Here is a 57416-nt window from a genome sequence, read left to right on the forward strand (position 1 = left end):
GCTTGAATCAGAAGGGCTTCCGTATGGAAAAGAATCAGCGATGTCAAAAGTATTTGCAGGGGATACAGCGATGAAGGTGACGACTGAAGCGGTGCAAGTATTTGGTGGTTACGGTTATACGAAAGATTATCCAGTAGAGCGTTATATGCGAGATGCAAAGATTACACAAATATATGAAGGAACACAAGAGATTCAGAGGCTTGTAATTTCTCGTATGTTAACGAAGTAGGAACGAAAGCGTAGGTATTCTCCTACGCTTTTTCCTTCCAAAAAATAATAGAGAGAGGTGAAGGGAATGGTTAAACATAATGTACATGCATCGGTGAAAGATGAAAAATTAGTTGCGTTAAGACGTGAACAAATGATTAAAGGTGCGGTGCAACTGTTTAAACAAAAAGGATTTCCGCGTACAACAACGAGAGAGATTGCAAAAGCGGCTGGATTTAGTATAGGGACACTTTATGAGTACATTCGTACAAAAGATGATGTTTTGTATTTAGTTTGTGATAGTATATATGAACATGTAAAAGAACGATTAGAGGAAGTAGTATGTACAGAAAAAGGGAGTATAGAAAGTTTAAAGGTAGCGATAACGAATTACTTTAAAGTGATGGACGAATTACAAGAAGAAGTATTAATTATGTATCAAGAAGTACGTTTTTTACCGAAAGAATCTCTCCCATATGTATTAGAAAAAGAGTTTCAAATGGTAGGAATGTTTGAGGATATTTTAGAACAGTGTACGGAAAATGGAACATTTATATTAAATAAAAAAGAAATACAGCTTCTTGCACATAATATTTTTATACAAGGACAAATGTGGGGGTTTAGACGTTGGGCACTGCAAAAACTGTATACGCTCGAAGAATATACAGAAATGCAAATTAGGTATGTGTTGCAAGGTGCCCATATGCTTCCGAAATAAGGAACAGACAAATTATTAATTTTATTACCATATAAAAGTTTCCCGTTTTTTTTGTAGCATATTTGTGCGACTTTTGTTTATAATGAATAGTATGGATTTTTTTAGGCAGACCGTTATATATAAGGTTATATTTGATGAAAGGAAGTGCCGCATAAGTGAATTTTAAGCAATATTCACCAGAAGAGCTAAAAGAATGTTCAATGATTGAAGTTGTACATAGCGTTTTAGGGGATAAAAGACAAGCAACGACATTCAACGAGTTGGTTCAAGAAATCGCTCAAGTGCTGGGACTATCTCAAGAGCAAGTTAATGCGAAACTCGCACAATTTTATACAGACTTAAACATCGATGGACGTTTCATTAATTTAGGAGAAAATCGTTGGGGACTACGCAGCTGGTACCCATATGAGCAAATTGATGAAGAAATCTTACCGCAGCCAAAACCGAAGAAGAAACGTAAAGTTGAAGAAGACGGTTTTGACGACTACATTGAAGAAGATGAAGATGACTTTGACGATGCAGACGGAAATGTAGACGAAGAAGATGATGTAGAAGATTTGGACAAGGTTCTTGAAGATGAAGACGGAGATGACGACGATCTTGATGATTTAGAAGAGGATGAAGACGACGACTTCGCTGAAGAAGAACTTGAGTATGATGAAACTGAAGAAGAAGAAGAGGAAGAACTGTAGTTCTTGACTTTTCATTATCGTCCATGTAGAATCATTTTTGGGCTCTTTAAAAAAGGACGATAATACTTTTAAAGTGTAAATATAAAAGAAAATTGCTCCCTACTTGTTACTTTATGTGATGAGGGGAGCAATTTTCTTTTTTGTTTTTTGTTTAGAAAATAAAAAGAGTCTAACAATAAGATGGATACAGTGTTATCTACATACGTTGCGCTTTGCAACGGTGATTATATAACAGCAAAATAGAAGGGAGCTTTTTCATGACTAAGTATATTTTTGTAACAGGCGGTGTAGTATCGTCTTTAGGGAAAGGTATTACAGCAGCATCTCTTGGAAGACTTTTAAAAAATCGTGGTTTAAATGTAACGATTCAAAAGTTTGATCCATACATTAACGTAGACCCAGGGACTATGAGCCCATACCAACACGGTGAGGTATTCGTAACAGATGATGGCGCAGAAACTGACTTAGACCTTGGTCACTATGAGCGTTTTATCGACATTAACTTAAACAAATACAGCAACGTAACAACAGGTAAAATTTACTCTTCAGTTCTTCAAAAAGAGCGTCGCGGTGAATATCTAGGAGGAACAGTTCAAGTTATTCCTCACATTACTAACGAAATTAAAGAGCGCGTATATCGTTCTGGCCGTGAAACAAATGCGGATGTTGTTATTACAGAAATCGGTGGAACTGTTGGTGATATCGAGTCTCTACCATTCTTAGAAGCAATCCGTCAAATTAAGAGCGACATCGGTCGTGACAATGTAATGTACATTCACTGTACGTTAATCCCGTACTTAAAAGCAGCGGGTGAAATGAAAACAAAACCAACGCAACATAGCGTTAAAGAACTTCGTAGCTTAGGTATTCAACCAAACATTATCGTTGTTCGTACAGAATTTCCTGTTTCTCAAGATATGAAAGACAAGCTTGCATTATTCTGTGACATCGATACAAAAGCAGTTATCGAAGCTCGCGATGCAGATACTTTATATGCGGTTCCATTATCTCTTCAAGAACAAAACATGGACCAAATCGTTTGTGATCACTTAAAATTAGACAATCCAGCTGCAGATATGACAGAGTGGACTGCGCTAGTTAACAAAGTACGTAACCTTTCTAAGAAAACAAAAATCGCTCTTGTTGGTAAATATGTAGAACTTCAAGATGCATATATTTCTGTTGTAGAAGCACTTCGTCATGCTGGTTACTCATTCGACACAGATGTAGAAGTAAAATGGGTAAATGCTGAGCACGTAACAGCAGAAAATGTAAAAGAATTAGTTGGCGATACAGATGGTATCCTTGTACCAGGTGGCTTCGGCGATCGTGGTGTAGAAGGTAAAATCGTTGCGATTCAATATGCTCGTGAAAACAAAGTTCCATTCTTAGGAATTTGCTTAGGTATGCAACTTGCATCAATCGAATTCGCACGTAATGTATTAGGTTTAGAAGGTGCTAACTCTTCTGAAATCAATCCTGATACGCCATATGCAATCATTGACTTATTACCAGAACAAAAAGATGTAGAGGACTTAGGTGGTACACTTCGTCTTGGTCTATACCCATGTAAGCTTGCTGAAGAAACAAATGCTTACAATGCTTATAATGAGCCGGTTGTATATGAGCGTCATCGTCATCGTTATGAGTTCAACAACCAGTTCCGTCCGGATATGGAAAAAGAAGGATTCGTATTCTCTGGTACAAGCCCAGACGGCCGTCTAGTTGAAATCATTGAATTAAAAGACCACCCTTGGTTCGTGGCAGCACAGTTCCACCCAGAACTTGTTTCTCGTCCAAACCGTCCACAACCATTGTTCCATGACTTCGTAAGAGCTTCTATTACGAATAAAGAGAGCAAGTAATAAAAAAAGCGCCGCCACTTTAAAGTGACGGCGCTTTTTTTAATATTCGTTTAACATTTCATCGATTGTAAATTTGATTCCGTGATAAGCAAATAAAGCTACTATTAAGCTTGGGAACCCGTAGCGATTACCTTCATCGTCTGGAATAAGACCTTTTAACAGTTTTGTATCAATATGTACGTCTGTATATTGTTCCAGTGATTCCGTACCTTCTTGAAGAGCAGAAATGCCGACAATAGAGTGTCCCTCTTCTTGTAGTTTTTTTGCAATTTCTACAACCGCTTCATCTGTTGAAAAACGGCTAATAAGAAGTACACGATCCGCAGAGGTTACTTCTGCTTCTTTACCATTTTCAAATAAGCGTTTTGCTTGCTTCATTGGTTCAGCACCGAATAGTGCTTCGGCAACAACGCCCTCCATTTCATTTGTACCATATAAATAAATGAAACCATCGCCAACTAGTGCTTGAGCAAGTAAACGAGCACTATCTTCTATATTCATTTCCTCTTTTTGAGAAACTCTGGAGAAATAACCACTTAATTGAGTTGAAAAAATTTTTAACATAATGTTACTCCCTTCGTACGTGTTTGCCGGCTTTCATTATAGTTTATTTTTTTAGAAAGGTGAAATCGTAGGGTAGCATAACAAAATAGGAAACGGTAAAATAAGAAAGAATAGGAAGGAATTTGCCAAAGAATAGCGAAAATAAATCGTTAAGATATAAGAAGCTTTAAATCTTGTACTTACACAGAAAGGTTGGGAATTATGGAAGGTAAAATTTTAATTGTTGATGATCAATATGGGATTCGTGTGTTATTACATGAAGTGTTCCAAAAAGAAGGTTATCAGACATTCCAAGCAGCGAATGGATTTCAAGCTTTAGATATCGTGAAAAAAGATAATCCAGATTTAGTAGTGTTAGATATGAAAATTCCAGGCATGGATGGTATAGAGATTTTAAAGCATGTAAAAGAAATTGATGAGAGTATTAAAGTCATTTTAATGACTGCTTATGGAGAGCTTGATATGATCCAAGAAGCAAAAGATTTAGGAGCTTTAATGCATTTTGCTAAACCATTTGATATTGATGAAATTCGTCAAGCTGTGAGAAATGAGCTCGCTGTAGAGGCGTAAAAATGAATTTTTTATAAAAAATATGGAAAAAAGCGTTTACATGGACTATTGTGCAGGTGAATACGGTTGAGTTTTTGAGTACAAGTTGTTATCCTATTGAGTGTAGAAAAAAGTCCGGTATGTAGATATACATATTTTACCTTATTCTGGTCATACTACCAGCGATAAGAACTTATCGGATACAAAAAACGTTTTTTAGGAGGATTCACCATGCCTTTAGTTTCTATGAAAGAAATGCTAAACAAAGCACTAGAAGGAAAATACGCAGTTGGTCAATTCAACATGAACAACTTAGAGTGGACTCAAGCTATCTTAGCTGCTGCGGAAGAAGAAAAATCTCCTGTAATCCTAGGTGTATCTGAGGGTGCAGCTCGTCATATGACTGGTTTCAAAACAGTTGTAGCTATGGTTAAAGCTTTAATCGAAGAAATGAACATCACTGTTCCTGTAGCGATTCACCTTGACCATGGTTCAAGCTTCGAAAAATGTAAAGAAGCAATCGATGCAGGTTTCACATCTGTAATGATCGACGCTTCTCACCACCCATTCGAAGAAAACGTTGAAACTACTAAACAAGTAGTAGAATACGCACACGCTCGTAACGTATCTGTTGAAGCTGAGCTTGGAACAGTTGGCGGACAAGAAGACGACGTAATCGCTGAAGGCGTAATTTACGCTGACCCAGCAGAGTGTAAGCACCTTGTTGAAGCAACAGGTATCGATTGCCTAGCTCCAGCTTTAGGTTCTGTACACGGTCCTTACAAAGGTGAGCCTAACTTAGGATTCGCTGAAATGGAACAAGTTCGTGACTTCACTGGCGTACCTTTAGTATTACACGGTGGTACTGGTATCCCAACTGCTGATATCGTAAAAGCTATCTCTTTAGGTACTTCAAAAATCAACGTAAACACTGAGAACCAAATCGAGTTTACAAAAGCTGTTCGTGAAGTATTAAACAAAGACCAAGAAGTTTACGATCCTCGTAAATTTATTGGACCTGGCCGCGACGCTATTAAAGCAACTGTTGCTGGTAAAATGCGTGAGTTCGGTTCTAACGGTAAAGCGTAAGAATAAAATTCCGTTTTGGAAACCGTCTAGTCTTTTAGACGGTTTCCTTTCGTTGTATAATGAAAGCGTGAACAAGTCGAAAGATTTTATCATTTTTGGTTTTTAAATAGAAAATAATGTGCATAGTCCTATTAATAAATGTGATAACGTATCTAAATTGATAAAGTGAATTCGATGAATAGTTGATCTTTATCTATTCGTGCTACAGGGGAAATAGAGATAATGGTTTCCTATTTATTGAGTTTTGGGATGGAAAGAGTAATTGAGATTCTTAAGGGGAGCTTTCTATAAAAAGATAGAAAGTAAATACATTCACAAGAAGGGAGCTCAATATGGAAAAATTGCTAATTGAAGGCGGAAGAGCTTTAAATGGAACAATTCGAGTAAGCGGTGCAAAGAACAGTGCTGTTGCATTAATTCCAGCGACAATTTTAGCAGATACTCCAGTAACTATTGGTGGTGTCCCTAATATTTCGGACGTGAAAATGTTAGGCGACTTACTAGAGGAAATTGGAGGGAAAGTAACTTATGGACAGGAGGAAGAGATGGTAGTCGATCCTTCTAACATGGTTGCAATGCCTTTGCCAAATGGAAAAGTGAAAAAATTGCGCGCTTCTTATTATTTAATGGGTGCGATGCTTGGCCGTTTTAAAAAAGCTGTTATTGGGCTTCCGGGTGGATGTCACTTAGGACCGAGGCCGATTGATCAGCATATTAAAGGGTTTGAAGCGCTAGGTGCACATGTTACAAATGAACAAGGTGCCATCTATTTAAGAGCAGATGAACTACATGGAGCACGTATTTATTTAGATGTTGTTAGTGTGGGGGCTACGATTAATATTATGCTAGCAGCTGTACGAGCAAAAGGTAGAACTGTTATTGAAAATGCAGCGAAAGAGCCCGAGATTATTGATGTAGCTACATTGTTAACAAGCATGGGAGCACGTATTAAAGGTGCTGGTACAGATGTAATCCGAATAGATGGTGTGGACTCTTTACATGGTTGTCACCATACTATCATCCCAGATCGTATTGAAGCTGGTACGTATATGATTCTAGGAGCTGCATCAGGAGGAGAAGTAACGGTTGATAACGTTATTCCTCAGCATTTAGAATCAGTTACTGCTAAGCTAAGAGAAGCTGGTGTTCAAGTTGAAACGAATGATGATCAAATTACAGTGAACGGTAATAGAAAGTTAAAAGTAGTTGATATCAAAACGCTTGTATATCCAGGTTTTCCAACAGATTTACAACAGCCGTTTACGACGCTTTTAACAAAGGCGCACGGGACGGGAGTTGTAACAGATACAATTTACGGTGCCCGTTTCAAACACATTGATGAATTACGTCGTATGAATGCTCAAATTAAAGTAGAAGGTCGTTCGGCAATTGTAACTGGTCCTGTGTTACTGCAAGGTGCAAAAGTGAAGGCGAGTGATTTACGAGCGGGAGCAGCACTTGTTATTGCAGGGTTAATGGCAGATGGAATTACAGAAGTAACAGGACTTGAGCATATTGATCGAGGTTATGAGAATATAGTGGACAAGCTTAAAGGGCTTGGAGCAAACATTTGGCGAGAACAAATGACAAAACAAGAAATTGAAGAGATGAAGAACGCATAAGTGATACTTCCGTAAGGGGGAAGTATCACTACTTGCGGAAGTACACTTTATAGAAAAACACGGTTCACAAAATACGGCAGAAATATAAAGACTTAAAGGAGAGGGATTATTGTGGAAAGAAGTTTATCTATGGAGTTAGTACGTGTAACAGAGGCTGCAGCATTATCATCAGCGCGTTGGATGGGGCGCGGGAAAAAGGATGAGGCAGACGGTGCAGCAACATCAGCTATGCGTGATGTATTTGATACAATTCCGATGAAAGGTACAGTCGTAATTGGTGAAGGTGAGATGGATGAAGCACCAATGCTATATATCGGAGAGAAATTAGGTACAGGATATGGACCACGTGTAGACGTTGCGGTTGATCCTTTAGAAGGGACAAACATCGTAGCAGCTGGTGGCTGGAATGCTCTTGCTGTTATTGCAATTGCAGACCACGGTAATTTGTTACATGCTCCTGACATGTACATGGATAAAATCGCGGTTGGCCCAGAAGCAGTTGGGGCAGTCGACATTGATGCGCCTATTATTGATAACTTACGTGCAGTTGCGAAAGCGAAAAATAAAGACATTGAAGATGTTGTAGCAACAGTTTTAAACCGTCCACGTCACCAAGCAATTATCGAAGAAATTCGTAAGGCTGGTGCTCGTATTAAATTAATTAACGATGGAGATGTAGCTGGAGCAATTAATACAGCGTTTGACCGTACAGGTGTAGATATTCTATTTGGATCTGGTGGAGCACCTGAAGGTGTATTAGCAGCAGTTGCTTTAAAATGTTTAGGTGGAGAAATTCACGGAAAACTATTGCCACAAAACGAAGCTGAATTAGCACGTTGTAAAAAAATGGGCATAGAAGACATTAATCGTATCCTTCGTATGGAGGACTTAGTAAAAGGTGACGATGCAATCTTTGCAGCAACAGGTGTAACAGATGGTGAACTATTACGTGGTGTTCAATTTAAAGGTAGCGTAGGAACAACGCAATCTCTTGTTATGCGTGCAAAATCAGGTACAGTTCGCTTTGTAGATGGTCGTCATAGCTTAAATAAAAAACCGAACTTGGTTATTAAGTAAAAGGTGGAAGCGGCTCGCTCAGAATCGCAGGACATTGGAACTCTCGACCTTGAAGCGCTCTTTGCTTCGAGTGAGAGAGTGAAATGACCGGAGATTCTAGCCGCTGGAACTGGATTAAGTAAAAAGCGTAAGCGGCTCGTTCAGAAAGGTTAAAATGGTCGATCTTTTTAACTATCGGAGCCGGAACTAAATTAAATAAGAAGCGAAGACAAATTTTCTTGTCTTCGCTTCTTGTATTTGTGTTCCAACGTATTGATTAAAACTAGATAAAAGGGTTACAATAGTGAATATTACCCTACTTGAACTTATTGCCTTTCATTATTAATTATTTGCCTTCCGTATTTTTTCCCTTTACCCATGAAAAAAGAGAATAACGTTAAAGTGTGGTGTCTGAATGAATTTGTCAATTGCAGCATTAGAAAACATGAAATTAAAAGAGTTATACGAGCTTGCGAAAGAATTTAAGATTTCGTATTATAGCAAGTTAACGAAAAAAGAGTTAATCTTTTCTATTTTGAAAGCTCGAGCAGAAAAAGAAGGTTTCTTTTTCATGGAAGGCGTATTAGAAATTATTCAATCAGAAGGATTTGGATTCCTACGTCCTATCAACTATTCTCCAAGCTCAGAAGATATTTATATCTCAGCTTCGCAAATTCGTCGTTTCGATTTACGTAATGGAGACAAAGTTTCTGGTAAAGTACGACCTCCGAAAGAAAATGAACGCTATTTTGGGTTATTACAAGTTGAAGCTGTAAACGGAGATGATCCAGATTCAGCAAAAGAGCGTGTGCATTTCCCTGCATTAACACCATTATACCCAGATCGCCAAATGAAATTGGAAACGGAACCGAAAAAGTTACCGACACGTATCATGGATTTAATCGCACCAGTTGGATTTGGACAACGTGGTTTAATTGTTGCGCCTCCAAAGGCTGGTAAAACAAGTCTATTAAAAGAAATTGCACACAGTGTTACAACAAATCATCCAGAAGCAGAATTAATTGTGCTTTTAATTGATGAGCGTCCAGAGGAAGTAACAGACATTGAACGTTCTGTTAAGGGCGACGTTGTAAGTTCTACTTTTGATGAAGTACCAGAAAATCATATTAAAGTAGCTGAACTTGTGTTAGAACGTGCAATGCGTCTTGTAGAGCACAAAAAAGATGTTATCATTTTAATGGATAGTATTACCCGTTTAGCGCGAGCTTACAACCTCGTTATTCCGCCAAGTGGTAGAACATTATCGGGTGGTATCGACCCAGCGGCTTTCCATAGACCGAAGCGTTTCTTTGGAGCGGCACGTAATATTGAAGAAGGCGGTAGCTTAACGATTTTAGCAACAGCCCTTGTTGATACAGGATCTCGTATGGACGATGTTATTTACGAGGAATTTAAAGGAACTGGAAATATGGAACTTCACTTAGATCGTTCGTTAGCTGAACGTCGTATCTTCCCAGCGATTGATATTCGTCGTTCTGGTACACGTAAAGAAGATCTATTAATTCCAAAAGAGCATTTAGACAAGTTATGGGGCATTCGTAAAACAATGCGTGATACACCAGACTTTGTTGAAAGTTTCTTACGTAAGCTTCGTCAAACGAAGACAAACGAAGAATTTTTACAAAACATTGTTGCAGACTCGAAAAGATATGTAACAACTAAGTAAAGGGAAAAGATTGGGACTCGCTTATTTTATAGTAAGCGAGTTTTTTATGCCTTTTAGGTGATATTAAAGAGAGAAATAAGTGGGAGAACCTTAGCTGGTCAGAGCAGAACGAACTGCCTCCACTTTAAGGTGATATCTAGCTCCAGCGGCTAGAATGGTAGGTGGCTTCGCGTCTTTCCATGAGGCAAAAAGCGCCTTAAGTGAGAGGGTGTGAAGTGTCCTGGATTTTTAAGTGATATCCAGTTCCGGTGGCTAGCTCTTCACATCTAAGAACCTTCCGTCCGAAAGGAAAAAAGCACCTTTAGGGCGAAAGAACCTTGGCTGGTCAGAGCTGAGCGAGCCCCCGCCACTTTAAATTTAATATCCAGCTCCAGCGGCTAGAATGGTAGGTGGCTTCGCGTCTTCCTACGAGGCAAAAAGCGCCTCTACGTCAGAAGCTCCATCCCCCTCCAATTCTGAACGAGCCGCTTCTGCTTTTAAATTGTATCTAGTTCCGACGGCTAGCTCTTCGTGTCTAAGAACCTCCCGCACTAAAGGTAAAAAGCACCTTTTGTGCGAGAGAACCTTAGCCAGTCAGAGCTAAACGAGCCGTCTACACTTTAAATTTCAAAAGACAAAAACAGGTAGTTGCAAAATGAAGTTAGCCTTGTTATAATTTCATCATATGTGTTTCATCAATATAGTTGTGTATGCAGCTGAAGATGAAAAACTCTGTTTCGAAAATGATTCAGGGCGGAAGGAGATGAAAAGAATGAAAGCAGGAATTCACCCAGATTACAAGAAAGTTGTATTCATGGACACAAACACAGGCTTCAAATTCTTAAGCGGGTCTACTAAAGGCTCTAGCGAAACTGTTGAGTGGGAAGATGGTAACACTTATCCATTACTAAAAGTTGAGATCAGTTCTGATTCTCACCCATTCTACACTGGACGTCAGAAGTTTGCTACTGCAGACGGACGCGTTGATCGCTTCAATAAGAAATACGGTATCAAGTAATAAAAACATAAAACAGGCAAGTGTATGTATTCGCTTGTCTGTTTTTTTTGTGAAAATATTATACCTTTACCCTACTTTTAACTAAAAAGTAGATGAAAGGAGAGCTTCATGTACTTAATAAATCAAAATGGCTGGATTGAAGTGATTTGCGGTAGTATGTTTTCTGGTAAATCAGAAGAGTTAATCCGCCGTGTGCGCCGTACGCAATTTGCGAAACAACATGCAATTGTATTTAAACCATGTATTGATAATCGCTATAGTGAAGAAGACGTTGTATCACATAACGGATTAAAGGTAAAAGCAGTTCCTGTTTCAGCTTCAAAAGATATATTTGAACATATCACTGAAGATATGGATGTAATTGCAATCGATGAGGTACAATTCTTTGATGGGGACATTGTGGAAGTGGTGCAAGTATTGGCAAATCGTGGCTATCGTGTCATTGTAGCTGGTTTAGACCAAGATTTCCGTGGTCTACCATTTGGACAAGTTCCTCAGCTGATGGCGATTGCTGAACATGTAACAAAGCTACAAGCAGTATGTTCTGCATGTGGATCTCCGGCAAGTCGTACACAACGATTAATTGATGGAGAACCAGCGGCATTTGATGATCCGATTATTTTAGTTGGGGCTTCAGAATCGTATGAGCCACGCTGTCGTCATTGTCATGCAGTTCCTACAAACAAAGATAAGTAAAACTCGCTGCGCAAGGCGGGTTTTTTTCAGAATAGAGAGTGTGGTTGGTGTGAGCCGCTTACGCTTTTAAATATAATTTGCGTTTTTTTGAGTAAGTACCATATACTATTTGTATTAGATACTAGGATGTAGAGGTGAATGATGTGTTAGATCGTTTGCAAGCTGTAGAAAATCGTTATGAGAAGTTAAATGAATTGTTAAGTGACCCAGAGGTTATTAGCGATACAAATAAACTTCGTGAATATTCAAAGGAACAGTCTGATATACAGGAAACGGTAGAGGTGTATCGTGAGTATAAGGATGTTCGTGAGCAATTAAAAGATGCGAAAGCAATGTTAGAAGAGAAGTTAGACGCAGAAATGCGTGACATGGTAAAAGAAGAGGTTTCTGAGTTAGAATCACAAGAAAAAACGTTATCAGAACGTCTGAAAATTTTACTAGTTCCAAAGGACCCTAATGATGATAAGAACGTTATCGTTGAGGTTCGTGGGGCTGCTGGTGGCGACGAGGCCGCTTTATTTGCTGGTGACTTATACCGTATGTATAGCCGTTACGCTGAGGTACAGGGCTGGAAAACGGAGATTATCGAGGCTAGCTATACAGAGTTAGGTGGATATAAAGAGATTATCTTTATGATTAACGGTAAAGGTGCTTTCGCGAAGCTGAAATTCGAGAATGGTGCTCACCGTGTACAACGTGTTCCTGAAACGGAATCTGGTGGACGTATTCATACATCTACAGCAACTGTAGCTGTATTACCAGAGGCAGAGGAAGTAGAAATCGACATTCACGAGAAAGATGTTCGTGTTGATACATTCGCTTCTAGTGGTCCTGGTGGACAAAGTGTTAATACAACGATGTCAGCGGTACGTTTAACGCATTTACCGACTGGTGTAGTTGTATCTTGTCAGGATGAGAAATCACAAATTAAGAATAAAGAAAAAGCGATGAAAGTATTACGCGCACGTGTTTATGATAAGTTTAGACAAGAAGCACAAGCTGAATATGATCAAAACCGTAAACAAGCTGTTGGTACGGGTGATCGTTCAGAGCGTATTCGTACGTATAACTTCCCGCAAAACCGTGTTACAGACCATCGAATCGGTTTAACGATTCAAAAGCTAGATCAAATCTTACAAGGTAAGTTAGATGATTTCATCAATGCCTTAGTGATGGAAGATCAGGCTCAAAGGATGGAGGCAGCTGAGTAATGCGTGTCTATGAAGCCCTGAAATGGGCTTCTTCTTTTTTACAGGAAAATGGACGAGATGAAAATGCGGGAGAAATTGTCCTTTGTCATGTATTAAAGATGAACAGAACAGGATTACTTATGAATATGCGTGAAGAAATAAATGAGGAACAAGAGGCAAGCTTTACGGAGTTTATCCACAAGCATGTAGAAGGTATTCCTATTCAATATATGATTGGTTATGAAATGTTTTATGGCCGGTCGTTCTTTGTGAATGAAGAAGTATTAATACCAAGACCGGAAACAGAAGAGCTTATAGTAGGAGTATTAGAAAGAATTGAGCGCCATTTTGGCGACAAGGAACTACATGTAGCAGATATAGGCACAGGTAGTGGAGCGATTTCTATTACGCTTGCTTTAGAAAATAAAAATCTCCACGTATATACAGTAGATATTGCACAAGAGTCGATTGAAGTTGCAAAAGAAAATGCAAAAGCTTTAGGTGCAGAAGTAACGTTCTATCACGGTGATTTATTGTCACCATTTGATAAAACGGGTCAAAAGCTAGATGTTGTTGTTTCAAATCCTCCATATATACCGGAAGAGGATTGGCGTGGTCTTTCTCCTGTTGTGAAAGAGCATGAGCCGAAGAGAGCACTTGTTGGTGGAGAAGACGGATTAGATTTTTATCGCCGTTTTATGAAAGAATTGCCGAATGTGTTGCAGGAGAAAGCAATTGTAGCGTTTGAAATTGGAGTAGGACAAGGTGAGGATGTAAAAAGATTGTTACAACAAGCTTTTCCACATGCCCATGTCGAGGTTGTTTTTGATATTAACGGAAAAGACCGTATGGTATTTGCAGAGATGGAGTAAGGTTCACACCTTACTCTATTTTTTTGTGGGAAAATTCATATAGATTTTGAATTTAATAGTTTAGAAATATGAAAGTCTGTCCACACTGTTTGTAGAAGGGACGGTGGAGGAAATGAAAAAACAAGTTATTGCTTATCTTCTTATATTATTAATTGGTGCACAGTTACTTGTGCAGTTTGGATATATGAAAGCTGATGCGAAAGGGCCTTCAGTCATTCCGAAAGAGGCCGTTCGATTGCGAATTTTAGCAAATAGTGATTCAGATAAAGACCAGGCATTAAAGCGTAAAGTGCGTGATGAAGTAAAAGCACAAATTGATGGATGGGTAGCGGATTTAACTTCATTTGAAGAGGCACGCAAAGTAATTCAAAGTCATATTCCAGAAATCGAGAAAACGGTGGAAAATACGTTAAAAAGAGAAGGAAGTAAAGAATCATTTCAAGTGAAATTTAGTAAGAATGTAAAGTTTCCTACAAAGGTATATGGGAATTTTATTTATCCAGCAGGAGAATATGAAGCAGTATTGATCACAATTGGAGAAGGTGAAGGGGCGAACTGGTGGTGTGTATTATTTCCACCAATGTGTTTCTTAGATTTTTCGAGTGGGACAGCTGTAAGAAAAGAAGAGCACGTTGTGAAGGCGGAATCTCCTGAAGAGGAGCAGGTGAAACAACTAGATGAGGAAGTAGTAAATACAGAAGAGAAGAAAGTGGATAAGGTAAAAGAAACGAAAGTTATAAAACAGGAAGTGGTAAAAAAAGTAACATCTTCTGAAAAGAAAGTAGTAAAAAATGAAACAAAAGTTGAAGAGCAGCCTGTAAGTAAAGAAGAAACAAAAACTGTGGAAAAAGTGGAGAAACCTGTGGAGAAAAAACAAGAAAAGCAAAATGAGTATGTAAAAGTAGAAGAGGAAGAAGAAAAACCAGAAGTTAAATTGTTTATTGTAGAAGCTTTTACATCTTTATTCTCTAAATAGTACTATTGATAAATCCCTCCTCATATATAAAAATGAGGAGGGATTTATTATGAAGAAAGTGTATTTTGCTACGAAAGCAGATGTGGAAAGATTACATTCTTTTTTCGGACAAGCTAATAAAAAAGATGATAAAATAAATGAGTTGTACGCACAATTTATGATTTTGGAAGAGGCGGAAGAAATACGAGCTGTAATTGGTTATGAACAAAGTGGGGAAGATGTACTTATTCGTTCTTGTTTATTCACACCTCATGTGGATAAACAGACTTTCTTATATTTTTTTGAAATGTTTTTGCAGTATATGAAAGAAAAAAGTGTTCAACAATTGTACTTACTAACAAATCATCCACAATCTGTACCAATCTTTCAGTTCTTTGACTTTTTTACTATAGAAAAGGATGAGGTTCCAGAAGGAATTCAACAGTTAGAACATTTTTGTAAAAATATAAAAGAGCAGAATGCAATAATACTAAATTGTCAGCTATTCACAAAGTTATCCACGGATTAATTAGGTTTATCCACATTTTGTGGATAAACCTTGTTTGTCTTTTGGATAAATCTCATAGTAAGCTAAAAATAGACAAGTATTTAAGGGTAGAAAAGGACGTGGAAAAAAATGCATACAAATATGTGGGTTGTGGATAATGTTGTGGAAAGAAAAAAATATTATCCACAGTTACAAGAAGCAGCAAAATTATTAAGAGAAAATGAGGCGGTTGCTTTCCCTACGGAAACAGTCTATGGGTTAGGTGCAAACGCGATGGATGATGAAGCAATCGCAAAAATTTTCGAAGCGAAAGGAAGACCGAGTGATAATCCACTCATTGTCCACATAGGTACAAAATCTCAGTTAGATGGCATTGTGAAAGAAATTCCACCAGTTGCAGAGAAGTTAATGGCGCATTTTTGGCCAGGGCCATTAACAATTATTTTGCCGAGAAAAGAAGGGATTTCAGAGAAGGTGACCGCAGGACTTAATACGGTTGGAGTAAGAATGCCTGATCATCCAATTGCACTTGCTCTTATTGAAGAGGCGAATGTACCTGTTGCGGCACCAAGTGCGAATCGTTCAGGGCGTCCAAGTCCAACATTAGCTTCTCACGTATATGAAGATTTGAATGGGAAGATTGCAGGTATTGTTGATGGTGGTGCAACTGGAGTAGGCGTTGAATCAACTGTAATTGATTGTACAAGCGCGGTTCCAACAATATTACGTCCAGGTGGGATTACGAAAGAACAATTAGAAGCAGTGATAGGTACCGTTTCTTTAGATCCAGCTTTAAAGGATGAGAAGGAAAAACCGAAATCACCTGGAATGAAATACACACATTATGCGCCGAAAGCACCACTTAGTATTGTTGAGGGCTCACGTGAGTTTATTCAGCATCTTGTAGATGAGAAAAAGGAAGAAGGATTTAAAGTAGGCGTATTAACGACGGAAGAGTATCAGCATGTATATAGCGCAGATGTTATATTATCTTGTGGTGTTCGAAGTGACTTAGCTAGCGTTGCGACTAAATTATATGATGTACTTAGAACATTTGATGCAAGTGAAGTGGATGTTATTTTTAGTGAGTCGTTCCCTAATGAAGGAATAGGAAATGCTATTATGAATCGTTTAACAAAAGCGGCAGGACATCATATTATCATTGAATGATAAGGTACGATTAGCAAACAGAATATTTCTCCTTGGATAAGCATATTGTGAAGTAGCACGTCCAAGGAGGGGCATGAATGACGTTTGAACAGCTAATACCTTTAATAATTATGGCATTCGCCTTAGGGATGGATGCGTTCTCGGTGAGTCTTGGTATGGGGATGATGCCCCTAAAGTTAAGACAAATCCTGTATATTGGTATGACGATAGGGATATTTCATATTATTATGCCGTTTATAGGAATGGTACTAGGTCGTTTTTTATCAGAGAAATATGGAGATATTGCACATTTTGCGGGTGCTATTTTATTAATCGGACTAGGTTTTTATATCGTATATTCGACCATTTTACAAAATGAGGAGACTAGAACTGCCCCTATTGGAATTAGCTTATTCGTATTTGCATTTGGCGTTAGTATAGATAGTTTCTCAGTAGGGCTTAGTCTTGGTATTTATGGGGCACAAACAATCATTACGATATTACTTTTTGGATTTGTTAGCATGTTATTAGCATGGATTGGTCTATTAATTGGTAGACATGCGAAAGATATGCTCGGTACATATGGCGAGATAGTAGGTGGCATCATTTTGGTTGGATTTGGATTATATATCCTTTTTCCTATATAATTTTATGTAGGAGGGAATTATGAACAAGCTATTGGAATGGTACGTTAAGTTTTTAACCTTCTTTCCTCGATGGCTAAGAATACTTATAATTTGGGGTATTATTTTGCAAATTTCGATGTTAGGTTGGATTAAGTTAATTCGTGAATGGTGAGATGGTTCCTTTCTGTGAATATTTTGTTTGTACTATATTTATTGCACTAAAAATTACAGATATAGAAAGGATGAGATGAATGACGAGATTGAAGCAAGTTTTTGGTGTTATTATTAGTTTTTTTGTTTTTTGGTTTAGTATGCTCGGTGTACAAATGTTTGCTGAGTTTTTAGATATTGAGTCATTGAAATTTGTTGCGGGAAAGACTGAGGCGGCGCGTGCCTTTTACTCTCCGTACCCGTTTTTAATTGTTTTTCTTATTACACTGCTTTCCCTATACTTCTTCGTAATTAAGCTAGGGAAACCGAAAAAAGAAAAACTGCCTACTTTAGAGGAAAAGAAGGAAGAATTACAATGATAAAAATCCCCTGCTAAAAAGCAGGGGATTTTTATGTTTGAGTGATGGCAGGAATCGATTCTGAGCGAGCCGCTTCCGCTTTTAGATATTATCCAGTTCCAGCGGCTAGAATGGTCGGTGGCTTCGCGTCTTCCTGCGAGGCAAAAAGCGCCTCTATGTCAGAAGCTCCATCCCCCTCCCATTCTGAGCGAGCCGCTTTCGCTTTTAAACTGGCCTAACTAATTCAAATTGTTCTCCTAATTTTGCATAGTTGTGTCCTGCTAGGCGGCTTATTGGTTTGAGTCCTTCTGCGTGAATGCGCCCTTTTTCATATAGATGTTCGGCAACGTGGAAACGAACGACGCGTCCAATTAGTAGATCACAAGCTGGTGAGTCTTCTGTTCCACCAAGTGGAATTGCACGTTCTAATACGCATTCCATTCGAATATTTGCTTCTTTTACACCTGGAACGGAGATGACTTCACTTTCAATTGGTGTTAGTTTTGCTAGTTCAATTTCACTTTCATTTGGCGGGAGATTAGCTGCTGTTTCATTAATTGCTGCTACATATGATTCGTCAGAAATATGTACGACAAATTCACCTTTTTCAATTGCGTTTCGGGAAGTGTCCTTTCTTTCTCCGGCTTTTCGTTGTACAGATACTGAGATAAGTGGTGGATTAGCAGCGATAATATTAAAATAACTATATGGTGCGCCGTTTAATACACCGTCTTTTGTTAAAGAAGTAACGAATGCGACAGGGCGAGGGATGATACTTCCAGTAAGTAATTTGTAATTATCTTTTTCAGTTTGTTCATTTGGATTAATGGATAACATGCTTGTAATCCCCTTTCTAAATATGAATACTTATTGTTTGTTTACAAGATAACGATGAGAAAATCCTGCTGGAAATAATATTTTGTTTCATAAAAAGAACTTACTTCAATTGTAATGAAGTAAGTTCTTTTTCAAGAATCTCAAATCTGAGATAAAAATTAAAGTAAAACGTATGCGCCAGGTCCGATTAAAGCTACACCAACAGCAACAGCGATTAACATTAAGTTATATTCATATCCATTTTGTGTTACCCAGTAACCATTTTTTCCGTGAACAGTGAAGATAGCCATTAACATTGTTCCAACGATAAATAATGAACCAACTACAATGAAAATACCTGATGCGAATAAGAAACCACCTAGTAATTCAGTTGCGCCAGCCATAAATGCCATAAATACACCAGGGCGTAAACCGATTGACTCCATCCAGCCACCTGTTCCTTTTAAACCGTAACCGCCGAACCAACCAAATAATTTTTGAGCGCCATGACCCATGAATGTAATTCCTATAATAAGACGAATAATAAGTAGACCGAAATCCATCATTTTTAAAAACCTCCTAAAAGTTATTAACTTACCTTACGTAAGTAATAATAAAATAGTTACTTACTTTAGTCAAGTGGATTTTGAAAAAAGTTTGAATTAAATTTTACAAATTAACAACAAAAAATAAAATGTGGTAAAGACCTCTAGACAAGTTGGGCAAAAAAAGAGAAAATATAAATAGAAGTTAACTTCTTATTGTTATTCAGACAATCAGAATTGACTGGAATTTTGTGAAGCGCTACAATAAGAGTCTATTAGTAATGACGTAATTTATTTCGAAAGCGTTTTTACAGTATAATATTCGAAGTATGAAGTCTTACATGTATCCCGAGCTTTACTAGGGATTGCCCTATAAACTTTTAGGTAAATTATAAGGAGGACTATCCTATGTTTAAAAAATTATTCGGTCTTGGTTCAAAAACAAATGAAGAAACAATCGTAGCTCCATTAACTGGAGCAGTGAAAAATATTGAAGAAGTACCAGATCCAGTATTCGCTGGTCGTATGATGGGTGACGGTGTTGCAATCGATCCTACTGAAGGTGTAGTTGTATCTCCAGTTGATGGTGAAATCGTACAATTATTCCACACAAAACATGCTATCGGAATTAAAGCGAAAAACGGCACAGAAATTTTAATCCACGTTGGATTAGAAACTGTAAAAATGGAAGGCGAAGGTTTCGAAGCTCACGTTTCTGAAGGCCAAGCTGTAAAAGCTGGAGATAAATTAATCTCATTCGACTTAGAATTAATCCGTGAAAAAGCGAAAAGCACAATTACTCCAATCGTTATTACAAACACAGATGCAGCTGAGTCTATTAAGACAACTGTAGGCGTAACAGCTACAAAAGGTTCAACAGAAGTAATGAAAGTTACAATGAAATAATTGCTGTATAAGAGGAATCCGTTTCGTATGAAATGGATTCCTTATTTTTGTTGCATATTCAGTAGGTATGTTAAAATACTCTGGGCACTTGGAAATAGGGTTTCACATATATGTGGATAAGGCGCATTTTTCTTAGAAAAAATATAAGAGAAATGCGCCTTTTGTATATTCACATTTCTTTTGTTCTATTCTAATGTAAGTTATGATGAGTGGTAAGAAATCGAATATAGGGGTGGGTTTGGATGAAACGAGTATTATTTGTTTGTACTGGCAATACATGTCGTAGTCCAATGGCTGAGGCGTTGCTTCGTCATCACGGAGGAGATAGGTTTGAAGTACAATCTGCCGGTGTTTTCGCCTATCCTGGGAGCGATGCATCGGTACATGCGAAGGAAGCTTTAGCTGAAAAAGGGATTTCAATTGACCATACCGCGCAGCAAGTAAACGAAACTTTGCTTGATTGGGCTGATATTGTCGTAACGATGACAGAAAATCATAAACAAATTGTACTTGGGCATTATCCGAGTGTTGAAAAGAAATTGAATACGTTATATGGATTAACTGAAGGTATAGGCAAGGACATTTCAGATCCATTTGGAGGCTCGCTTTCTATTTATAAAGAAACGTTAGATGAGATGGAAAAACTTGTACAAACTTTACTGAAAAAACATTCGGTAGGTTGATGTTTCGTGTATAATACGATATTGGAGATCACTTCGTCCTATTGAGGTAGCGAGTGTGAAATGAAGATAATTGATTGAAACTTTGGAGGGGTAAAAATGAAAGTAGTAATAGCATCTGATCACGGCGGTATGAATATCCGCAAAGAACTTGTAAATTTATTAGAAGAGTTAAATATTGAATATGTTGATTTAGGTTGTGAATGTGAAGCTGGTTCTGTTGATTACCCTGACTTTGCGTTTCCAGCAGCTGAAATGGTAGCGAATGGTGAAGTGGATCGTGGTATTTTAGTTTGTGGGACAGGCATTGGTATGTCAATCGCAGCAAACAAAGTAAATGGTATCCGTTGTGCGTTAGTTCATGATACTTTCAGCGCGAAAGCAACGAGAGAGCATAATGACACTAACATGCTAGCAATGGGCGAGCGTGTAATTGGTGCTGGTCTAGCGCGTGATATCGCGAAAATCTGGTTAACAACTGACTATGAAGGTGGTCGTCACGAAAACCGCGTAGGAAAAATTAAAACATACGAAACAAAGTAATACATTCTAACTATCAGTAGTGTGAAATATAATTTGGTGAACCAACCTGTGAAAGGAAGAGGCGTAATGACAGAAATCGTAAAGGTAAGAGAACAGCTACAAATGTCGCTTTCTGATTTCCAAGAACAAGCTTCATTACAAAGCGGTCAAATTTTTGTAGTGGGTTGTAGCACGAGCGAAGTGCTAGGCGAAAGAATTGGAACATCAGGAACGATGGAAGTAGCAGAGGCGATTTTTTCTGAGTTAAAACAATTTCAAGAGCAAACAGGTATTGAATTAGCGTTTCAATGTTGTGAGCATTTAAACCGTGCTTTAGTGGTTGAGAGAGAAGTAGCGATAAAATATCAATTTGAAATTGTAACAGTTACGCCTGTTAGATCAGCAGGTGGTGCATTGGGAACATATGCGTATCACAATTTGAAAGATCCGGTAGTAGTTGAGTTTATTAAAGCAGATGCAGGAATGGATATTGGTGATACGTTTATTGGTATGCATTTAAAACATGTAGCTGTTCCGGTTCGTACAAGTGTGAAGGCAATTGGAAGTGCACATGTAACGATGGCCAAAACACGTGGAAAACTAATAGGTGGAGCACGTGCTGTTTACGCGGTGGCGGAAGAGACTACCACTTGCAGTTAAATATGAGAAATTAGGAAGTCATATAGTAGCTGTTTATCATAAGATAAAAGGTATGTTGTCTGACTTTATAGTAGAAGAAAGAAAAGACCGATTTTCGGTCTTTTTTTTCTTTTATGATATAGAAAGTCATGTTAGAATGTAGTTGAAAACATGAAGGTTCGAAAGAATTACAACCTGAATTTTCGTTTTTTCTGAATAAATAAGAAAAAACTGTTGGGAATTGATGTAATTCGTTCAGAAAAGGGGGATTTTGGTGGATCATTTAAAACGTCAAGATGAAAAGGTATTTGCTGCAATTGAGGCAGAACTAGGAAGACAGCGTTCGAAGATTGAGTTAATTGCTTCGGAAAACTTCGTAAGTGAAGCAGTAATGGAGGCGCAAGGTTCTGTTTTAACGAATAAGTATGCTGAAGGATATCCTGGAAAACGTTATTATGGTGGCTGTGAACACGTAGACGTAGTAGAAGATATCGCACGTGATCGCGTGAAAGAAATTTTCGGCGCAGAGCACGTAAATGTTCAACCACACTCTGGTGCACAAGCGAACATGGCAGTATACTTCACGATTTTAGAGCAAGGCGATACAGTACTTGGTATGAATTTATCTCATGGTGGTCACTTAACACACGGAAGCCCTGTTAACTTCAGTGGAGTACAATATAATTTCGTAGAATATGGCGTGGATGCTGACTCTCACCGTATTAATTACGATGATGTATTAGCAAAAGCGAAAGAACATAAACCAAAATTAATCGTTGCAGGTGCAAGTGCATACCCTCGTGTTATCGATTTCAAGCGATTCCGTGAGATTGCAGATGAAGTGGGCGCTTATTTAATGGTTGATATGGCACATATCGCTGGTTTAGTAGCTGCTGGTTTACATCCAAATCCAGTACCACATGCACATTTCGTTACAACGACAACACATAAAACGTTACGTGGCCCGCGTGGTGGTATGATTTTATGTGAAGAGCAATTTGCAAAACAAATTGATAAATCAATCTTCCCTGGTATTCAAGGTGGTCCACTTATGCACGTAATCGCTGCAAAAGCTGTTGCGTTTGGTGAAGCACTTCAAGATGATTTCAAAACATATGCACAAAATATCATTAACAATGCGAACCGCTTAGCTGAAGGTCTTCAAAAAGAAGGACTTACACTTGTTTCTGGCGGAACAGACAATCACTTAATCTTGATTGATGTTCGTAACTTAGAAATCACAGGTAAAGTAGCAGAGCACGTATTAGATGAAGTTGGTATTACAGTGAACAAAAATACAATTCCATTTGAAACAGCAAGCCCATTTGTAACAAGTGGTGTACGTATCGGTACAGCAGCTGTAACATCTCGTGGTTTCGGTTTAGAAGAAATGGATGAAATTGCGTCACTTATTGCTTATACATTAAAAAATCATGAAAATGAAGCTGCATTAGAAGAAGTACGTAAGCGTGTAGAAGCGTTAACTAGCAAATTCCCAATGTATCCAAATCTATAATAGATTGAAGAAGACTGCCGAGACTTAATTGTTTTGGCGGTCTTTTTTGTGGACATATATTATTTTTAAAGTATGTATACAAATGATGAATAAATTTTGGCGATATAATGAAGGATACAGCTCCCATAATTGGTAAAGATACTAGATAGATTCATCGTAAAATCATGATTTTGCCAAATTTGCCCTTGAATATTAGTAGCGTTTTCTTTACAATCGTAAATAGTGTAAAAAAGCGTGCAAACGCATGAATATCATCTAAAGGAGAGATTCACATGGGAAAACTGTATGTATTTGATCACCCGTTAATTCAACATAAGATTACATATATTCGCGATAAGAATACAGGTACGAAAGATTTTCGTGAATTAGTGGACGAAGTAGCAAGCTTAATGGCTTTCGAAATTACTCGCGACCTTCCGCTTAAGGACATCGAAATTGAAACGCCTGTAAGCAAAGCGACAACAAAAGTGATCGCTGGTAAAAAACTTGGTTTAATTCCGATTTTACGTGCAGGTTTAGGAATGGTTGATGGAATTCTGAAATTAATTCCAGCAGCAAAAGTAGGACACGTTGGTTTATACCGTGACCCTAAAACATTGCAACCGGTAGAATACTATGTGAAACTTCCAACGGATGTAGAAGAGCGCGACTTTATCGTACTAGATCCGATGCTAGCAACAGGTGGTTCTGCGGCTGAAGCAATTAACTCTCTGAAAAAGCGCGGTGCGAAACAAATTAAATTAATGTGTATCGTTGCAGCTCCAGAAGGGGTAAAAGTAGTACAAGAAGAACATCCTGATGTTGATATTTATGTAGCAGCATTAGATGAGAAATTAAATGACCACGGATATGTAGTACCAGGTCTTGGTGATGCTGGTGACCGTTTATTCGGAACGAAGTAAGACAACTGACGAGCAGGGGAGATTCCCCTGCTCGTTTTTTTTTGCTGCAAACAAGTAGGGGAGGGGGAGGATAAATATACATCGTATATACAACATAAGTTGCATACACATCACATATAATATAGAAGTCTTACGTCTGAGGAACACTATATTATGGAAGGAAAGCGTTATATCTCGAAAATATAATAGTGACAAACTTGTGAACATTTCCTTCTATTATAAAGAGAAAACTGTTAGAAATTGCATATATGTAACCAGTATTTAGAAGGGGAACGTTTTCATTTTTGGGAGGAAATGCCTAATACTCAAATTTTTAGATTTTTTACGATTTCTCGTTGACACTGTTAATACCCTATTGTATGCTAACAACGGGGATAGATGGTAGGGCTTTCAGTGACAAAATTACATCTATTCCGTGACGAAAATGTAAACTTTTTGTTTTGTATAGGATTTATGCAAAAAAATGAGTTATTATTAACACATCGTGAATGAGGGTTACATATTGGAGGGATGAATCCTTGCAAAAAAACGATCGCAGCCATATAAAAGCATATGCTTTAATGTCAGGAATTCTTGCTCAGTTAGTCGGTTCTATACTTGTTGGAATCTTTGGTGGGCAGTGGATTGATAATAAGGTTGGAACGTTTCCATTGTTTCTTATTATAGGGTTATTACTCGGGTTAGGAACAGGGGTATACGCAATGATTCGACTCATTCGACATTACTATTCGGGAGAGCAATGATGATAGACGTACATGGACTTGTCCAAAGACAAAAGAAATATATGTACTACTTGCTTGCGCTTCTAGTGCTAGGATGGGGATTTACCTCTTACAAGGATGTATTTCTTGGGCTGATTATCGGAACGATTTTCAGTTTTCTTAGTTTGCGCATCATTGCACGTAGAACAGACAAGCTGTTAGATCGCGTAACAAATGGAGAAAACGTGAAGTTTAAGGCGACAGCTGTAAGTACATATTCAAGATTCGCCACGATTGGGTTATTAATTTTATTTGCAGCCAAATATCAAGAGTTAATTGCGATGTGGGGCTTAGGTGTAGGATTGCTGACAGGATACCTTGTCATGATCATAGATTTTCTTTATTTAGAGTATAAGAGCAGGGAAGAGAGGTGAATTACTAGTGGAACACGGTAAATTAGTTGAATTTCTAGGTTTAACGTTCGATTTGTCATCAGTTATGATGGTTACTGTAGCAGCAGTTATTGTTTTCTTAATCGCTGTTATCGGAACTCGCAGCTTAGCCCTTCGCCCAACCGGGATGCAAAACTTCATGGAATGGGTGTTTGACTTCGTGAAAGGGATTATCAATAGTACGATGGACTGGAAAACAGGTGGACGTTTCTTAACGCTTGGCGTTACGCTTATCATGTTTATCATCGTATCGAACTTCCTTGGTTTACCATTCATGTATTCAGCAACTGAAGCTGGCGAACATATTGCATGGTGGAGGTCACCAACGTCTGATCCAGCAGTTACATTAACATTAGCCGTGATGGTAGTTACCCTCACCCATTATTATGGAATTAAGATGAAGGGTACGAAAGAGTATGTTAAAGGTTATTTCCAACCTATGAAATTCTTATTCCCATTAAAGGTTATTGAGGAGTTTGCTAACACATTAACGTTAGGTCTTCGTTTATTCGGTAACATTTATGCAGGTGAGATCTTATTAGGATTACTTGCTAAGTTAGGCGGGGCATCATTCCTTGGAGCATTAGGTGCGCTTGTACCAATGTTAGCATGGATGGGATTCAGTGTATTCGTTGGATCAATCCAAGCATTTATTTTCGTTATGTTAACGATGGTTTATATGGCTCATAAAGTAAGTCATGACCATTAATATAATTTAAGTAAGAAAAAATTTATTTTTTTATAATACAAAGGAGGACAAATTAAATGAGTTTAGGTGTAATCGCAGCTGCAATTGCAATTGGTTTATCAGCATTAGGTGCAGGTATTGGTAACGGTCTTATCGTATCACGTACAATCGAAGGTGTTGCTCGTCAACCAGAATTAAAAGGCGCACTTCAAACAATTATGTTCATCGGGGTTGCTTTAGTTGAGGCACTTCCAATCATCGGTGTAGTTATTGCATTCATCGTAATGAACAAATAAGGGAGACTCCCCTTACATAGATGGCGAAGAGTGTTTTTCCGAACTTTCTTCGCCATTGCTTTATGAACGAAACGTATGTCTTTTTTTTCATATGATCAATTTAGATATTTTGAAGGGAGTGAATCCTTGTGCCAACTTTATTATTAGGAGCTGCCATTCCATTTGGAACGATTGCTTATACATTGTTCATTTTCTTAATTCTATTAGTAATGCTACGCAAATTTGCGTGGGGTCCTTTAATGGGAATTATGAAAGAACGTGAAGAGCATGTTACTAATGAAATCGACGCTGCAGAAAGAAGTAACGCTGAAGCGAAGAAGTTAGTAGAAGAACAACGTGAAATGTTAAAACAATCACGTGTTGAAGCACAAGAGTTAATCGAAAGAGCGAAAAAACAAGCTGTAGATCAAAAGGATGTTATTGTTGCTGCTGCGAAAGAAGAAGCAGAATCAATTAAAGCATCTGCTGTACAAGAAATTCAACGCGAAAAAGAGCAAGCGATTGCTGCTTTACAAGAACAAGTCGCTTCTTTATCTGTTCAAATTGCTTCTAAAGTAATTGAAAAAGAATTAAAAGAAGAAGATCAAGTTAAGTTAATTCGCGATTATATTAAAGAAGTAGGAGAAGCGCGATGAGCAATGGGATTGTAGCAAAACGTTATGCTGTCGCTCTTTTTAAAATTGCAAAAGAAAAACACGTATTAGAAATGTTTGAAGAAGAATTACGCCTTGTACAAAACGTTTATGTAAAGAACGGAGAACTACATAGCTTTTTAACGCAACCGAACATTTCAAAAGAGCAGAAGAAAACGTTTCTTGCAAACGTATTCGGATCTGTTTCTGAATCAATTTTAAATACGTTATATATTTTAATTGATAACAAGCGTATTGATATCTTACCTGAAATTGCAGATGAATATGTTGTTCTTGCTAATGAAGAACGTAACGTAGCGGATGCAACTGTATATTCTATTCGTCTTCTATCTGAAGAAGAGAAGCTTAACATTGCAGAAGCATTTGCAAAGAGAACGGGAAAAGATGCAATTCGCGTGAAAAATGTTGTAGATGAAGATTTACTAGGCGGAATTAAAGTACGCATTGGAAATCGCATTTATGACGGAAGTTTACAAGGAAAATTAGCACGTATTCAGCGTGAATTAATGAAGAATAGATAGGGGTGAAGCACATGAGCATCAGAGCTGAAGAAATTAGCGCACTGATAAAGCAACAAATCGAGAACTATCAGTCTGAAATCGAAGTTAGTGATGTTGGTACAGTTATCCAAGTTGGTGACGGTATTGCGCGTGCTCATGGTCTTGATAACGTTATGGCTGGTGAGCTTGTAGAGTTCTCTAACGGCGTTATGGGACTAGCACAAAACTTAGAGGAAAACAACGTAGGTATTATCATTTTAGGACCTTACACAGAAATCCGTGAAGGTGACGAAGTTCGTCGTACTGGTCGCATCATGCAAGTACCAGTAGGAAAAGAACTAATTGGTCGTGTTGTAAACCCATTAGGTCAACCAGTTGATGGTTTAGGCCCAATCAATACAACAAACACTCGTCCAATCGAAAGTCCAGCACCAGGTGTAATGGATCGTAAATCTGTTCATGAGCCACTTCAAACAGGTATTAAAGCGATCGACGCTCTTGTACCAATTGGCCGTGGTCAACGTGAGTTAATCATCGGTGACCGTCAAACTGGTAAAACAGCAGTTGCACTTGATACAATCATTAACCAAAAAGATGAAGATATGATTTGTATCTATGTAGCTATCGGACAAAAAGAATCAACTGTACGTAACGTAGTAGAAACACTACGTAAGCACGGTGCATTAGAGTACACAATCGTTGTAACTGCATCTGCTTCTCAACCAGCTCCATTATTATACTTAGCTCCTTATGCTGGTGTAACAATGGGTGAAGAGTTCATGTACAATGGTAAACACGTATTAGTAGTATATGATGACTTATCAAAACAAGCAGCGGCTTACCGTGAGCTGTCATTACTATTACGTCGTCCTCCAGGTCGTGAAGCTTATCCAGGGGATGTATTCTACTTACATTCTCGCTTATTAGAGCGTGCAGCAAAATTAAGTGATGCAAGAGGCGGCGGTTCTTTAACTGCACTACCTTTCATCGAAACACAAGCAGGGGACGTATCAGCATACATCCCAACAAACGTAATTTCTATTACGGATGGACAAATCTTCTTACAATCTGACCTATTCTTCTCTGGCGTACGTCCAGCGATTGATGCGGGTACTTCTGTATCTCGTGTAGGTGGATCTGCTCAGATTAAAGCAATGAGTAAAGTATCAGGTACACTTCGTCTTGACCTTGCATCTTACCGTGAGTTAGAAGCGTTCGCTCAGTTCGGTTCTGATCTTGATAAAGCAACTCAAGCGAAATTAAACCGTGGTGCTCGTACTGTTGAGGTATTAAAACAAGGATTACACAAACCGTTACGTGTAGAGAAACAAGTTATCATTCTTTACGCTTTAACACGTGGATTCCTAGATGATATCCCAGTAGTAGATATCACTCGTTTCGAAGAAGAATTCCATGCTTGGTTAGATTCTAATGCGACTGACTTATTAGAAGAAATCCGCACAACTAAGAAACTTGCGGATGACGACAAATTTGCAGCAGCAATTAACGGATTTAAAAAAGTATTCGTAGCTTCTGAATAATAATAAAAGTGAAGCCGACTGTTCAGCCCCATCGGCTAAGAGGCGGAACTAGATTAATAAAAGCGGAAGCGGCTCGTACAAGCCGCCGACGCTAGATAATATATAAGGCATCTCAGACTCTGAGATTGCTGACGGTTATGTAAAGGAAAAGAGTAGGTGCACCTATTCTTTTCCTTCAATCATGAGCAAGAATATCTTGCAACGTAGATTAGGAAGAGGATTCTTACTAATCGTGCCAACTTCCGGAAAAAAGGTGGTGAAAACCTGTGGCATCTTTACGCGATATAAAAGCGAAGATTACCTCGACAAAGAAAACGAGTCAAATTACGAAGGCGATGGAGATGGTATCTGCATCTAAGTTAAACCGTGCAGAGCAAAATGCTAAATCTTTCGTTCCGTATATGGAAAAGATTCAAGAAGTAGTAGCGAGCATTGCGCAAGGAAGTAAAGGAATTAATCATCCAATGCTAAATGCGCGTCCTGTAAAGCGTACAGGATACATCGTTATTACATCTGATCGCGGACTAGCAGGTGGTTATAACAGTAACGTATTACGTACAGTAAGTAACGTAATTCGTGAACGTCATAATATGGATTCAAATCAATATTCAATTATTGTACTTGGACGACTAGGACGTGATTATTTAAAACGTCGCGGCTTTAACATCATTGATGAAGTAGTTGGATTATCTGACCACCCATCATTTACTGATATTAAAGATCTTGCTTCTCGAGCAATTGCGATGTTCGCAGATGGTGCTTATGATGAGCTGTATATTTACTACAACCATTACGTAAGTAAAATTTCACAAGAAGTAACGGAAAATAAAATTTTACCGCTTACTGATGTGGCGTCTGACAAACCGACGACAGCTTATGAATTCGAACCTTCTGAAGAAGAAATTTTAAAAGTATTATTGCCACAATACGCAGAAAGCTTAGTGTACGGTGCATTACTAGATGGTAAAGCAAGTGAGCACGCAGCGCGTATGACAGCAATGAAGAGTGCTACAGACAACGCAATGGAAGTTATCGATTCACTTACACTTTCATTCAACCGTGCGCGTCAGGCAGCGATTACGCAAGAAATTACGGAAATCGTTGGTGGAGCAGCAGCGTTAGAATAGTATTAAAAGGCGTAAGCGGTTCGTTCAGAATGAGAGGGGGAGGGAGCTTTTGACGTAGAGGCGATTTGTGCCTCGTAGGAAAAAGCGAAGCCACCGAACATTCTAACCGCTGTAGCTAAACTAATAAAAAATTAAAAGCCGACTTCGCTTAGAAAGCTGGCTAATTAAAAGAAAGCTAGGAGGGAACCCGATGAATAAAGGGCGCGTTACGCAAATCATGGGTCCGGTTGTAGACGTTAAGTTTGATGGCGGAAAGCTACCAGAAATCTACAACGCCCTTACGGTAAAACAAAGCAACGAAAACGGAAGCATGAACTTAACATTTGAAGTTGCACTTCATTTAGGTGATGATACAGTTCGTACAGTTGCGATGTCTTCCACAGATGGACTTGTTCGTGGCACAGAAGTAGAAGATACTGGTAAAGCAATCTCTGTACCAGTTGGTGATGCAACACTTGGTCGTGTATTCAACGTATTAGGTGATGCAATTGACTTAGATGGTGAACTTCCTGCGGATGTACACCGTGATCCAATTCACCGTCAAGCACCTGCATTCGAAGAATTATCTACTAAAGTAGAAATTCTTGAAACTGGTATTAAAGTAGTAGACTTACTTGCTCCTTACATTAAGGGTGGTAAAATCGGTCTATTCGGTGGTGCCGGCGTAGGTAAAACAGTATTAATTCAGGAATTAATTAACAACATCGCACAAGAGCACGGTGGTATCTCTGTATTCGCTGGTGTAGGTGAGCGTACTCGTGAGGGTAATGACTTATACCACGAAATGAGCGATTCTGGCGTAATCAAGAAAACTGCGATGGTATTCGGACAAATGAACGAGCCACCTGGAGCACGTCAACGTGTTGCATTAACAGGTTTAACAATGGCTGAGCATTTCCGTGATGAGCAAGGACAAGACGTACTATTGTTCATCGATAACATCTTCCGTTTCACGCAAGCGGGTTCTGAAGTATCTGCCCTTCTTGGTCGTATGCCATCTGCGGTAGGTTACCAACCAACACTTGCAACAGAAATGGGTCAATTACAAGAGCGTATTACATCTACAAATAAAGGGTCTATCACGTCTATCCAAGCGGTATATGTACCAGCCGATGACTATACTGACCCAGCACCAGCTACAACATTCGCTCACTTAGATGCAACAACAAACTTAGAGCGTCGTTTAACACAAATGGGTATTTACCCAGCCGTAGATCCATTAGCATCTACATCTCGTGCACTTTCTCCAGAAATCGTAGGAGAAGAGCATTATGAAGTAGCTCGTCAAGTACAGCAAACTTTACAACGTTATAAAGAGCTTCAAGATATCATCGCTATCTTAGGTATGGATGAGTTATCTGAAGAAGATAAGTTAGTTGTACATCGTGCTCGTCGTATTCAATTCTTCTTATCTCAAAACTTCCACGTAGCTGAGCAGTTTACAGGTCAAAAAGGTTCTTATGTACCTGTAAAAAATACAGTTAGTGGTTTCAAAGAAATTCTAGAAGGAAAATATGATGACCTTCCAGAAGATGCATTCCGCCTTGTTGGTAGCATTGAAGAAGTTATTGAAAACGCGAAGAAAATGATGGCGTAAGGCCTTAGGAGGGACGAAGTATGAAGACATTTCCAGTCAGTATTGTAACTCCTGATGGACCGGTTTACGAAAAAGAAGTAGAAATGGTAAGTGTAAAAGCAGAGAGTGGGGAAATGGGGATCTTACCAGGTCACATTCCAACTGTTGCACCATTAAAAATTAGTGCAGTTCGTCTGAAAAATGGTGGACACACTGATTATGTAGCAGTAAGCGGTGGCTTTATCGAAGTTCGTCCAGATAAAGTAACTGTATTATCATCATCTGCTGAAGAAGCAAACCATATCGATATCCATCGTGCAAATGAAGCGAAGCGTCGCGCTGAGCAACGTATGCAAGACAAACAAGCACATGTTGACTTTAGACGTGCAGAAATGGCATTACAACGTGCTGTGAACCGTTTAAATGTTTCTGATATGAAGTAAAAAAATCCGTAAGGGCCTTGCCTTTACGGATTTTTTTTTGTGTATTTTATGGATAATTTTACAAAACTGGTATAATTATATTGATGCTTGTATAAGTAGAAGTGTACAACAATTTATATTTTATGAAGGGGATGAATCAATGATTGGTGAAATGAAACGAGAAGCATTGTACTCTTTAAAGGGAAAATGGGGACTAGGTGTTGGATCAACAATTTTATATTTTATTTTAAGTTATGTCGTTTCGATGGCTGCAATGCTTATACTTTTAATTCCAGGAATTATTATATTTTTCTTAGTTGTTAGCTTAGCTGGGTCAGTTGAGGCGGAAACGATGTCAATTGGAGCAGCTATTACATTTGGGATTTTCTATTGCATAATGATTATTTTGAGTAATGCATCTTATGGTATTACCTCATACGGTTACACGAATGTGTTTCTACAAATTAGTAAACGAGAAGATGCTAAAGTAGATTACTTGTTTGAAGGATTCCGTGGTTTTAAAAGAATGATGAAAACAATGTGGGCAATGCTTGCGATTTTGTTATATACAGGTACATGGATTCCGATGTTGTTAACAGGTTTATTCATATTCTTAGGTGAAGAAGGAAATCTGTCGTTTACAATAGCTTTCTTCGTACTATTAGCAATTTCAATTGTTGGTATGATTGTGATGTATTTTTCTTATGCACTGACGTACTATGTGATGATTGAAAATCCAGAATATAGTGTTTCGCAGGCGATGAAGGAAAGTAAGAATCTTATTAAGGGTCATAAGTTAGATTTGTTTCTTTTATGGCTAAGCTTCATAGGATGGGTTGTTTTAGCGATGCTTACTTTTGGAATAGGATTTCTTTGGCTTAGTCCGTATATGAGTACAACGACAGCACACTTTTATCGTTACATTTCAAAAGGTGAATTGCAATAGGAACATGCTATACTAATAGAATTATTGTGTATAGGAGGCGAGGCTAAGCATGATTAGTGATTTAAAAGGAGAAGCACTAGATTCATTAGAAGGGAAATGGGGATTAGCTGTTGGGGCTACACTACTCATTTCAATTCTTATCACAGCTTTTGATTTTAGTGTTGATTGGGGATTTTCTTTAATTTTTGGTTGGCAAAAAACAAATGGTTCAATTTCAATGAATATTCTTACATTTTTTGTTACTGGACCGTTAACTTTAGGTGGATATTACCTTGGTTTAAATATCCTTCGTGAAAATCAAGCTAGTATCGGTAATGTATTCATTTGGTTTTCAGAGGGAAAGAGATTTCTAAAATCATTTTTATTATATTTATTAGTAAATCTTTATCTTTTCTTATGGACGTTATTGTTCATTATTCCAGGTATTATTAAATCATTTTCTTATGCGATGACATACTTTATTATAAATGATCATCCTGAGTATTCACTGAACCAAGCTATTACAGAAAGTCGTCGTATGATGGATGGACATAAGATGGAGTATTTCATTTTATGTTTAAGTTTTATCGGTTGGTTTATATTAAGTTGTATTACGTTAGGGATTGGATTCTTATGGTTAATTCCATATTTCTACACAACATCTGCGGCTTTTTACGAAGAGATCGCAGAAGAATATTATGAGAAAAATATTTAGCACTATAAAACCCCCAGTATGAATTATTTGTTCATACTGGGGGTTTTTTGTAGAAACTTTATAAATTGATTGCTAGTAAGTGGTTTACTGAAATAGTAACCTTGCATATATTTACAGTTATGTTTTTGCAGGAACTTAAGTTGTTTTTCGGTTTCAATTCCTTCGGCAACGACTGAAAGATTTAAAGTATTTGCGAGGGAAAGGATTGTAGAAACGATGGCTCGTTCTTCAGGACGATGATCAGCTAATTGTGTAAATTCTCTCGGTACTTTTAATGTGTCGATTGGAAAAATTGATAAATAAGCAAGAGAAGAATACCCAGTACCGAAGTCATCAATGGAAGTTTGGATACCGTATTCTTTTAATTGCTTCAGTCTTAATAACGTTTCTTTCTCGTCAATCATTGCAATTCTTTCTGTTAACTCAAGGGTTACATATTTTGGGTCGACTTGCACGTCGTTTAATATTTGTGAAATGTTTTCGATTAATTGATCTTGCCGGAACTCTTTTGCAGATAAATTAACACTTATTTTTAAATTTTGGTAGCCAAAGGTATGCCATATTTTTAATTGGAGACAAGCTTCTTGTAATACCCAATGTCCAAGTGGGACTACTTGTGGCGTCTCTTCTACAATTGGAATAAACTCACATGGTGAAATGTCACCTAATAGCGGGTGTTTCCACCGTATTAAAGCTTCAGCACCGATAATTTTATTTGTTGTCGTATCAATTTGTGGTTGATAAACGAGATAAAATTCTTTGTTTACTAAAGCGATTGGCAAATCTTTTTCAATTCGAGCTTTTCGTTCTATTTTTTTATATAGTTCTTTCGTGTAAAGAGAGCTACCGTTTTTTCCTTTATTCTTTGCTTCGTACATGGCCATATCAGCATGCTGCAAAATGGATAGTGGATCTTCACCTGCTTCAGGATATATTGCAATTCCGATACTCGGTGAGATTTGTAAATGTTGATTTTCGATTTCAAATGGCTCATTCATGGCCGCTACAATCATATCAGCCATTTTTTGGACATCTGGTTTTTTTTTGTAATTTTCGATAAGGATCGTGAACTCATCCCCAGCTAGCCGTGCAAGTTTCATATTTGATGTTGATATTCTTTCGAGCCTTTTTGCTACTGCGATAAGCAATAGGTCTCCTACTCGATGACCGAGGGTATCATTAATAACTTTAAAACGGTCTAGATCGAGAAACATAACAGCAAAAGACTTTTTCGATACTTTTGCTCGTGCAATTGCCTGTTCTAAATGTTGATGAAATGCACGACGATTTGCAAGCTCGGTTAAAGTATCATGGTATGCTAGGAAATTAATTTGTTCTTGTTGTTGTTTGCTTTCCGTAATATCTTTAATCATTAAATAAACCCCAGAAATTTTCTCCTTTAAAAAAATCGGTACGGCGGTAACGTGCAAGTAGTAAATATCTCTATTTTTATGGTACGCCCGTATTTCTAAAGAGATAGAATATCCCTTCTTTACACGATGAAAGGCGTTAATCATTTCTTCTAAATCTTCTTCGTATATGAGTGAGTAGTAAGGCTGGTTTAATAATTCATTCGTTTGATAACCGAGTAAAGTAGTACCAGCGTTATTTACTTTGAGAAAATTACCGTACAAATCTAATGTGAAGATTGGATCTGGATGATGCTCGTATAAAGATTTAAACATTTGTTGATTATGGTAGAGTTCATTTTTCTGTTCTACTAAATCTTCTGTACGTAGTTCAATTTGTTTCTCGAGTTCTGAGTTGAATTGCATTTGAGCTAGCAATAATATTTTATTTTGTTTTCGAACTAAACTATGACGTATGAGAACGAAAGAGAAAGTTATTATAAGTCCGATTACTATAATAGGCGCAAAAACGTATTCGACTAATATAAAAACAATAAGCATTACTACCGAAATATACGGTAATGATAATCGGATTGCTTCACCAATTTTAAGTGTTAGTAGTACTTGTTCTTGTTTTTCAGGTTCTTTTGTATGGAGAATACAGGCAATTGCTACTAGTACTAAGGTTACTTGATAGAAAGGAGTAACTGTAAACATAGAATACTCTGGTATGAAGTATTTTATATAAGCATAAATCGCATCGGTAGTAGCATATAAAATTAAAGCACTGCCAAGAAGCGCACCAACCTTTTTAGGTAATAAGGATAGTGGTTTGAATAAAAGATTGATTCCTATTAAGAGAAAGAGTAAATCAGCCATTGGATAGGTAAGTTGAACAAATATGTCGATATAGGATGTTGTAAAGATGTGAATGGTTCGTTCAATAAGTAAGTAGTAACTTAAAGTAAATTGGGCTGTAACGATAATACAAATATCACATAGCATAAAAAGTTTTTCTAATAAATCTCGGTTGTAAATGATTTCGTATAGAAAGGCAAAGGTAAAACTAACTAAAAAAAGTAAGTAAAAAAAATCAGACGAATCAACGAACGTATAGAAGTCCTTTACAATTAAACGCTGATAGGCAACGACTATATCACCGATAAAATAAGAGAGAGCTCCAACAGATAATATGATCCAAAATAAACGAGGTAGCCCTTCTTTCATGTTTGAAAAGTAAAGAATATAACTACAAGCGATAATATCAATTAATAGGGTACTCGTTCCGATTAATAGCTGAAAAGGAAATGAGTATTCATATAGAAAAGGCATCGCTACGTAGTGAAGCGTTATGGACAGCAATACAATGCTTATAAGAATACTTACATGTGTTTGTTTTTTCATTTATATCACCTACGGTTCCTTGAAAAGCATATATAAGTTTTATATTTATTTTGCACAATTATAGCAAGTTGTAAAGATAGATTTTAATAATTCTTGTTTCTGTCTCCCAACATATCGACATAGGAATTTGAAGTTTGCTATAATGATTAGAATAGTTGCATTATTTAGAAAAATTTAAAAATAATAATTACTGCAACTAGGACATATTGTTTACTATGTGAACTTGTTCTTAATTTAGGGGGGAGGGTTTCACAATGGCAAGTGTATATGAAAATAGTTATATGATCGTTTTGATTTTCTTGCTATTAGGTATATTGCTGCCGGTAGTGGCTCTTACATTAGGAAGGATGCTGCGCCCAAATAAACCAAGTGCAGCAAAGGCGACGACGTATGAGAGTGGAATTGAGCCTTTTCACGATGCAAATATTCGGTTTCATGCTCGTTATTATATTTTCGCTTTATTGTTTGTGATCTTTGATGTAGAAACTTTATTTTTATATCCTTGGGCTGTTGCGTATGACAAGCTAGGTTTATTTGCATTAATTGAGATGCTCATCTTTGTTGTAATGTTGCTAGTTGGATTAGCGTATGCTTGGAAAAAGAAGGTGTTACAATGGTTATAAATTTTGAGGAATTACATCCAAATGAGCGAGCAGAATTAGAACGAAATATCTTTTTTTCTACATTGGAACAGTTGAAAGGGTGGGCGAGGAGCAATTCTTTATGGCCGATGACATTCGGACTGGCGTGCTGTGCAATTGAAATGATGGGAGTAGGCTCATCACATTATGATTTAGATCGATTTGGGTCATTTTTTCGGACTTCACCAAGGCAATCGGACGTCATGATTGTATCGGGAACAGTAACGAAGAAGATGGCTCCTATTGTTCGGCGTTTATATGATCAAATGCCTGAACCGAAATGGGTTATTGCGATGGGATCTTGTGCGACAGCAGGTGGTCCGTATGTAAATTCATATGCTGTTGTGAAAGGTGTAGACCAAATCGTACCAGTTGATGTGTATATTCCTGGTTGTCCCCCAAATCCGGCTGCTTTAATTTATGGAATTAATAAATTAAAAGAAAAAATTCGTTACGAAGCAATGACCAGGAAGCAGGTGACGAATAAATGAGTAATCCAAACAAAGATTTAGAGGATTTGAAAAAAGAAGCAGCTAGGCGTGCAAAAGAAGAAGCGAGAAAACGCCTTGTAGCGAAACACGAGGCGGAAATAAGTGAGTTTGAGGCAGAAGATCAAGAAAAAGAGAAAGCGCTACCAAAAAATGATGATATTACTATAGAAGAAGCAAAACGACGTGCAGCAGCGGCAGCAAAAGCAAAAGCGGCAGCATTAGCGAAGCAGAAAAGAGAAGGAACAGAAGAAGTAACGGAAGAAGAAAAAGCGAAAGCCAAGGCGAAGGCAGCAGCGGCAGCAAAAGCAAAAGCGGCAGCGTTAGCGAAGCAGAAAAGAGAAGGAACAGAAGAAGTAACGGAAGAAGAAAAAGCGAAAGCCAAGGCGAAGGCGGTGGCGGCAGCCAAGGCAAAAGCGGCAGCATTAGCGAAGCAGAAAGCCTCGCAAGGTGATGGGGATTCGGGAGATGAAAAGGCCAAGGCAATTGCAGCTGCAAAAGCGAAGACAAAGGGAGCTGAAGGTAAGAAAGAGGATGAGCCAAAGCAGGAAGAACCATCCGTAAATCAACCGCATTTAAATCAGTATATTGAGGCTATTAGGGAGAAGTTAGGAGAGGGTGCATTAGTAGATTCCTATATTAATAAATTGTCAAAGGATGTGCCAACTCTTGTGGTGGATCCCGCAAAATATTATGAAGTGATGGAGTCACTGCGATTCCATGAGGGACTTGCTTTTGATTATATGTCAGAGCTACATGCGACGGATTTTGTGACACATATGGAAGTGTATGTTCATTTGTTTTCATATGGCAAGAAACAATCGGTAGCGGTGAAGGTAAAACTAGACCGGGAAGCGCCGCAAGTCGAGTCTGTGACAGCGCTTTGGAAAGGGGCTGACTGGCCGGAGAGAGAAGCGTACGATTTGCTAGGCATTGTATTTAAAGGGCATCCGAATTTAACGCGTATTTTAATGCCAGATGATTGGGTAGGATATCCGCTTAGAAAAGACTATGAACCGTATGATGTGGAGGTGTAGCTATGATCCGTACGGAAGAGATGCTTTTGAATGTAGGACCTCAGCATCCGAGTACACATGGTGTGTTCAGGCTCGTAATTAAGATTGACGGGGAAATTATTAAAGAAGCTACACCGGTTATTGGGTATTTGCATCGCGGGACGGAAAAGATTGCTGAGAGCTTACAGTATACGCAAATTATTCCTTATACAGATCGAATGGACTATTTATCAGCCATGACGAATAATTACGTCATTTGTCATGCTGTAGAGACGATGATGGGGCTTGAAATTCCAGAGCGTGCCGAATATTTGCGAGTACTTGCGATGGAGCTAGGAAGAATTGCAAGTCATCTCGTTTGGTGGGGGACGAATCTTCTTGATATAGGAGCGGTCAGCCCGTTTCTGTACGCGTTTCGTGAACGAGAGATGATTATAAATTTATTAAATGAATTATGCGGGGCACGGCTTACTTTTAACTATATGAGAGTTGGTGGTGTGAAGTGGGATGCGCCAGATGGTTGGATTGAAAAGGTGGAAGAGTTTGTTCCGTATATGAGAGAGCAATTGTCAGGTTATCATGATCTTGTTAGCGGTAATGAGATTTTCTTAAATCGTGTGAAAGGCGTTGGTATATATAGCGCGGAAGAAGCGATTTCGTATTCTTTAAGCGGAGCAAATTTGCGGTGCACTGGAGTAAACTGGGATCTTCGCAAAGATGAGCCATATTCGATTTATGATCGTTTTGATTTTGATATTCCTGTTGGAAGCGTGGGAGATGCTTGGGATCGCTACGTTTGCCGAATGCAAGAAATCGAGGAGTCTTTAAAGATTGTTGAGCAAGCGGTTCAGCAGTTCCCGAAAGATGGAGCTGTGCTGGCAAAAGTACCGAAAATTATTAAGGCACCTAAGGGAGAAGCGTTCGTACGTATAGAATCGCCGCGCGGAGAGATTGGTTGTTATATCGCAAGTGATGGAAAGAAAGAGCCGTACCGTTTGAAGTTTCGCAGGCCATCTTTTTATAACTTGCAAATTTTACCGAAGTTATTAAAAGGTGAAAATATCGCTAATTTAATTACGATTTTAGGTGGAGTTGATATTGTACTTGGGGAGGTTGATGGCTAATGATTGAGACGCTCTTACAATCACCTTCAAGCTGGACGAATTTCTTCATTTTTTTCGGATTAGCGGTGCTTCTACTATTTGCAGTCCTTGGCTTCGTTACATATGGAATTTTGGCAGAACGGAAAGTGATGGGGTTTATGCAAGGGCGGATTGGACCAAACCAGGTTGGAGGCCGATTCGGTTTACTGCAAACGGTAGCTGATGTTTTAAAACTATTATTGAAAGAAGATAGTATTCCGAAAGCAGCAGATAAACCGCTGTTTATATTAGCGCCTGTCATTGCATTTGCACCAGCATTTATGGTGCTTGCAGTTATCCCGTTCACTGATAAATTTCAATTTGCAGATATTGGAGTCGGGCTACTTTATTATATTGCTGTTTCCGGTATTACGACGATAGGTGTTGTAACTGGGGGATGGGCATCAAATAATAAATATTCCCTTTTAGGAGGGATGCGTGCGGCAGCGCAAATGATTTCTTATGAGATTCCGCTCGTAATGAGTGTAATTGGTATCGTTTTGCTAGCTGGTAGCCTGAATTTAAATGAGATTGTAGCGGCGCAGGAGAAGGTTTGGTACATTTTCGTACAGCCAATTGGCTTCGTTGTTTTCTTAATCGCAGCAGTGGCAGAGTTAAATAGGACGCCATTCGATTTGCCAGAAGCGGAGTCAGAACTTGTTTCTGGATATCATACGGAATACTCAGGTTTTCGCTGGGCGTTTTTCATGCTTTCAGAGTACGTATATTTCTTCGGGATGGCATCGTTAATTACAGTGCTCTTTTTAGGCGGATGGAATCCAGTCATGTTTCTTGGATTTATCCCAGGTGCCGTATGGTTTGCTTTGAAATTTAGCAGTGTAGTCTTTCTATTAATTTGGTTCCGCGTCACGTTCCCACGTATAAGAGGTGACCAGTTAATGGAGTTTGGATGGAAAGTATTATTGCCGATTGCACTTGCAAATATTTTCTTAACGGCATTGATTAAGGAGTTATTCTTCTAATCTATGAGGGGGGTGCCAGTAAGAGATGAAAGGACTATTTAAAGGATTAAAATATACATTAAGTAATTTGAGCAAGAAGAAGGTAACGTATGATTATCCAAATCAGCCGTTGCCGTTGCCAGACCGTTTTCGGGGGATTCAAAAATTTTATCCGGAGAAATGTATTGTTTGTAATCAATGCTCTAACATTTGTCCGACAGACTGTATTCAGTTAACAGGAAAGAAACATCCAGATCCTACGAAAAAAGGAAAAATTATCGACACGTATGATATTAATTTTGAAATTTGTATTCTTTGTGATTTATGTACAGAAGTTTGCCCGACAGAGGCAATTGTCATGACAAATAACTTTGAACTCGCGGAATATTCACGTGATGACTTATTTAAAAATTTGCAGTGGCTTGACGAAAACGACGAAAACGTCAGGAAGGAGAATAAGGCATGAATGGCGAGTTTGTAGCATTCTTTATACTATCCTTGTCTGCAATTATCGGTGGTGTTCTTATGTTGAACTTAACGAAAGTTATGCACATGATGCTAGCTCTCGTTCTGACATTTCTCAGCATTGCAGGTTTGTATTTTCTTTTATCAGCTGAATTTATAGGCGTTGCACAAATTTTACTTTACTCTGGTGCAATCACAATTATTATGATTTTCGGCATTATGTTAACGAAACATAACGCGGAAAATGAATCGCGTCTTACTCTTCGAAAATGGATTATCTTCTTTGCAGTTGTAGCATTTGGAGCGGTTATGTATTTCGCTGTTAATAATGTTGATTTTGCAAATGAAAGCACACAAGGAAGTTTACCTCTCCATGAAAACAACACACTTCAAATCGGTACGCTTCTCTATTCAAAATATATTATTCCATTTGAACTAACTTCAGTTATTTTACTTGTAGCACTCGTTGGCGCGATTATACTTGCGAAAAAGGACGAGAAAGAGGAGGATTCCAATGAGTAGCGTTCCGGCTTCTGCATATTTAACACTTGCGATTATTTTGTTTTGCATCGGTCTATTTGGAGCTTTAACAAAGCGGAATACAGTAATCGTATTAGTTTGTATCGAATTAATGCTGAATGCTGCCAATTTAAACTTAGTGGCGTTTAGTAAATTAGGCCTATTTCCGAATTTAACAGGTCAAATTTTCTCACTGTTTACGATGGCTGTAGCGGCAGCAGAAGCGGCGGTAGGACTCGCTATTTTAATTGCTTTGTATCGTAATCGTACGACAGTTCAGGTGGATGAAATGGATACGCTCAAAGGATAGCATTGTGACCGAAAAAGGGGGAAGGAAACAATGATCGATTATGCATGGCTCATACCGCTTTTCCCACTCGTTTCGTTTTTGTTACTTATTATATTTGGGAAGAAAATTAGAGAAGGAAGCAGCGTACTTAGTATTTTTTTCGTCTTTCTCTCCTTTATACTTGCGGTACTTGTGTTAATAGAAAGGTTTTCAGAAGCAAGCGTGAAGCATAAGTGGGTGTGGCTTAGAGCTGGAGATGTGGATATATCATTCGGCTTTGAGGTGACTGCATTAGGAGCTTTAATGTTATTTATCGTTACGCTTGTGAGTCTGCTTGTACATGTGTATTCGAAAGGTTATATGAAAGGTGATGAACGATTACCAACCTTTTACGCATATTTAGGACTCTTTACATTTGCGATGTTAGGGCTTGTTATATCAACGAATTTATTACAGCTTTATATATTTTGGGAATTAGTTGGCCTTGGCTCATTTTTACTTATCGGTTTTTATTTCTTTAAAGAAGAAGCGAAGGCTGCTGCAAAAAAGGCTTTTATTATGACCCGTATTGGGGATGTTGGTTTATTTATCGGGATGATTTTAATTTTTTGGTACGCAGGTAGTTTTGAATATGACGTAATATTTAGGGCGATTTATACAGGGGATTTACCTCCTTACATGATTACGATAACAGCGATATTAATTTTTATCGGGGCGATGGGGAAATCAGGTCAGTTCCCGCTTCATACGTGGTTGCCAGATGCAATGGAGGGGCCAACGCCTGTTTCGGCACTTATTCACGCCGCGACGATGGTTGCAGCAGGCGTATATTTAGTAGCGACGATGTTCCCTCTATTTTCAGCAAGTACAGTGGCGATGCAGACCGTGGCAATCGTTGGAGCTTTCACTGCAATCTTTGCGGCCTCTATCGGTCTCGTGCAAACAGATATAAAGAGAGTACTTGCTTATTCTACAGTTAGCCAGCTTGGATATATGATGCTTGCGTTAGGTTCTGCAGGTTATGTAGCTGGCGTCTTCCATTTAACGACACATGCTTTTTTTAAAGCACTACTATTTTTGGCAGCAGGAAGTGTAATTCATGCAGTGCATACGCAAAACATTAATAAAATGGGCGGTTTACAGAAGAAGATGAAAGTAACTGGTACGCTATTTCTAATAGGTACCCTTGCCATTAGCGGTGTTCCGCTCCTTTCCGGTTTTTTCAGCAAAGATGAAATTTTAGCGGCGACTTGGATGAATGGCAATTACGTTTTATTTACTTTAGCAGTAATTGCGGCGTTTTTGACAGCGTTTTATATGTTCCGCCTATACTTTCTTGTCTTTACCGGAGAAACGAAGACGAAGGAAGATGTGCATGAGTCGCCCCGCGTTATGACGTATCCAATGATTGTTCTCGGCGTTCTCGCAGTAGTGGCAGGATATATAAATACACCATGGTTCGGTACGTTTCTCGGAGATTGGTTGACGAAAGATGTAGGGTTCAAGGTTGAAGAAGCGCATGGGCCAGTTTGGATTATGATTGTTGCGACGCTCGTTTCATTTGCGGGAATCGCTCTTGCATATTTCATATATGGCAAGAAATCAATTTCTAGAGATTGGGCTGGGGGTACGGAAACCTCGCTTTATAATCTTTTGAAAGAAAAATATTATGTGGATGAACTATACAACATGACGGTGATCCCTATTACGAAAGGAATCGCTCATGTGCTTCGCTTATTTGAAGTGTATGTAGTCGAGGGAATTGCAGTTTTAATTGGAAGCGTAGTTAAAGGCACAAGTAATCTTGGATCGAAACTTCAAAACGGGAATGTACAAGTGTACGGTACTGTAACGGCGGTTTCGCTCGCTGTACTCGTCATTATTTTGCTCTATACAGGAGGGGATTTACGATGAATGATTTGTTGTTAACGTTCTTCATTTTTTCCCCGCTTTTAGGAATTTTATTGCTTGTATTAACACCGAAAAAGGAATTGCGTACAGTGCGGGCGCTTGGTTTATTTGGGACGGCACTTCCATTTGGAATCGCTATCGTCCTCGCTTGTACATATGCTTCTGGAAAGAGTTTGTCACTATTTGATGAAAAGGTGAAATGGATTAAGTTCGGAGATTTTACAGCGGTAGATAAAAGGTGGTTTTCTATTTATTACGAGCTCGGTATTGATGGTTTGTCGCTTGTTATGATGGTGCTGACGGCTCTTCTAGCGATGCTCGCAGCAATTGCAGCCTTTTCTATTAAAAGAAATTTAAAAGCATTTTATATGCTGTTACTCATGCTAGAAATAGGGATGCTCGGCGTCTTTGCTGCTCAAAATCTAATGTTGTTTTTTATCTTCTTTGAAATTACGTTGCCACCAATGTTCTTATTGATTGGGAAGTGGGGGAAATTGTCGAGCGAAAAGGCTGCGTATAGTTATTTAATATATAACGGTATTGGCTCAGCTATTTTGCTCATTGTTTTCTCAATTTTGTTCGCGAAAACAGGTACAACAAATATTGTGGAGCTGAAAGAGATATTAAGAAGCGTAAGTGCAGAAGGAGAACTCATCATCCCAAGTAGCTTGCAGCTTGGTGTATTTATTTCCATAATGATTGCCTTTGCAATTAAACTACCTGTTTTTCCGTTGCACCGTTGGATGGTCAATGTGCACATAGAAGCGCATCCAGCTGTAGTTATGCTTCATGCTGGAGTTTTGTTAAAGATTGGAGCATACGGTATTATTCGCTTCGGAAAAGGGCTATTCCCGGAATATTTTCACGATGTTGCAACATTAATTGCGATATTAGGTGTAATTAATTTATTATACGGTGCCTTTTTAGCGCTCATCCAAACGGACTTTAGGAAAGTACTGGCTTACTCTAGTATTTCGCATATGGGAATTGTGTTAATGGGACTTGCGTCACTTAATGCACCGGGTACACAAGGGGCGTTATTCCAGGTTGTATCGCACGGTTTAATTGCAGCCTTACTGTTTTTCTTACTCGGTGTTATAGAACAACGTTTCGGAACATCAGAAATTACAGCGCTTGGTGGACTCGCAAAAAGTGTCCCAGTACTTAGCGGCTTCTTCTTAGCAGGAGGAATGGCATCGCTTGGATTACCAGGGATGTCTGGGTTTGTTAGTGAATTTCTTGCCTTTCTCGGTTTATTTCAAGGAGAGCCCGTCATTGCTGCAGTCGGTGTGATTGGCATCATTTTAACCGCTGTATATGTTTTAAGGGCGACACTTCAAGTGACATTCGGAAAGAAAGAGTGGGAAGCAAAATCTGATATACATGGATGGGAGTATGTCCCTGTTTTACTACTTATCTTTTGTATTATTGCAATTGGAGTTATGCCAGAGATACTAGGGGATCCGCTTCAAAATACATTGAAAACATTGGGGGTGAAGTAGGATGGATATGAATACGTTACTTAGCTTATCATGGCATCTAATGGTGCCAGAATTTATTATTCTCGGGGCCGCCATCCTTCTGTCCATATGTGATTTGTTTTTTAAGCTGAACCATAGATATGTAGCTCTTGGTGCGATCGCTGCCATCGTATTAGCAATTGTGTCATTAATTACGCTATATAGCGAACCAGCTGGAGATATTTTAAATGGATCGTTTGTGTTAGATGGATTTTCAAAAGGGTTTAAAACGTTGTTATTAGGCGCCTCAGCTCTCATTTTATGCATCGCAATGAGCGATGATAAGAAGAATCCGATTGAAGATAAGGGCGAATATTATTACTTATTTTTAATGGCACTTCTTGGTGCGATGTTCATGGCTTCTAGTGTTGACTTTATCACCCTTTTCGTTGGTTTAGAGTTACTTTCACTTTCTTCTTATATTTTAGTCGGAATACGAAAAAAGAACCGTGCATCAAATGAAGCGGCAATGAAATATGTCATTAGCGGAGGAATTGGAACGGCGATCACGCTCTTCGGAATGAGTTATTTATACGGTATTACAGGTTCAACTAACATTGTAGATATGCAAAAGGTACTCACTGGGGAGCTCGCTAGTGGTATTCAGTTATTGCTAGCTCTGGCATTTCTTTTATTGCTAGTCGGTCTCTCATTTAAAATTGCCACAGTGCCGTTTCATATGTGGGCACCTGATGTGTATGAAGGAGCGACTACACCTGTTACCGCTTTTCTTGGAACGATTTCTAAAATTGCTGGGTTCCTACTCATTATTCGTTTGTTCCTTATGGTTTTTGCAAGTGTATTAATACAAGGAGATATGCAGTCTTTATATGGGCATATGAGTATATATATTGCGGTGCTAGCAAGTATTACGATGATTGTTGGGAATGTAGTCGCGTTAAAACAATACAATATAAAACGTTTATTTGCTTATTCAGGCATTGCGCATGCTGGGTATTTGCTCGTTCCACTTGTGGCATTATCACCATTTACGCTGGATAGCATGTGGTTTTATATGTTGGCATACATGCTTATGAATATAGGCGCGTTTGCCATTATCCACGGCTTAATCTTACAAAACGATAAGGAAAATATAACGATTTTCACCGGATTATATAAGAAATCACCATTTGCAGCGATCATGATGACAATCTTTATTTTATCGCTGGCCGGGATACCAGGGACGGCTGGCTTCATTGGAAAGATTAACATCTTTTTAGGCGCGCTTCATGTAGAGCCAGCACATTACGTACTAGCTTCGATTATGATGGGTACGACAGTTGTTTCATTCGTATATTATTTCCGTATTTTACAACAAATGTTTTTCCGCACCGGAGAGACAGAAGAGAGGATACGGTTACCATTAAATATAAAGGTTGTTATGAGCCTTTGTGCAATTTCGATTGTAATACTAGGGATTATGCCGATGATTGGGTACAATTTCTTTTATGAATATTTTCCATTAATGAAAGATTTCTTCTTCTTAGGGAACGTGGTACAATAGTGAAAATAAAAGGTGTGGAGTCAGTACTCTGCGCTTTTTATTTTGTGTTAACTTGTAATGTAGATATACGTTTTTTGAAAGAAAATCACGATGTAAAATGTAAGATGTCTATGTGCATTTGAAAAAGTGTGGCTCCTACTTATTATGGTATCGTTTTTATATTCTTTCATAAGTAGTAGCTGAGTAAAAAGGGGTCGATTTTTTGGCACAACTTTTAGGGCAACAAGCACTGATTGCCATTGTTTCGCATTTATTGTTTATTACCATTACGTGGTGGGCTTTGCAAGGCATTCACATTGAGCGTTTAATGAAGTCCGGAAAAGTGCTGCAGACGCGAGTATTACTCATCTTAATTACAATTGCAATTGGGACATCTGTAAGTAACTTTTTCCTTGATTATTTAGGCTATTCGAAGAGTTTAACGTATTTAGTAAAGTAAGTGTATAGAACCTCAAATCTCCGTTAACAATGGGGATAGGAGGGGATGAAATTGAAGCTTAAAGCCATTCTTATTGTTGCACTTAGTGTTGTTTTATTTTTGGTTGGATATAGAGAGATGAAACCGATAAGCGATGAACAGAAAATGGAGAGCATGATTAAGGCTTTAGAGAAAAATGATGCTAAAGTAGAAAAATGGTCATGGTTAGCTAGAGAAACAAAAACAATTTCTAATATACATACGTTTCAAAAGTTGTTAAACAATGTGAAGGACAAGGCAAATATTCAAAAGTGGGAAGTAGAGCAATCTCCAGATGGATATAAAGCTACATCCTATAAAAAGTTTGCTTCTCATGAAGAACGAGTAGTAGTAACTTGGAGTAAAGAAAATACTAAAGAAAACACTTTCATTATCTTTGAAGTAAGTGGGGCGAAATGGGACCCGAAGTATGTTCAAAAAGTAAATAAAATTTTTAGTGAAAAACCTATAATTTACACTTGTGTTCAAGGTGTACTGAATGATAAGATTGAAGGTGTTTTGCAAAATAAAACCAATCAGGTTTTGAAAGATCTTTCAGCAAGAGCGATCGAACAAGTAGAAGAAAGAGCATTTGTGTCAGTCTCCGCATACAATAAAAAGTGGGATGACGCTCTTTCAACAAATAGAGAGAAAATAAATGTGCAAATAGCAATACGTTCTACAGACAACAAAGATACAATTGTGGTTGGCACACCGATCATAACTTCTGAGTATTGAGTGAATAGATACTGAAAAAAGGACACGGAGGGGAATAATTTGGAAAAGATCATCGTCCGTGGCGGAAAGCGGTTAAACGGCACAGTGCGTGTTGAGGGCGCAAAAAATGCTGTATTACCTATAATCGCTGCAGCCCTATTAGCGAGTGATGGAAAGAATGTACTATCTGAAGTACCAGTTTTGTCTGATGTATACACAATTAATGAGGTATTACGTCATTTAAATGCTGAAGTCGTATTTGAAAATAATCAAGTAACAATCGATTCTTCTAAAGAACTAAACATTGAAGCACCATTTGAATATGTACGTAAAATGCGTGCATCTGTTCAAGTAATGGGACCATTATTAGCACGTAACGGTCGTGCTCGTATTGCACTTCCTGGTGGATGTGCAATCGGTTCACGTCCAATTGACCAACATTTAAAAGGCTTCGAAGCAATGGGAGCAAAAGTACAGGTTGGTAACGGTTTTGTTGAGGCATATGTTGAGGGAGAACTAAAAGGAGCTAAAATCTACTTAGACTTCCCAAGCGTAGGCGCGACAGAAAACATTATGTCTGCAGCTACATTAGCAAAAGGGACAACAATTCTTGAAAACGCAGCGAAAGAACCAGAAATCGTTGACTTAGCTAACTTCTTAAATGCGATGGGAGCGAAAGTACGCGGAGCTGGAACTGGAACGATTCGTATCGAAGGCGTTGATAAATTATATGGTGCAAACCACTCTATTATTCCTGACCGTATTGAAGCGGGAACATTCATGGTTGCAGCAGCAATTACTGGTGGAGACATCTTAATTGAAAATGCTGTACCTGAACATTTACGCTCAATTACAGCGAAAATGGAAGAAATGGGTGTTAAAATTATTGAGGAAAATGAAGGTGTACGTGTTATCGGCCCAGATAAGTTAAAAGCGGTTGATATTAAAACTATGCCTCACCCAGGTTTCCCAACAGACATGCAATCACAAATGATGGCATTATTACTACAAGCTGATGGAACAAGCATGATTACAGAAACGGTATTCGAAAACCGCTTTATGCACGTTGAAGAATTCCGTCGTATGAATGCTGATATTAAAATTGAAGGTCGTTCTGTTATTATGAACGGTCCAAACAGCTTACAAGGTGCTGAAGTAGGCGCAACTGATTTACGTGCTGCAGCTGCATTAATCTTAGCTGGTTTAGTATCAGAAGGTTATACTCGTGTAACTGAGTTAAAACATCTTGACCGTGGTTATGTAGATTTCCATAAGAAATTAGCTGCATTAGGTGCAACTATTGAACGTGTAAACGAAAAAGTAGAAGAAGTGAAAGAACAAGAAGTTTCTGATCTTCACGCTTAATTGAAATAGTCGCTATGTCTTTTGACATAGGGGCTATTTTTTTTGGGTTATTACTGTTATAGTCAATAAATTCTATACTTATGCACGTACCAGTAAAAATATTTAGAAAATTTCCGTTGTATGCTCTTCCCCTTAAGTGTGTTCTAAAAGAAAGAGTTGTTCCATAAGAATGAATGGAGTAAAGCTTTTATATTGGGGGAAAAATAGGATGAAATTTTCAAAGCCACTTTTTATTACAGTAGCGCTCTTAATAGCGCTCGTTATCATTGTACCTGCAGCCCTTGTTATCCCATTTGCGAAAGCAAAAGTAGGGGAAGAAACGGCCTCTAAAACTCCTCCAGCGATAGAAAGTATACCAGCTCCAGGAAAAGTAGATACAGCTGTTCAAGTTGCTGTATATCGTGAGAAACAAAAGAAGGTAGAATCATTACCTATGGAGGAGTATGTGACCGGTGTAGTAGCTTCTGAGATGAATGCCAGTTTTGAAATAGAGGCACTAAAGGCACAGGCATTAGCAGCAAGAACATTTGTAGTACAACGTATGCTAAGCGGAGGAAAGAAAAATAATGCAGACGTGACAGATACGGTGAAAGATCAAGTGTACAAAAGCAAAGATGAATTGAAGAAGCAATGGGGCAATAACTACGAAAATAATTTGAAGAAAATCGAAGAAGCTGTTTCGAAAACAGCAGGACAAGTTTTAACATATGATGGAAAACCAATTTCAGCATCCTTCTTTTCAACGAGTAATGGTCGAACAGAAAATGCAGCTGACTATTGGGGAAATGATTATCCGTACTTGAAAAGTGTAGATAGTCCGTGGGATCAAGCCTCACCAAAGTTTACGAGCGAGCAAACTTTTACAGTAGCTGATTTTCAAAAACGTCTCGGTGTGAAAGTGCTAGCAGACGGGAAGGTTGGAAACATTAAAGACCTTACGGAAGGAAAGCGCGTAAAGGATGTAGCTTTTCAAGGAAAAACATTAACAGGAAAAGAAGTTCGTGAAAAGTTAGATTTACGTTCTTCTGATTTCACGTGGAAACAACAAGGAGATAAAATCATCATTACAACGAAAGGCTTCGGTCACGGCGTTGGTATGAGTCAATACGGGGCGAACGGCATGGCAGCAGAAGGCAAGAAATATACAGATATCGTCGCCCATTACTATAAAGGCGTTGAAATAAAGACGATGAATGATTATGAAGGGAAATTGATGGTGAAGAAATAGATGTCAGGACTCCCTGGCATCTATTTTTTTGCTTGAAATATCATAATTTTCCATTAATTGTTTGGTATAATAGGATAAAAAGTATTTGGGGGAGACGGAATGGCGCTACTGGAGTTGAAACAATTAGGGAAGACGAACCAGTTACCGGCAATTGAGCTAAAGGTTGAAAAAGGACAATGTATTGTTTTGCAATGTAATAACCATACAGCTAAAGTGTTGCACCGTATTATGATTGGTGAGGAAGAAGCTTCAACTGGCAATGTGCTATTTGAAGGTAAAGCGATTGGAAAGAAAAATTATTCTCGCATCGGCTTTTGTTTTTTGAAAGATGAGGCATATGATCGTTTGAAGGTGAAGGAATACTTTAAGTTTTTACTAGGTCTTTATGAATCGAATATGAGTACGGAAGAAATTGTACAATATGTCGGTCTTTTAGATAAGTTAAACGTTAAGATAGAAAAACTATCATTTTCAGAGAAGCGTCGTCTTCATATTGGACGAATTATGATTCATAATCCGGATCTAGTCATTTTGGAAGAGCCAGAGCAAAATGTAGATACAGAGAGTACGGTTATTATTCGAAAAGCAATCATGAAAATGAAAGAACAAGGAAAGGCAATCTTTATTACGTCATCATTTCTATCGGATGCCCTTTCGTTAACAGAGGATGTATACATATTAAACAACGATGGTGTGAAAAAGATAGAAATTGAGCAAGAGGAAGTGGAAGAAGTCGATGAAGAAAAAGTCATTCAAATGATTCCGCAAATGAAGTTAGAAAGAATACCTGCGAAAGTGAACGATAAAATCATTTTACTTGATCCGATGGAAATCCATTTCATTGAAACGCAAAACGGAGTAACACATATTCACGTTCGTGAAGGGGATTTCGTATGCGCCTTAACATTAAGTGAACTAGAAGCGAGATTAACAGGTTTTGGTTTCTTTAGATGTCATCGCTCGTACCTTGTAAATTTACAAAGAGTACGAGAAGTGATTACTTGGACTCGTAACAGTTTTAGCTTAATTTTAGACGACGAAAGAAAAAGTTCAATTCCACTTTCAAAAGGACGAATGGATGAATTAAAAGGCGTGATTGGGCTATAAAAAGTGCTCCAATAAGCTCAACATGCGATTCATTCACCGGTAAAAATACTCCTTTTACCGGTATTTTACTGCGTAAACCCTTTGTTTTTCATATGATTGAGTCAAGAAAAGCGAAACAAACAAACGAAAAGCGCTAAAGCGACTTTCATCTATAAAGAAGAAAAACAAAGGGGATGAAGAAATGACATTGGCAATTGAAATGAAAGATGTAATGAAAAGTTTCAGTGGAAAAACGGCACTTCGAAATGTAAATATTGAGGTGAAGCAAGGAGAGATTTTTGGATTCCTCGGACCGAGTGGATCTGGTAAGACGACAACAGTAAAAATTTTAACTTCTCAATTGCTTCATAGTGTTGGAACGGTAAGAGTATTAGGGAAAGATATTACAGGACCAAGTAGCATCGATTACAAACGAATTGGTATTTTAACAGATAACAGCGGCTTATATGAAAGACTTAGCATTTATGATAACTTACTATTATTTTGTGACTTATATGATTGCAAAAAAGAACGAATCAATGAAGTACTAGCACAAGTAAATTTATTAGATGATAAAAAAACACCAGTAAAGAAACTATCAAAGGGAATGAAGCAACGCGTCACACTAGCAAGAGCAATCCTTCATAAACCAGATATTCTCTTCTTAGACGAACCAACATCTGCACTCGATCCAGTAAACGTACAAAACATTCATAAAATCTTAAAAGACTTAAATGAAGAAGGAACGACGATTTTCTTAACGACTCACAACATGGATGAAGCAGAAACGCTTTGTAACCGCATTGCCTTCCTTTGTAGCGGAGAAATTGTAGTGCTTGATACGCCAGAGAACCTACGCTTACAATACGCTAAGGATCAAATAGAGGTCGTATTAAAAGATAAACAAAAAGCAGTAGTGCAAAAAGATGAATTAGGTGCAAAACGTATTTCAGAATGGATGAACAAAGGAGAATTACTATCCATTCATTCACACGAACCAACGCTAGGTGATATCTTTATTGAAGTTACTGGGAGGGGATTATAATGACTTTTTCAATGAAACGTGTATCAGCTATTTTTAGAAAAGAAGTACAAGATTTTAAGACAAATTCACAAGTGTTGTTGATGGCATTTTTACCAATTATACTTTCATTTTTGTTTAGAAGATTTGGAGTGGGAAAGGAAATGTTAGGCATTACTACTATAACGGCCTTCCTATTTGTCGCAGGCTTTGTTCAATCTATGGTAATTGCAGAAGAAAAAGAAAAACATACACTGCGTGTATTGATGCTATCACCGGCATCTTCGGTTGAAGTTCTATTTGGAAAAAGTATATTAACAGCATGTTTGACATTGGGCATTTGTATTGTGAACTTATTTATTTTGGATCAATTCAGTGGAAATCTATTATTGCTAGGATTTATTTTCTTATGTGGAACAATTCTATTTATTGTGATTGGAACAATGATTGGATTGTTAGCTGCATCTGTACCACAAACATCAATAATTGGAATGCCGATATTAATGACGATGTATTTGGCTGTACAGTTTGAGCCAATGGTTGAAAATAAAGTAATTAAGACGATGATTGGATATCTTCCAACATCTCATATTGTGAAAGCACTTAACAGCTTAGTAGGTGGAGCTGGGTTTAGTAGTATTAGTGGGCATGTATTAAATGTTGGAGTGTGGCTTATTATTGCGCTTATTGCATGTTTAATCGTATATAAGAAAAAACAAATGGACTAAAAACTGAGCCGAAACGCTCAGTTTTTTCTTTTTTCTATCATTTCCTCGGAAATTTTACAGTCCTTATACATATTTTTACAAATTTTGTCGAAAAGTAATTAGTTATACGTTGTATAGGATACGTGAATATTGTTCAAAATGATTGCTGAGGTGATGATGGAATGCGAGGAAGAAATAATAAAAAGTCGCAAAAGGTAGTACATTTATTTCAAAAAAGATGGGTGTTTCCGGCACTATACATTGCTTGTGCAGCGGTAATCTTAATGGTTGCGCTATGGTTCCAAGGAGCTAATCCGAAGAAGACTCCAAACCACGATCAAGCAACACCGTATACACAATCGGAAGATCCAGCAGTACCAGTAACGAAATCTTCAGAAGTAGTGAAAATGCCAGCAGCCGCGAATGCGGAAGTAGTCGTACAAAAGAAATTCTATGAAGATGCAGCAACTGAGGCGGAACAAGAAAAAGCACTTGTCTTTTATAACAACACATATTCCCCAAACAAAGGAATTGACATTGCTGCGAAGAATGGAAAAGAATTCAATGTTGCCGCTGCTTTAAGTGGTACAGTAACGAAAGCTGAAAAAGATTCACTTCTTGGTTATGTTGTAACAGTTGATAGTGGAAATGGTGTAGCGGTATCTTATCAAAGCTTAGGCAGTGTGAAAGTAGAAAAAGGTGCAAGAGTTGCACAAGGTGAAGTATTAGGAACATCCGGTCTAAGTGCAATGAATAAAGAGGCAGGCTCTCACGTTCACTTTGAAGTACGTAAAGACAATGTGGCTGTGAACCCTGAACGTTACTTAAATAAATCAGTAACAGAAATTAAAGCTGATGCAGGTGCTGCAAAGGCTACGAATGCTTCTGGTAAAAAAGCTGATGACAAATCTCAAAAAGAAGAGAAGTCAACGAGCACGAAACCAGAAAATAAAACAGAAGACAAGTCTCAAAAAGAAGAGAAATCAACAAGCGGTTCAACTAGTGACAAAAAAGAAGAACCGAAGAAAGAAGAAAAATCAACAAACGGTTCTACAGAATCATCTAACAATTCTTCTTCACAAGAATAATAAAGTGAAAAAATCAGTTCTCATCAAGAGAATTGATTTTTTTATTTTTATATAAAAATAATCAATTTCGAGAAAAAAGTTGTAAAAACAAGGAAAAATGACGAGATTCTCGAATATATATTACAAAAGGGAGGGGATACTGTGTCATTTTTGTTTGTTCTGTCGACTGCTATTATTTTATTGTTTGTTTTATTCACTTTATATTATTATATTGCCGGTAAGAAAGAGGTTCCCCACCATCAGTTGTTAGAAGAAGAATTGGAACGAGAAGAATGACGCCTTTTATACAAGGTGTCATTTTTTTGGCCATAATAGTCAGTTTTAACGTATTTCTCACAAAAAAACGTAATTTTTCTTAACTTAGTCCGCAAAAATAGTGAACATGTAGCATATATCAGTAGTGCGGGCAATACAATGGTATAAACCAAAGCAAAGAGAGTGTTTGAGGTGAGAAATCGTGAATCATTTCATTATAAATCCAAGAATGTTTAACGCTTACAAACAGCACTCACACTTACTTCTTAGTCATATGCAGCGAGGCTCATTTCACCCTTCTCACATCCAAATTAGGGAGGCGAGTGGTGTGCACGATTACATCAAAGAGAGAACTATCAAGATTGGTAAGTATATCGTGGAGACAAGAAAGACAGTGCGTGTCATTGCAAAGGAATTTGGGGTATCAAAGAGTACAGTCCATAAAGATTTAACAGAACGTCTACCAGAAATTAATCCAGAGCTCGCAAATGAAGTGAAAGAAATTCTTGATTATCATAAGTCTATTCGTCATTTAAGAGGTGGAGAAGCAACAAAGCAAAAGTATAGAAAAGAAGATGTAGAGAAGCCTGTACGTCAATAATGTTACAGTAGCAAACATTCCGTTCACATTCGGTAATATTTTTCAGAAGAATTCTTTTTGCGAATATTACGTTTCTGTTAAATTTATGATAAAATCAGAAATTAGGTGAAAAGAATTCGGGTGTAACCTGATTTTGAATATCGAGGAGGAAAAAACGGGAATGTTTGCGCGAGATATCGGAATTGACCTAGGTACGGCTAACGTATTAATTCATGTTAAAGGTAAGGGTATTGTATTAAATGAGCCATCTGTTGTGGCAATTGATCGTAATAGTGGTAAAGTATTAGCAGTAGGTGAAGAAGCGAGAAGTATGGTGGGACGTACACCGGGTAATATTGTAGCAATTCGTCCACTTAAAGATGGTGTAATCGCAGACTTCGAAATTACAGAAGCAATGTTAAAGTATTTCATTAACAAATTGGACGTAAAGAGCTTCTTTTCAAAACCTCGTATTTTAATTTGTTGTCCAACAAATATTACATCAGTAGAACAAAAAGCAATTCGTGAAGCTGCTGAACGTTCAGGTGGTAAAACAGTATTTTTAGAAGAAGAACCAAAAGTAGCCGCAGTGGGTGCTGGTATGGAAATCTTCCAACCAAGCGGTAACATGGTTGTTGATATTGGTGGAGGTACAACAGATATCGCTGTACTATCTATGGGTGATATTGTTACCTCTTCCTCTATCAAAATGGCTGGCGATAAGTTTGATATGGAGATCTTAAACTATATTAAACGTAAGTATAAGCTATTAATCGGAGAACGTACTTCAGAAGATATTAAAATTAAAGTTGGTACAGTATTCCCAGGTGCACGTAGCGAAGAGCTTGAAATTCGCGGACGTGACATGGTAACAGGCTTACCACGTACAATTACAGTATGCTCTGAAGAAATTACAGAAGCATTAAAAGAAAATGCAGCTGTTATTGTACAAGCTGCAAAAGGCGTATTAGAGCGCACACCACCAGAATTATCTGCAGATATCATCGACCGCGGTGTTATTCTAACAGGCGGTGGAGCTTTACTACACGGTATCGACATGCTTCTAGCAGAAGAACTAAAAGTACCAGTATTAATTGCTGAAAACCCAATGCACTGCGTTGCGGTTGGTACAGGTATTATGTTAGAGAATATCGACAGATTACCAAAGCGTGCTTTGAGATAATTTGAAAGAACTAAGGCTGACGCCTTAGTTCTTTTTTTCGTTTTTATATTTTTTTATTTTGTTTTTTTGCGAAAATGGAAGGAAAATAGAGAAATATGAAGGAAACAGGTAAAATATTCATATATATGGTTAAATTTAATATTTCCTTAATTGAAAACGTTTATAATATAATGAGTCGAATACGACATTAAGGCAAATAATGTTTCAATACATATTGCCTTTCCCTAATTTGGGCATACACTCCTTTCCACCTCCGTGTCAGTTGCAAAAATGTGCAACTATTTTAATGGAATAGAGTGTGTGCATTTTTTTTTAGGAAGTTGTACTAAATATAAAATGTTACTTTGTAATGACAAACAATAAACAAAATGGGATAATAGCAATATGTCCAAGTGGTAAGACCAATATTACAAAAGGGGCGATTGTTACATGCTAAATATAGAACAAATTAAAGAAATCATTCCTCACCGCTATCCATTTTTACTTGTTGATAAAATATTAGAAGTAGATGAAGGCAAAAGAGCGGTTGGGATTAAAAATGTATCCGCAAACGAAGAATTCTTTAACGGACACTTCCCTGACTATGCAGTTATGCCTGGTGTACTTATTGTAGAAGCATTAGCACAAGTCGGAGCAGTTGCAGTATTAAAGAAAGAAGAAAATCGCGGAAGACTTGCTTTCTTTGCAGGTATCGACAATTGCCGTTTCAAAAAACAAGTACGCCCAGGTGATCAGCTTCGTCTAGAAGTAGAAATGACACGCGTACGCGGCCCAATTGGAAAAGGAAAAGCAATCGCAACAGTAGATGGTGAAGTTGCATGTGAGGCAGAAATTACATTTGCGATT

At 38.0% G+C, this 57416-nt stretch carries 65 protein-coding genes (2 of these 65 running past the window's edge); 61 read left to right on the plus strand and 4 right to left on the minus strand.

Annotation, left to right across the window (positions count from 1 at the left end; genetic code table 11):
- From acdA to pyrG, 4 genes are all read left to right on the plus strand, one after another.
- Positions 1-229, plus strand: the final stretch of a protein-coding gene (gene acdA, locus ACQRBL_RS27110) for an acyl-CoA dehydrogenase AcdA (protein ID WP_000545539.1). It extends 911 nt beyond the left edge of the window; only the last 229 of its 1140 coding nucleotides appear in the window; the start codon falls outside the window, past its left edge; it ends in the stop codon at positions 227-229.
- Between the two features lie 66 nt (positions 230-295).
- Entirely contained in the window at positions 296-925 is a 630-nt protein-coding gene (locus tag ACQRBL_RS27115) for a TetR/AcrR family transcriptional regulator (RefSeq protein ID WP_000238601.1), read from the plus strand.
- Between the two features lie 155 nt (positions 926-1080).
- Positions 1081-1617, plus strand: coding sequence for a DNA-directed RNA polymerase subunit delta (gene rpoE / locus ACQRBL_RS27120; RefSeq protein WP_023523567.1), 537 nt, complete (start codon positions 1081-1083; stop codon positions 1615-1617).
- A 257-nt stretch (positions 1618-1874) separates the two neighbouring features.
- Positions 1875-3482, plus strand: coding sequence for a CTP synthase (gene pyrG, locus ACQRBL_RS27125; RefSeq protein WP_411995838.1), 1608 nt, complete (start codon positions 1875-1877; stop codon positions 3480-3482).
- 39 nt (positions 3483-3521) lie between these two features.
- On the opposite strand, the gene ACQRBL_RS27130 is transcribed toward pyrG, so the two are convergent.
- Entirely contained in the window at positions 3522-4046 is a 525-nt protein-coding gene (locus ACQRBL_RS27130) for a DUF2529 domain-containing protein (RefSeq protein WP_000912413.1), read from the minus strand.
- Between the two features lie 201 nt (positions 4047-4247).
- Here ACQRBL_RS27130 and spo0F point away from each other — a divergent pair, with 201 nt between their 5' ends.
- The 15 genes from spo0F (at position 4248) to ACQRBL_RS27205 (ending at position 17572) form a co-directional block, all read left to right on the plus strand.
- Positions 4248-4616, plus strand: coding sequence for a sporulation initiation phosphotransferase Spo0F (spo0F, locus tag ACQRBL_RS27135; protein ID WP_000398594.1), 369 nt, complete (start codon positions 4248-4250; stop codon positions 4614-4616).
- Positions 4617-4826: 210 nt separating this feature from the next.
- Positions 4827-5684, plus strand: a complete 858-nt coding sequence (locus ACQRBL_RS27140; RefSeq protein ID WP_001131856.1) for a class II fructose-bisphosphate aldolase — start codon at positions 4827-4829, stop codon at positions 5682-5684.
- A 332-nt stretch (positions 5685-6016) separates the two neighbouring features.
- The gene (gene murA, locus ACQRBL_RS27145) at positions 6017-7306 is read left to right on the plus strand and encodes a UDP-N-acetylglucosamine 1-carboxyvinyltransferase (RefSeq protein ID WP_000413248.1); all 1290 of its coding nucleotides are present in this window, start codon (positions 6017-6019) and stop codon (positions 7304-7306) included.
- A gap of 111 nt (positions 7307-7417) precedes the next feature.
- On the plus strand, positions 7418-8383 hold the full coding sequence (glpX, locus tag ACQRBL_RS27150) for a class II fructose-bisphosphatase (protein WP_000442336.1): 966 nt from the start codon (positions 7418-7420) through the stop codon (positions 8381-8383).
- 394 nt (positions 8384-8777) lie between these two features.
- The gene (rho, locus tag ACQRBL_RS27155; RefSeq protein WP_001053903.1) at positions 8778-10049 is read left to right on the plus strand and encodes a transcription termination factor Rho; all 1272 of its coding nucleotides are present in this window, start codon (positions 8778-8780) and stop codon (positions 10047-10049) included.
- A 751-nt stretch (positions 10050-10800) separates the two neighbouring features.
- Entirely contained in the window at positions 10801-11046 is a 246-nt protein-coding gene (locus ACQRBL_RS27160) for a type B 50S ribosomal protein L31 (RefSeq protein WP_000643435.1), read from the plus strand.
- A 108-nt stretch (positions 11047-11154) separates the two neighbouring features.
- Positions 11155-11742, plus strand: coding sequence for a thymidine kinase (locus ACQRBL_RS27165; protein WP_000280851.1), 588 nt, complete (start codon positions 11155-11157; stop codon positions 11740-11742).
- 143 nt (positions 11743-11885) lie between these two features.
- On the plus strand, positions 11886-12953 hold the full coding sequence (gene prfA / locus ACQRBL_RS27170; RefSeq protein ID WP_000887066.1) for a peptide chain release factor 1: 1068 nt from the start codon (positions 11886-11888) through the stop codon (positions 12951-12953).
- Entirely contained in the window at positions 12953-13804 is an 852-nt protein-coding gene (gene prmC / locus ACQRBL_RS27175) for a peptide chain release factor N(5)-glutamine methyltransferase (RefSeq protein WP_023523566.1), read from the plus strand. The genes prfA and prmC overlap by 1 nt, the downstream gene beginning before the upstream one ends.
- Before the next feature lie 112 nt (positions 13805-13916).
- Entirely contained in the window at positions 13917-14780 is an 864-nt protein-coding gene (spoIIR, locus tag ACQRBL_RS27180; protein ID WP_043924870.1) for a stage II sporulation protein R, read from the plus strand.
- Between the two features lie 49 nt (positions 14781-14829).
- Entirely contained in the window at positions 14830-15288 is a 459-nt protein-coding gene (locus tag ACQRBL_RS27185) for a mechanosensitive ion channel protein (RefSeq protein WP_000758437.1), read from the plus strand.
- A gap of 108 nt (positions 15289-15396) precedes the next feature.
- A complete protein-coding gene (locus ACQRBL_RS27190) occupies positions 15397-16437 on the plus strand; it encodes an L-threonylcarbamoyladenylate synthase (protein WP_000557351.1) in 1041 nt (346 codons plus the stop codon).
- A 77-nt stretch (positions 16438-16514) separates the two neighbouring features.
- Positions 16515-17063, plus strand: a complete 549-nt coding sequence (locus tag ACQRBL_RS27195; RefSeq protein ID WP_000142475.1) for a manganese efflux pump MntP family protein — start codon at positions 16515-16517, stop codon at positions 17061-17063.
- A gap of 19 nt (positions 17064-17082) precedes the next feature.
- Positions 17083-17214 carry a hypothetical protein gene (locus ACQRBL_RS27200; RefSeq protein ID WP_023523564.1) on the plus strand — a complete coding sequence of 44 codons (132 nt, stop codon included), beginning with the start codon at positions 17083-17085 and terminating at the stop codon, positions 17212-17214.
- A gap of 79 nt (positions 17215-17293) precedes the next feature.
- Positions 17294-17572 (plus strand): DUF3935 domain-containing protein, encoded by a 279-nt coding sequence (locus tag ACQRBL_RS27205; RefSeq protein ID WP_023523563.1) that lies wholly within the window; start codon positions 17294-17296, stop codon positions 17570-17572.
- A gap of 204 nt (positions 17573-17776) precedes the next feature.
- Here the strand turns inward: ACQRBL_RS27205 and ACQRBL_RS27210 are convergent, their stop codons facing one another.
- Positions 17777-18388, minus strand: a complete 612-nt coding sequence (locus ACQRBL_RS27210; RefSeq protein WP_097920059.1) for a flavin reductase family protein — start codon at positions 18386-18388, stop codon at positions 17777-17779.
- A gap of 158 nt (positions 18389-18546) precedes the next feature.
- The gene (locus ACQRBL_RS27215) at positions 18547-18933 is read right to left on the minus strand and encodes a DoxX family protein (protein ID WP_000968616.1); all 387 of its coding nucleotides are present in this window, start codon (positions 18931-18933) and stop codon (positions 18547-18549) included.
- Between the two features lie 387 nt (positions 18934-19320).
- Between ACQRBL_RS27215 and ACQRBL_RS27220 the strand changes: the two genes are divergently transcribed.
- From ACQRBL_RS27220 to ACQRBL_RS27310, 19 genes are all read left to right on the plus strand, one after another.
- Positions 19321-19818 carry a PTS sugar transporter subunit IIA gene (locus ACQRBL_RS27220; protein ID WP_000473666.1) on the plus strand — a complete coding sequence of 166 codons (498 nt, stop codon included), beginning with the start codon at positions 19321-19323 and terminating at the stop codon, positions 19816-19818.
- 242 nt (positions 19819-20060) lie between these two features.
- Positions 20061-20501 (plus strand): low molecular weight protein arginine phosphatase, encoded by a 441-nt coding sequence (locus ACQRBL_RS27225; RefSeq protein WP_000832375.1) that lies wholly within the window; start codon positions 20061-20063, stop codon positions 20499-20501.
- A 96-nt stretch (positions 20502-20597) separates the two neighbouring features.
- Positions 20598-21041, plus strand: coding sequence for a ribose 5-phosphate isomerase B (gene rpiB / locus ACQRBL_RS27230; protein WP_000869539.1), 444 nt, complete (start codon positions 20598-20600; stop codon positions 21039-21041).
- Between the two features lie 66 nt (positions 21042-21107).
- Complete coding sequence (locus ACQRBL_RS27235) at positions 21108-21680, plus strand: TIGR01440 family protein (RefSeq protein ID WP_000136377.1); 573 nt, start codon at positions 21108-21110, stop codon at positions 21678-21680.
- A 253-nt stretch (positions 21681-21933) separates the two neighbouring features.
- Complete coding sequence (gene glyA / locus ACQRBL_RS27240) at positions 21934-23175, plus strand: serine hydroxymethyltransferase (RefSeq protein ID WP_000349806.1); 1242 nt, start codon at positions 21934-21936, stop codon at positions 23173-23175.
- A 272-nt stretch (positions 23176-23447) separates the two neighbouring features.
- Positions 23448-24077 carry a uracil phosphoribosyltransferase gene (gene upp / locus ACQRBL_RS27245; RefSeq protein WP_000517539.1) on the plus strand — a complete coding sequence of 210 codons (630 nt, stop codon included), beginning with the start codon at positions 23448-23450 and terminating at the stop codon, positions 24075-24077.
- A 378-nt stretch (positions 24078-24455) separates the two neighbouring features.
- A complete protein-coding gene (locus tag ACQRBL_RS27250) occupies positions 24456-24569 on the plus strand; it encodes a DUF4024 domain-containing protein (protein WP_000232962.1) in 114 nt (37 codons plus the stop codon).
- Positions 24570-24595: 26 nt separating this feature from the next.
- On the plus strand, positions 24596-24820 hold the full coding sequence (locus ACQRBL_RS27255; protein WP_001171223.1) for an AtpZ/AtpI family protein: 225 nt from the start codon (positions 24596-24598) through the stop codon (positions 24818-24820).
- Positions 24820-25212, plus strand: coding sequence for an ATP synthase subunit I (locus ACQRBL_RS27260; protein ID WP_000567600.1), 393 nt, complete (start codon positions 24820-24822; stop codon positions 25210-25212). The genes ACQRBL_RS27255 and ACQRBL_RS27260 overlap by 1 nt, the downstream gene beginning before the upstream one ends.
- A 7-nt stretch (positions 25213-25219) precedes the next feature.
- Positions 25220-25939: a F0F1 ATP synthase subunit A gene (gene atpB, locus ACQRBL_RS27265; RefSeq protein WP_000399870.1), complete on the plus strand. Its 720-nt coding sequence runs from the start codon at positions 25220-25222 to the stop codon at positions 25937-25939.
- A 56-nt stretch (positions 25940-25995) separates the two neighbouring features.
- Positions 25996-26214, plus strand: coding sequence for a F0F1 ATP synthase subunit C (gene atpE, locus ACQRBL_RS27270; protein ID WP_000052064.1), 219 nt, complete (start codon positions 25996-25998; stop codon positions 26212-26214).
- A 128-nt stretch (positions 26215-26342) separates the two neighbouring features.
- Positions 26343-26849 (plus strand): F0F1 ATP synthase subunit B, encoded by a 507-nt coding sequence (gene atpF, locus ACQRBL_RS27275; RefSeq protein WP_001142615.1) that lies wholly within the window; start codon positions 26343-26345, stop codon positions 26847-26849.
- Positions 26846-27388 carry a F0F1 ATP synthase subunit delta gene (gene atpH / locus ACQRBL_RS27280; RefSeq protein WP_000064682.1) on the plus strand — a complete coding sequence of 181 codons (543 nt, stop codon included), beginning with the start codon at positions 26846-26848 and terminating at the stop codon, positions 27386-27388. The genes atpF and atpH overlap by 4 nt, the downstream gene beginning before the upstream one ends.
- A gap of 11 nt (positions 27389-27399) precedes the next feature.
- Positions 27400-28908, plus strand: a complete 1509-nt coding sequence (gene atpA / locus ACQRBL_RS27285) for a F0F1 ATP synthase subunit alpha (RefSeq protein WP_000027521.1) — start codon at positions 27400-27402, stop codon at positions 28906-28908.
- Positions 28909-29174: 266 nt separating this feature from the next.
- On the plus strand, positions 29175-30035 hold the full coding sequence (gene atpG, locus ACQRBL_RS27290; protein WP_000157703.1) for a F0F1 ATP synthase subunit gamma: 861 nt from the start codon (positions 29175-29177) through the stop codon (positions 30033-30035).
- A gap of 190 nt (positions 30036-30225) precedes the next feature.
- On the plus strand, positions 30226-31632 hold the full coding sequence (gene atpD / locus ACQRBL_RS27295; RefSeq protein WP_001032596.1) for a F0F1 ATP synthase subunit beta: 1407 nt from the start codon (positions 30226-30228) through the stop codon (positions 31630-31632).
- A gap of 20 nt (positions 31633-31652) precedes the next feature.
- Positions 31653-32054 (plus strand): F0F1 ATP synthase subunit epsilon, encoded by a 402-nt coding sequence (atpC, locus tag ACQRBL_RS27300; RefSeq protein ID WP_000847215.1) that lies wholly within the window; start codon positions 31653-31655, stop codon positions 32052-32054.
- Between the two features lie 139 nt (positions 32055-32193).
- Positions 32194-32979 (plus strand): DUF975 family protein, encoded by a 786-nt coding sequence (locus ACQRBL_RS27305; protein WP_097988118.1) that lies wholly within the window; start codon positions 32194-32196, stop codon positions 32977-32979.
- Between the two features lie 49 nt (positions 32980-33028).
- Positions 33029-33673, plus strand: coding sequence for a DUF975 family protein (locus ACQRBL_RS27310; protein WP_016079654.1), 645 nt, complete (start codon positions 33029-33031; stop codon positions 33671-33673).
- Positions 33674-33696: 23 nt separating this feature from the next.
- Here the strand turns inward: ACQRBL_RS27310 and ACQRBL_RS27315 are convergent, their stop codons facing one another.
- Entirely contained in the window at positions 33697-36426 is a 2730-nt protein-coding gene (locus tag ACQRBL_RS27315; RefSeq protein WP_098256887.1) for an EAL domain-containing protein, read from the minus strand.
- A 254-nt stretch (positions 36427-36680) separates the two neighbouring features.
- Here ACQRBL_RS27315 and nuoA point away from each other — a divergent pair, with 254 nt between their 5' ends.
- From nuoA to fabZ, 23 genes are all read left to right on the plus strand, one after another.
- Complete coding sequence (gene nuoA, locus ACQRBL_RS27320) at positions 36681-37049, plus strand: NADH-quinone oxidoreductase subunit NuoA (protein WP_000179273.1); 369 nt, start codon at positions 36681-36683, stop codon at positions 37047-37049.
- Positions 37040-37558 (plus strand): NADH-quinone oxidoreductase subunit NuoB, encoded by a 519-nt coding sequence (gene nuoB / locus ACQRBL_RS27325; RefSeq protein WP_098277166.1) that lies wholly within the window; start codon positions 37040-37042, stop codon positions 37556-37558. The genes nuoA and nuoB overlap by 10 nt, the downstream gene beginning before the upstream one ends.
- Positions 37555-38592 (plus strand): NADH-quinone oxidoreductase subunit C, encoded by a 1038-nt coding sequence (locus ACQRBL_RS27330; RefSeq protein WP_411995837.1) that lies wholly within the window; start codon positions 37555-37557, stop codon positions 38590-38592. Before nuoB ends, ACQRBL_RS27330 begins: the two co-directional genes overlap by 4 nt.
- Before the next feature lie 2 nt (positions 38593-38594).
- A complete protein-coding gene (gene nuoD / locus ACQRBL_RS27335; RefSeq protein ID WP_097988153.1) occupies positions 38595-39695 on the plus strand; it encodes an NADH-quinone oxidoreductase subunit NuoD in 1101 nt (366 codons plus the stop codon).
- A complete protein-coding gene (gene nuoH, locus ACQRBL_RS27340; RefSeq protein ID WP_000573426.1) occupies positions 39695-40696 on the plus strand; it encodes an NADH-quinone oxidoreductase subunit NuoH in 1002 nt (333 codons plus the stop codon). Before nuoD ends, nuoH begins: the two co-directional genes overlap by 1 nt.
- A 25-nt stretch (positions 40697-40721) precedes the next feature.
- The gene (gene nuoI / locus ACQRBL_RS27345; RefSeq protein WP_000677191.1) at positions 40722-41141 is read left to right on the plus strand and encodes an NADH-quinone oxidoreductase subunit NuoI; all 420 of its coding nucleotides are present in this window, start codon (positions 40722-40724) and stop codon (positions 41139-41141) included.
- A complete protein-coding gene (locus ACQRBL_RS27350) occupies positions 41138-41662 on the plus strand; it encodes an NADH-quinone oxidoreductase subunit J (RefSeq protein WP_001012812.1) in 525 nt (174 codons plus the stop codon). The genes nuoI and ACQRBL_RS27350 overlap by 4 nt, the downstream gene beginning before the upstream one ends.
- The gene (nuoK, locus tag ACQRBL_RS27355; RefSeq protein ID WP_000100079.1) at positions 41655-41969 is read left to right on the plus strand and encodes an NADH-quinone oxidoreductase subunit NuoK; all 315 of its coding nucleotides are present in this window, start codon (positions 41655-41657) and stop codon (positions 41967-41969) included. The genes ACQRBL_RS27350 and nuoK overlap by 8 nt, the downstream gene beginning before the upstream one ends.
- 30 nt (positions 41970-41999) lie before the next feature.
- On the plus strand, positions 42000-43862 hold the full coding sequence (nuoL, locus tag ACQRBL_RS27360) for an NADH-quinone oxidoreductase subunit L (protein ID WP_411995836.1): 1863 nt from the start codon (positions 42000-42002) through the stop codon (positions 43860-43862).
- Positions 43859-45361, plus strand: coding sequence for an NADH-quinone oxidoreductase subunit M (locus tag ACQRBL_RS27365; protein WP_053563318.1), 1503 nt, complete (start codon positions 43859-43861; stop codon positions 45359-45361). Before nuoL ends, ACQRBL_RS27365 begins: the two co-directional genes overlap by 4 nt.
- A gap of 7 nt (positions 45362-45368) precedes the next feature.
- A complete protein-coding gene (gene nuoN / locus ACQRBL_RS27370; protein WP_002083561.1) occupies positions 45369-46883 on the plus strand; it encodes an NADH-quinone oxidoreductase subunit NuoN in 1515 nt (504 codons plus the stop codon).
- A 202-nt stretch (positions 46884-47085) separates the two neighbouring features.
- On the plus strand, positions 47086-47322 hold the full coding sequence (locus ACQRBL_RS27375; RefSeq protein WP_000057889.1) for a DUF1146 family protein: 237 nt from the start codon (positions 47086-47088) through the stop codon (positions 47320-47322).
- 51 nt (positions 47323-47373) lie between these two features.
- Positions 47374-48078: a YwmB family TATA-box binding protein gene (locus ACQRBL_RS27380; RefSeq protein WP_404977865.1), complete on the plus strand. Its 705-nt coding sequence runs from the start codon at positions 47374-47376 to the stop codon at positions 48076-48078.
- Between the two features lie 39 nt (positions 48079-48117).
- Complete coding sequence (gene murA / locus ACQRBL_RS27385) at positions 48118-49422, plus strand: UDP-N-acetylglucosamine 1-carboxyvinyltransferase (RefSeq protein WP_000411275.1); 1305 nt, start codon at positions 48118-48120, stop codon at positions 49420-49422.
- Positions 49423-49630: 208 nt separating this feature from the next.
- Positions 49631-50650 carry a stage II sporulation protein D gene (spoIID, locus tag ACQRBL_RS27390; protein WP_048564282.1) on the plus strand — a complete coding sequence of 340 codons (1020 nt, stop codon included), beginning with the start codon at positions 49631-49633 and terminating at the stop codon, positions 50648-50650.
- Positions 50651-50749: 99 nt separating this feature from the next.
- Positions 50750-51757 carry a LytTR family transcriptional regulator DNA-binding domain-containing protein gene (locus ACQRBL_RS27395; protein WP_043935875.1) on the plus strand — a complete coding sequence of 336 codons (1008 nt, stop codon included), beginning with the start codon at positions 50750-50752 and terminating at the stop codon, positions 51755-51757.
- A gap of 181 nt (positions 51758-51938) precedes the next feature.
- On the plus strand, positions 51939-52781 hold the full coding sequence (locus ACQRBL_RS27400) for an ABC transporter ATP-binding protein (RefSeq protein WP_098257015.1): 843 nt from the start codon (positions 51939-51941) through the stop codon (positions 52779-52781).
- Positions 52781-53485 (plus strand): ABC transporter permease, encoded by a 705-nt coding sequence (locus tag ACQRBL_RS27405; RefSeq protein WP_411995835.1) that lies wholly within the window; start codon positions 52781-52783, stop codon positions 53483-53485. The genes ACQRBL_RS27400 and ACQRBL_RS27405 overlap by 1 nt, the downstream gene beginning before the upstream one ends.
- 161 nt (positions 53486-53646) lie before the next feature.
- Positions 53647-54552, plus strand: a complete 906-nt coding sequence (locus ACQRBL_RS27410) for a M23 family metallopeptidase (protein ID WP_001214923.1) — start codon at positions 53647-53649, stop codon at positions 54550-54552.
- 141 nt (positions 54553-54693) lie between these two features.
- Positions 54694-54828: a hypothetical protein gene (locus tag ACQRBL_RS27415; RefSeq protein ID WP_000008903.1), complete on the plus strand. Its 135-nt coding sequence runs from the start codon at positions 54694-54696 to the stop codon at positions 54826-54828.
- 307 nt (positions 54829-55135) lie between these two features.
- Positions 55136-55408: a sporulation transcriptional regulator SpoIIID gene (gene spoIIID / locus ACQRBL_RS27420; protein ID WP_000544012.1), complete on the plus strand. Its 273-nt coding sequence runs from the start codon at positions 55136-55138 to the stop codon at positions 55406-55408.
- 160 nt (positions 55409-55568) lie between these two features.
- Positions 55569-56570: a rod shape-determining protein gene (locus tag ACQRBL_RS27425; protein WP_000457978.1), complete on the plus strand. Its 1002-nt coding sequence runs from the start codon at positions 55569-55571 to the stop codon at positions 56568-56570.
- Positions 56571-56999: 429 nt separating this feature from the next.
- A protein-coding gene (fabZ, locus tag ACQRBL_RS27430) for a 3-hydroxyacyl-ACP dehydratase FabZ (RefSeq protein ID WP_000931959.1) crosses the window boundary here: on the plus strand, positions 57000-57416 show its 5' portion. Its footprint extends 18 nt past the window's final position; the window shows 417 of its 435 coding nt (coding positions 1-417); it begins with the start codon at positions 57000-57002; the stop codon falls past the right edge of the window.

Source organism: Bacillus sp. AF62, assembly GCF_050312695.1.
Taxonomy (GTDB): Bacteria; Bacillota; Bacilli; order Bacillales; family Bacillaceae_G; genus Bacillus_A; species Bacillus_A cereus.

What these genes read in the sequence shown, in the direction of transcription:
- ACQRBL_RS27115 (WP_000238601.1), top strand. Translation starts at nt 296, where the DNA reads ATGGTTAAACATAATGTACATGCATCGGTGAAAGATGAAAAATTAGTT.
- pyrG (WP_411995838.1), top strand. Translation starts at nt 1,875, where the DNA reads ATGACTAAGTATATTTTTGTAACAGGCGGTGTAGTATCGTCTTTAGGG.
- ACQRBL_RS27130 (WP_000912413.1), bottom strand. Translation starts at nt 4,046, where the DNA reads ATGTTAAAAATTTTTTCAACTCAATTAAGTGGTTATTTCTCCAGAGTT.
- spo0F (WP_000398594.1), top strand. Translation starts at nt 4,248, where the DNA reads ATGGAAGGTAAAATTTTAATTGTTGATGATCAATATGGGATTCGTGTG.
- ACQRBL_RS27140 (WP_001131856.1), top strand. Translation starts at nt 4,827, where the DNA reads ATGCCTTTAGTTTCTATGAAAGAAATGCTAAACAAAGCACTAGAAGGA.
- murA (WP_000413248.1), top strand. Translation starts at nt 6,017, where the DNA reads ATGGAAAAATTGCTAATTGAAGGCGGAAGAGCTTTAAATGGAACAATT.
- rho (WP_001053903.1), top strand. Translation starts at nt 8,778, where the DNA reads ATGAATTTGTCAATTGCAGCATTAGAAAACATGAAATTAAAAGAGTTA.
- ACQRBL_RS27160 (WP_000643435.1), top strand. Translation starts at nt 10,801, where the DNA reads ATGAAAGCAGGAATTCACCCAGATTACAAGAAAGTTGTATTCATGGAC.
- ACQRBL_RS27165 (WP_000280851.1), top strand. Translation starts at nt 11,155, where the DNA reads ATGTACTTAATAAATCAAAATGGCTGGATTGAAGTGATTTGCGGTAGT.
- prmC (WP_023523566.1), top strand. Translation starts at nt 12,953, where the DNA reads ATGCGTGTCTATGAAGCCCTGAAATGGGCTTCTTCTTTTTTACAGGAA.
- spoIIR (WP_043924870.1), top strand. Translation starts at nt 13,917, where the DNA reads ATGAAAAAACAAGTTATTGCTTATCTTCTTATATTATTAATTGGTGCA.
- ACQRBL_RS27185 (WP_000758437.1), top strand. Translation starts at nt 14,830, where the DNA reads ATGAAGAAAGTGTATTTTGCTACGAAAGCAGATGTGGAAAGATTACAT.
- ACQRBL_RS27190 (WP_000557351.1), top strand. Translation starts at nt 15,397, where the DNA reads ATGCATACAAATATGTGGGTTGTGGATAATGTTGTGGAAAGAAAAAAA.
- ACQRBL_RS27195 (WP_000142475.1), top strand. Translation starts at nt 16,515, where the DNA reads ATGACGTTTGAACAGCTAATACCTTTAATAATTATGGCATTCGCCTTA.
- ACQRBL_RS27200 (WP_023523564.1), top strand. Translation starts at nt 17,083, where the DNA reads ATGAACAAGCTATTGGAATGGTACGTTAAGTTTTTAACCTTCTTTCCT.
- ACQRBL_RS27205 (WP_023523563.1), top strand. Translation starts at nt 17,294, where the DNA reads ATGACGAGATTGAAGCAAGTTTTTGGTGTTATTATTAGTTTTTTTGTT.
- ACQRBL_RS27210 (WP_097920059.1), bottom strand. Translation starts at nt 18,388, where the DNA reads ATGTTATCCATTAATCCAAATGAACAAACTGAAAAAGATAATTACAAA.
- ACQRBL_RS27215 (WP_000968616.1), bottom strand. Translation starts at nt 18,933, where the DNA reads ATGATGGATTTCGGTCTACTTATTATTCGTCTTATTATAGGAATTACA.
- ACQRBL_RS27220 (WP_000473666.1), top strand. Translation starts at nt 19,321, where the DNA reads ATGTTTAAAAAATTATTCGGTCTTGGTTCAAAAACAAATGAAGAAACA.
- ACQRBL_RS27225 (WP_000832375.1), top strand. Translation starts at nt 20,061, where the DNA reads ATGAAACGAGTATTATTTGTTTGTACTGGCAATACATGTCGTAGTCCA.
- rpiB (WP_000869539.1), top strand. Translation starts at nt 20,598, where the DNA reads ATGAAAGTAGTAATAGCATCTGATCACGGCGGTATGAATATCCGCAAA.
- ACQRBL_RS27235 (WP_000136377.1), top strand. Translation starts at nt 21,108, where the DNA reads ATGACAGAAATCGTAAAGGTAAGAGAACAGCTACAAATGTCGCTTTCT.
- upp (WP_000517539.1), top strand. Translation starts at nt 23,448, where the DNA reads ATGGGAAAACTGTATGTATTTGATCACCCGTTAATTCAACATAAGATT.
- ACQRBL_RS27250 (WP_000232962.1), top strand. Translation starts at nt 24,456, where the DNA reads ATGGTAGGGCTTTCAGTGACAAAATTACATCTATTCCGTGACGAAAAT.
- ACQRBL_RS27260 (WP_000567600.1), top strand. Translation starts at nt 24,820, where the DNA reads ATGATAGACGTACATGGACTTGTCCAAAGACAAAAGAAATATATGTAC.
- atpE (WP_000052064.1), top strand. Translation starts at nt 25,996, where the DNA reads ATGAGTTTAGGTGTAATCGCAGCTGCAATTGCAATTGGTTTATCAGCA.
- atpH (WP_000064682.1), top strand. Translation starts at nt 26,846, where the DNA reads ATGAGCAATGGGATTGTAGCAAAACGTTATGCTGTCGCTCTTTTTAAA.
- atpA (WP_000027521.1), top strand. Translation starts at nt 27,400, where the DNA reads ATGAGCATCAGAGCTGAAGAAATTAGCGCACTGATAAAGCAACAAATC.
- atpD (WP_001032596.1), top strand. Translation starts at nt 30,226, where the DNA reads ATGAATAAAGGGCGCGTTACGCAAATCATGGGTCCGGTTGTAGACGTT.
- atpC (WP_000847215.1), top strand. Translation starts at nt 31,653, where the DNA reads ATGAAGACATTTCCAGTCAGTATTGTAACTCCTGATGGACCGGTTTAC.
- ACQRBL_RS27305 (WP_097988118.1), top strand. Translation starts at nt 32,194, where the DNA reads ATGATTGGTGAAATGAAACGAGAAGCATTGTACTCTTTAAAGGGAAAA.
- ACQRBL_RS27310 (WP_016079654.1), top strand. Translation starts at nt 33,029, where the DNA reads ATGATTAGTGATTTAAAAGGAGAAGCACTAGATTCATTAGAAGGGAAA.
- ACQRBL_RS27315 (WP_098256887.1), bottom strand. Translation starts at nt 36,426, where the DNA reads ATGAAAAAACAAACACATGTAAGTATTCTTATAAGCATTGTATTGCTG.
- nuoA (WP_000179273.1), top strand. Translation starts at nt 36,681, where the DNA reads ATGGCAAGTGTATATGAAAATAGTTATATGATCGTTTTGATTTTCTTG.
- nuoB (WP_098277166.1), top strand. Translation starts at nt 37,040, where the DNA reads ATGGTTATAAATTTTGAGGAATTACATCCAAATGAGCGAGCAGAATTA.
- ACQRBL_RS27330 (WP_411995837.1), top strand. Translation starts at nt 37,555, where the DNA reads ATGAGTAATCCAAACAAAGATTTAGAGGATTTGAAAAAAGAAGCAGCT.
- nuoD (WP_097988153.1), top strand. Translation starts at nt 38,595, where the DNA reads ATGATCCGTACGGAAGAGATGCTTTTGAATGTAGGACCTCAGCATCCG.
- nuoH (WP_000573426.1), top strand. Translation starts at nt 39,695, where the DNA reads ATGATTGAGACGCTCTTACAATCACCTTCAAGCTGGACGAATTTCTTC.
- nuoI (WP_000677191.1), top strand. Translation starts at nt 40,722, where the DNA reads ATGAAAGGACTATTTAAAGGATTAAAATATACATTAAGTAATTTGAGC.
- ACQRBL_RS27350 (WP_001012812.1), top strand. Translation starts at nt 41,138, where the DNA reads ATGAATGGCGAGTTTGTAGCATTCTTTATACTATCCTTGTCTGCAATT.
- nuoK (WP_000100079.1), top strand. Translation starts at nt 41,655, where the DNA reads ATGAGTAGCGTTCCGGCTTCTGCATATTTAACACTTGCGATTATTTTG.
- nuoL (WP_411995836.1), top strand. Translation starts at nt 42,000, where the DNA reads ATGATCGATTATGCATGGCTCATACCGCTTTTCCCACTCGTTTCGTTT.
- ACQRBL_RS27365 (WP_053563318.1), top strand. Translation starts at nt 43,859, where the DNA reads ATGAATGATTTGTTGTTAACGTTCTTCATTTTTTCCCCGCTTTTAGGA.
- nuoN (WP_002083561.1), top strand. Translation starts at nt 45,369, where the DNA reads ATGAATACGTTACTTAGCTTATCATGGCATCTAATGGTGCCAGAATTT.
- spoIID (WP_048564282.1), top strand. Translation starts at nt 49,631, where the DNA reads ATGAAATTTTCAAAGCCACTTTTTATTACAGTAGCGCTCTTAATAGCG.
- ACQRBL_RS27395 (WP_043935875.1), top strand. Translation starts at nt 50,750, where the DNA reads ATGGCGCTACTGGAGTTGAAACAATTAGGGAAGACGAACCAGTTACCG.
- ACQRBL_RS27400 (WP_098257015.1), top strand. Translation starts at nt 51,939, where the DNA reads ATGACATTGGCAATTGAAATGAAAGATGTAATGAAAAGTTTCAGTGGA.
- ACQRBL_RS27405 (WP_411995835.1), top strand. Translation starts at nt 52,781, where the DNA reads ATGACTTTTTCAATGAAACGTGTATCAGCTATTTTTAGAAAAGAAGTA.
- ACQRBL_RS27410 (WP_001214923.1), top strand. Translation starts at nt 53,647, where the DNA reads ATGCGAGGAAGAAATAATAAAAAGTCGCAAAAGGTAGTACATTTATTT.
- ACQRBL_RS27425 (WP_000457978.1), top strand. Translation starts at nt 55,569, where the DNA reads ATGTTTGCGCGAGATATCGGAATTGACCTAGGTACGGCTAACGTATTA.